Origin of the sequence: Microbacterium jejuense (genome assembly GCF_019511665.1) — a bacterium.
Classification (GTDB): domain Bacteria; phylum Actinomycetota; class Actinomycetes; order Actinomycetales; family Microbacteriaceae; genus Microbacterium; species Microbacterium jejuense_A.
This window is the reverse complement of the sequence record NZ_JAEUAW010000021.1, coordinates 1-56501: the sequence shown is the minus strand read 5'-3', so window position 1 is coordinate 56501 and position 56501 is coordinate 1. Positions and strand designations below refer to the sequence as shown.

Annotated in this window: 53 protein-coding genes (1 of these 53 running past the window's edge); 17 read left to right on the top strand and 36 right to left on the bottom strand. The window is 72.0% G+C overall.

The genetic code is table 11. The annotated features are described in order from the left end of the window. The 4 genes from JNB62_RS18145 to JNB62_RS18130 form a co-directional block, all read right to left on the bottom strand. Window positions 1-80, bottom strand: the beginning of a protein-coding gene (locus JNB62_RS18145) for a CHAT domain-containing protein (protein ID WP_220302305.1). It extends 2419 nt beyond the left edge of the window; 80 of the gene's 2499 nt are visible here — the first part of the coding sequence; its start codon is at window positions 78-80; its stop codon lies off the left edge, out of view. A 58-nt stretch (window positions 81-138) separates the two neighbouring features. Continuing rightward, window positions 139-1884, bottom strand: a complete 1746-nt coding sequence (locus JNB62_RS18140; RefSeq protein ID WP_220302304.1) for a S8 family peptidase — start codon at window positions 1882-1884, stop codon at window positions 139-141. A gap of 71 nt (window positions 1885-1955) precedes the next feature. Next, window positions 1956-2429 (bottom strand): hypothetical protein, encoded by a 474-nt coding sequence (locus JNB62_RS18135; RefSeq protein ID WP_220302303.1) that lies wholly within the window; start codon window positions 2427-2429, stop codon window positions 1956-1958. Next, the gene (locus JNB62_RS18130; RefSeq protein WP_220302302.1) at window positions 2413-3030 is read right to left on the bottom strand and encodes an RNA polymerase sigma factor; all 618 of its coding nucleotides are present in this window, start codon (window positions 3028-3030) and stop codon (window positions 2413-2415) included. The genes JNB62_RS18135 and JNB62_RS18130 overlap by 17 nt, the downstream gene beginning before the upstream one ends. Window positions 3031-3227: 197 nt before the next feature. Here JNB62_RS18130 and JNB62_RS18125 point away from each other — a divergent pair, with 197 nt between their 5' ends. Further along, on the top strand, window positions 3228-3971 hold the full coding sequence (locus JNB62_RS18125) for a glutamine amidotransferase-related protein (protein ID WP_220302301.1): 744 nt from the start codon (window positions 3228-3230) through the stop codon (window positions 3969-3971). 1 nt (window position 3972) lies between these two features. Here JNB62_RS18125 and JNB62_RS18120 read toward each other — a convergent pair whose 3' ends face one another. From JNB62_RS18120 to JNB62_RS18105, 4 genes are all read right to left on the bottom strand, one after another. Then, a complete protein-coding gene (locus JNB62_RS18120) occupies window positions 3973-4773 on the bottom strand; it encodes a TspO/MBR family protein (RefSeq protein WP_220302300.1) in 801 nt (266 codons plus the stop codon). A gap of 68 nt (window positions 4774-4841) precedes the next feature. Next, complete coding sequence (locus JNB62_RS18115; RefSeq protein ID WP_220302299.1) at window positions 4842-5318, bottom strand: glutaminase; 477 nt, start codon at window positions 5316-5318, stop codon at window positions 4842-4844. Next, the gene (locus JNB62_RS18110) at window positions 5315-6517 is read right to left on the bottom strand and encodes a cation:proton antiporter (RefSeq protein ID WP_220302298.1); all 1203 of its coding nucleotides are present in this window, start codon (window positions 6515-6517) and stop codon (window positions 5315-5317) included. The genes JNB62_RS18115 and JNB62_RS18110 overlap by 4 nt, the downstream gene beginning before the upstream one ends. Before the next feature lie 46 nt (window positions 6518-6563). Further along, the gene (locus tag JNB62_RS18105) at window positions 6564-7691 is read right to left on the bottom strand and encodes a hypothetical protein (RefSeq protein WP_220302297.1); all 1128 of its coding nucleotides are present in this window, start codon (window positions 7689-7691) and stop codon (window positions 6564-6566) included. 76 nt (window positions 7692-7767) lie between these two features. Between JNB62_RS18105 and JNB62_RS18100 the strand changes: the two genes are divergently transcribed. Further along, window positions 7768-8358 (top strand): TetR/AcrR family transcriptional regulator, encoded by a 591-nt coding sequence (locus JNB62_RS18100; RefSeq protein WP_220302296.1) that lies wholly within the window; start codon window positions 7768-7770, stop codon window positions 8356-8358. Window positions 8359-8379: 21 nt separating this feature from the next. On the opposite strand, the gene JNB62_RS18095 is transcribed toward JNB62_RS18100, so the two are convergent. The 5 genes from JNB62_RS18095 to xylA form a co-directional block, all read right to left on the bottom strand. After that, window positions 8380-9168, bottom strand: coding sequence for a GTP pyrophosphokinase (locus JNB62_RS18095; protein ID WP_220302295.1), 789 nt, complete (start codon window positions 9166-9168; stop codon window positions 8380-8382). A gap of 64 nt (window positions 9169-9232) precedes the next feature. Next, entirely contained in the window at window positions 9233-10081 is an 849-nt protein-coding gene (locus JNB62_RS18090) for a transposase (RefSeq protein WP_220302294.1), read from the bottom strand. 32 nt (window positions 10082-10113) lie between these two features. Beyond that, window positions 10114-10452 (bottom strand): hypothetical protein, encoded by a 339-nt coding sequence (locus JNB62_RS18085; protein ID WP_220302293.1) that lies wholly within the window; start codon window positions 10450-10452, stop codon window positions 10114-10116. Between the two features lie 76 nt (window positions 10453-10528). Beyond that, complete coding sequence (xylB, locus tag JNB62_RS18080) at window positions 10529-11854, bottom strand: xylulokinase (RefSeq protein WP_220302292.1); 1326 nt, start codon at window positions 11852-11854, stop codon at window positions 10529-10531. Between the two features lie 177 nt (window positions 11855-12031). After that, a complete protein-coding gene (gene xylA / locus JNB62_RS18075; protein WP_220302291.1) occupies window positions 12032-13219 on the bottom strand; it encodes a xylose isomerase in 1188 nt (395 codons plus the stop codon). A gap of 363 nt (window positions 13220-13582) precedes the next feature. Here xylA and JNB62_RS18070 point away from each other — a divergent pair, with 363 nt between their 5' ends. Together JNB62_RS18070 and JNB62_RS18065 are read left to right on the top strand one after the other, a co-directional pair. After that, complete coding sequence (locus JNB62_RS18070) at window positions 13583-13852, top strand: hypothetical protein (protein ID WP_220302290.1); 270 nt, start codon at window positions 13583-13585, stop codon at window positions 13850-13852. A gap of 91 nt (window positions 13853-13943) precedes the next feature. Further along, window positions 13944-15107 carry an ROK family protein gene (locus JNB62_RS18065; RefSeq protein ID WP_220302289.1) on the top strand — a complete coding sequence of 388 codons (1164 nt, stop codon included), beginning with the start codon at window positions 13944-13946 and terminating at the stop codon, window positions 15105-15107. Between the two features lie 10 nt (window positions 15108-15117). Here the strand turns inward: JNB62_RS18065 and JNB62_RS18060 are convergent, their stop codons facing one another. Further along, complete coding sequence (locus tag JNB62_RS18060; RefSeq protein ID WP_220302288.1) at window positions 15118-16113, bottom strand: LacI family DNA-binding transcriptional regulator; 996 nt, start codon at window positions 16111-16113, stop codon at window positions 15118-15120. A 172-nt stretch (window positions 16114-16285) separates the two neighbouring features. Between JNB62_RS18060 and JNB62_RS18055 the strand changes: the two genes are divergently transcribed. The 4 genes from JNB62_RS18055 to JNB62_RS18040 are packed head-to-tail and all read left to right on the top strand — an operon-like array spanning window position 16286 to window position 21788. Beyond that, entirely contained in the window at window positions 16286-17575 is a 1290-nt protein-coding gene (locus JNB62_RS18055; protein WP_220302287.1) for an ABC transporter substrate-binding protein, read from the top strand. A gap of 12 nt (window positions 17576-17587) precedes the next feature. After that, window positions 17588-18613 carry a carbohydrate ABC transporter permease gene (locus JNB62_RS18050; RefSeq protein ID WP_220302286.1) on the top strand — a complete coding sequence of 342 codons (1026 nt, stop codon included), beginning with the start codon at window positions 17588-17590 and terminating at the stop codon, window positions 18611-18613. Next, window positions 18610-19494 (top strand): carbohydrate ABC transporter permease, encoded by an 885-nt coding sequence (locus JNB62_RS18045; RefSeq protein WP_220302285.1) that lies wholly within the window; start codon window positions 18610-18612, stop codon window positions 19492-19494. The genes JNB62_RS18050 and JNB62_RS18045 overlap by 4 nt, the downstream gene beginning before the upstream one ends. Before the next feature lie 5 nt (window positions 19495-19499). Next, window positions 19500-21788, top strand: coding sequence for a beta-xylosidase/alpha-l-arabinosidase (locus JNB62_RS18040; RefSeq protein ID WP_445299345.1), 2289 nt, complete (start codon window positions 19500-19502; stop codon window positions 21786-21788). A 346-nt stretch (window positions 21789-22134) separates the two neighbouring features. Here JNB62_RS18040 and JNB62_RS18035 read toward each other — a convergent pair whose 3' ends face one another. Genes JNB62_RS18035 through JNB62_RS18020 form a run of 4 tightly spaced genes read right to left on the bottom strand, consistent with a single transcriptional unit; the run spans window position 22135 to window position 26649 of the window. After that, window positions 22135-23649 carry an alpha-N-arabinofuranosidase gene (locus JNB62_RS18035; protein WP_220302283.1) on the bottom strand — a complete coding sequence of 505 codons (1515 nt, stop codon included), beginning with the start codon at window positions 23647-23649 and terminating at the stop codon, window positions 22135-22137. A 2-nt stretch (window positions 23650-23651) separates the two neighbouring features. Further along, window positions 23652-24761, bottom strand: a complete 1110-nt coding sequence (locus tag JNB62_RS18030) for a Gfo/Idh/MocA family protein (RefSeq protein ID WP_220302282.1) — start codon at window positions 24759-24761, stop codon at window positions 23652-23654. Next, the gene (locus JNB62_RS18025; protein WP_220302281.1) at window positions 24758-25450 is read right to left on the bottom strand and encodes a ThuA domain-containing protein; all 693 of its coding nucleotides are present in this window, start codon (window positions 25448-25450) and stop codon (window positions 24758-24760) included. The genes JNB62_RS18030 and JNB62_RS18025 overlap by 4 nt, the downstream gene beginning before the upstream one ends. Continuing rightward, a complete protein-coding gene (locus JNB62_RS18020) occupies window positions 25447-26649 on the bottom strand; it encodes a Gfo/Idh/MocA family protein (protein ID WP_220302280.1) in 1203 nt (400 codons plus the stop codon). Before JNB62_RS18020 ends, JNB62_RS18025 begins: the two co-directional genes overlap by 4 nt. A 96-nt stretch (window positions 26650-26745) precedes the next feature. Here JNB62_RS18020 and JNB62_RS18015 point away from each other — a divergent pair, with 96 nt between their 5' ends. Then, entirely contained in the window at window positions 26746-27744 is a 999-nt protein-coding gene (locus JNB62_RS18015; protein ID WP_308291846.1) for a LacI family DNA-binding transcriptional regulator, read from the top strand. Between the two features lie 106 nt (window positions 27745-27850). Beyond that, window positions 27851-29263 carry an aspartate aminotransferase family protein gene (locus JNB62_RS18010; RefSeq protein ID WP_220302278.1) on the top strand — a complete coding sequence of 471 codons (1413 nt, stop codon included), beginning with the start codon at window positions 27851-27853 and terminating at the stop codon, window positions 29261-29263. A gap of 50 nt (window positions 29264-29313) precedes the next feature. Here the strand turns inward: JNB62_RS18010 and JNB62_RS18005 are convergent, their stop codons facing one another. Further along, the gene (locus JNB62_RS18005; RefSeq protein ID WP_220302277.1) at window positions 29314-29889 is read right to left on the bottom strand and encodes a TetR/AcrR family transcriptional regulator; all 576 of its coding nucleotides are present in this window, start codon (window positions 29887-29889) and stop codon (window positions 29314-29316) included. Between the two features lie 108 nt (window positions 29890-29997). Here JNB62_RS18005 and JNB62_RS18000 point away from each other — a divergent pair, with 108 nt between their 5' ends. After that, window positions 29998-31020: an SDR family NAD(P)-dependent oxidoreductase gene (locus JNB62_RS18000; RefSeq protein WP_220302276.1), complete on the top strand. Its 1023-nt coding sequence runs from the start codon at window positions 29998-30000 to the stop codon at window positions 31018-31020. Window positions 31021-31397: 377 nt separating this feature from the next. Here JNB62_RS18000 and JNB62_RS17995 read toward each other — a convergent pair whose 3' ends face one another. The 15 genes from JNB62_RS17995 to JNB62_RS17925 all read right to left on the bottom strand — a co-directional run bounded on the left by JNB62_RS17995 (window position 31398) and on the right by JNB62_RS17925 (window position 49065). Further along, the gene (locus JNB62_RS17995) at window positions 31398-32957 is read right to left on the bottom strand and encodes an SLC13 family permease (RefSeq protein WP_220302275.1); all 1560 of its coding nucleotides are present in this window, start codon (window positions 32955-32957) and stop codon (window positions 31398-31400) included. 309 nt (window positions 32958-33266) lie between these two features. Then, window positions 33267-35282 (bottom strand): oxidoreductase, encoded by a 2016-nt coding sequence (locus tag JNB62_RS17990; protein ID WP_220302274.1) that lies wholly within the window; start codon window positions 35280-35282, stop codon window positions 33267-33269. Between the two features lie 39 nt (window positions 35283-35321). Next, window positions 35322-36482, bottom strand: a complete 1161-nt coding sequence (locus JNB62_RS17985) for a cystathionine gamma-synthase (RefSeq protein WP_220302273.1) — start codon at window positions 36480-36482, stop codon at window positions 35322-35324. Then, window positions 36479-37471 (bottom strand): pyridoxal-phosphate dependent enzyme, encoded by a 993-nt coding sequence (locus tag JNB62_RS17980; RefSeq protein WP_220302272.1) that lies wholly within the window; start codon window positions 37469-37471, stop codon window positions 36479-36481. The genes JNB62_RS17985 and JNB62_RS17980 overlap by 4 nt, the downstream gene beginning before the upstream one ends. 176 nt (window positions 37472-37647) lie before the next feature. Continuing rightward, window positions 37648-38112 carry a helix-turn-helix domain-containing protein gene (locus tag JNB62_RS17975; RefSeq protein ID WP_220302271.1) on the bottom strand — a complete coding sequence of 155 codons (465 nt, stop codon included), beginning with the start codon at window positions 38110-38112 and terminating at the stop codon, window positions 37648-37650. A 97-nt stretch (window positions 38113-38209) separates the two neighbouring features. After that, on the bottom strand, window positions 38210-38863 hold the full coding sequence (gene msuE / locus JNB62_RS17970) for an FMN reductase (RefSeq protein WP_308291845.1): 654 nt from the start codon (window positions 38861-38863) through the stop codon (window positions 38210-38212). Then, entirely contained in the window at window positions 38860-39486 is a 627-nt protein-coding gene (locus tag JNB62_RS17965) for an alkylhydroperoxidase domain protein (protein ID WP_220302270.1), read from the bottom strand. Before JNB62_RS17965 ends, msuE begins: the two co-directional genes overlap by 4 nt. Next, on the bottom strand, window positions 39483-40130 hold the full coding sequence (locus JNB62_RS17960) for a CMD domain protein (RefSeq protein WP_220302269.1): 648 nt from the start codon (window positions 40128-40130) through the stop codon (window positions 39483-39485). The genes JNB62_RS17965 and JNB62_RS17960 overlap by 4 nt, the downstream gene beginning before the upstream one ends. Further along, a complete protein-coding gene (locus JNB62_RS17955; protein ID WP_220302268.1) occupies window positions 40127-41164 on the bottom strand; it encodes a putative FMN-dependent luciferase-like monooxygenase in 1038 nt (345 codons plus the stop codon). Before JNB62_RS17955 ends, JNB62_RS17960 begins: the two co-directional genes overlap by 4 nt. Next, window positions 41161-42807, bottom strand: coding sequence for a dipeptide ABC transporter ATP-binding protein (locus tag JNB62_RS17950; RefSeq protein ID WP_220302267.1), 1647 nt, complete (start codon window positions 42805-42807; stop codon window positions 41161-41163). The genes JNB62_RS17955 and JNB62_RS17950 overlap by 4 nt, the downstream gene beginning before the upstream one ends. Continuing rightward, window positions 42804-43784 carry an ABC transporter permease gene (locus JNB62_RS17945; RefSeq protein WP_220302266.1) on the bottom strand — a complete coding sequence of 327 codons (981 nt, stop codon included), beginning with the start codon at window positions 43782-43784 and terminating at the stop codon, window positions 42804-42806. Before JNB62_RS17945 ends, JNB62_RS17950 begins: the two co-directional genes overlap by 4 nt. Beyond that, window positions 43781-44758: an ABC transporter permease gene (locus JNB62_RS17940; protein WP_220302265.1), complete on the bottom strand. Its 978-nt coding sequence runs from the start codon at window positions 44756-44758 to the stop codon at window positions 43781-43783. The genes JNB62_RS17945 and JNB62_RS17940 overlap by 4 nt, the downstream gene beginning before the upstream one ends. Before the next feature lie 19 nt (window positions 44759-44777). Further along, window positions 44778-46418: a TIGR04028 family ABC transporter substrate-binding protein gene (locus JNB62_RS17935; RefSeq protein WP_220302264.1), complete on the bottom strand. Its 1641-nt coding sequence runs from the start codon at window positions 46416-46418 to the stop codon at window positions 44778-44780. Between the two features lie 380 nt (window positions 46419-46798). After that, window positions 46799-48208 carry an NtaA/DmoA family FMN-dependent monooxygenase gene (locus JNB62_RS17930; RefSeq protein WP_220302263.1) on the bottom strand — a complete coding sequence of 470 codons (1410 nt, stop codon included), beginning with the start codon at window positions 48206-48208 and terminating at the stop codon, window positions 46799-46801. Further along, entirely contained in the window at window positions 48205-49065 is an 861-nt protein-coding gene (locus JNB62_RS17925) for a sulfurtransferase (protein ID WP_220302262.1), read from the bottom strand. Before JNB62_RS17925 ends, JNB62_RS17930 begins: the two co-directional genes overlap by 4 nt. A 177-nt stretch (window positions 49066-49242) precedes the next feature. Here JNB62_RS17925 and JNB62_RS17920 point away from each other — a divergent pair, with 177 nt between their 5' ends. Next, a complete protein-coding gene (locus JNB62_RS17920; protein ID WP_220302261.1) occupies window positions 49243-49860 on the top strand; it encodes a hypothetical protein in 618 nt (205 codons plus the stop codon). A 61-nt stretch (window positions 49861-49921) separates the two neighbouring features. Here the strand turns inward: JNB62_RS17920 and JNB62_RS17915 are convergent, their stop codons facing one another. After that, window positions 49922-52072: a RecQ family ATP-dependent DNA helicase gene (locus JNB62_RS17915; RefSeq protein ID WP_220302260.1), complete on the bottom strand. Its 2151-nt coding sequence runs from the start codon at window positions 52070-52072 to the stop codon at window positions 49922-49924. A 117-nt stretch (window positions 52073-52189) separates the two neighbouring features. Between JNB62_RS17915 and JNB62_RS17910 the strand changes: the two genes are divergently transcribed. The 4 genes from JNB62_RS17910 (at window position 52190) to JNB62_RS17895 (ending at window position 54661) form a co-directional block, all read left to right on the top strand. Further along, the gene (locus JNB62_RS17910; RefSeq protein ID WP_220302259.1) at window positions 52190-52555 is read left to right on the top strand and encodes a DUF6412 domain-containing protein; all 366 of its coding nucleotides are present in this window, start codon (window positions 52190-52192) and stop codon (window positions 52553-52555) included. Window positions 52556-52644: 89 nt separating this feature from the next. Next, on the top strand, window positions 52645-53397 hold the full coding sequence (locus tag JNB62_RS17905; protein WP_220302258.1) for a YidC/Oxa1 family membrane protein insertase: 753 nt from the start codon (window positions 52645-52647) through the stop codon (window positions 53395-53397). 114 nt (window positions 53398-53511) lie between these two features. Further along, window positions 53512-54177 carry a SipW-dependent-type signal peptide-containing protein gene (locus JNB62_RS17900; protein ID WP_220302257.1) on the top strand — a complete coding sequence of 222 codons (666 nt, stop codon included), beginning with the start codon at window positions 53512-53514 and terminating at the stop codon, window positions 54175-54177. 34 nt (window positions 54178-54211) lie between these two features. Then, window positions 54212-54661 (top strand): hypothetical protein, encoded by a 450-nt coding sequence (locus tag JNB62_RS17895; RefSeq protein WP_220302256.1) that lies wholly within the window; start codon window positions 54212-54214, stop codon window positions 54659-54661. A 16-nt stretch (window positions 54662-54677) separates the two neighbouring features. Here the strand turns inward: JNB62_RS17895 and JNB62_RS17890 are convergent, their stop codons facing one another. After that, entirely contained in the window at window positions 54678-55727 is a 1050-nt protein-coding gene (locus JNB62_RS17890; RefSeq protein ID WP_223231248.1) for an FUSC family protein, read from the bottom strand. A gap of 88 nt (window positions 55728-55815) precedes the next feature. On the opposite strand from JNB62_RS17890, the gene JNB62_RS17885 reads away from it, so the two are divergent. Continuing rightward, window positions 55816-56433 (top strand): TetR/AcrR family transcriptional regulator, encoded by a 618-nt coding sequence (locus tag JNB62_RS17885; RefSeq protein ID WP_220302255.1) that lies wholly within the window; start codon window positions 55816-55818, stop codon window positions 56431-56433. Window positions 56434-56501: the final 68 nt, after the last annotated feature.

The window sequence follows — 56501 nt, the reverse complement described above, 5'->3', positions numbered from 1 at the left end:
AGCGCGTCGGCGTAGCGACCGAGGTTGGCCAGGTCGACGCCGCGTCGATGCATCGCCTCAGAATCGGCCAGCGTCCCCATGGTGCAATCATGGCGTGCCGTTCCGCCCGCGGGTAGCGGGCGGAACGGCACTCCCTGGTCAGATCTTCGGCAGGGGCGAGCCGTCTGCCTTTCGCACGACTGCCAGAGCGGACTCGACAGCATCGCCGGCTTTGGCGACACCCGTCGGGTTCATCAGGCCCGGAGCGAGGGCGGCGGCGATGGATCCCGCCACGTAGGGCGCGGCGAAGGAGGTTCCACTCCAGACGGCGAAACCGCCCGTCGCGCCGCTCTCGAAGTCATCCGGATCGAGGCTCTGCCGGCGGCGTTCGCCACGGTCCGAGCGCGATCCCGCCTGGATCCCGCCTTCGAACGACGGAAACACACTCATCACCGATGTCCCGGGCGCGTAGACGGTGACCCAGTCGCCGATATTGCTGAACAGCGCCACCGAAGTCCGCTGCGGGTTGAGGGCGCCGACTGCGACGTGGCGCGCCGCTCCCGCCGGTTCTTCGAAAGTGAGGTCCGGGTCGCCCCAATTGTGGAGCGCTGCGGGAAAGGCCGGCCTCTCCGTCGCGTCGTTGCCTGCCGAGCAGACGACGGTGCACCCTCGAGTCCGAAGGTTCTTCAAGGCTTCGAAGAGCCTCAGACTGAACCGGCCGTCCTCAGGCGTCTCGTGGTAGTACCCCAGCGAGAGATTGAGCACGTCGACGTGTCGCGGCTCATCGTCGGTGCCGGCGTCGATCCACGCAGACAGCTGCTCGAGCGCTGTGATCAGCTCAGTCTCGAGGACGCTGCCGTTGCTGTCCGCCACTCGAATGGCGATGATGTCGGCCTCAGGACACACCTGACGCAGCACACCGGCCACGAACGTCCCGTGCCCTGCGGCGTCGTCGAGATAGCCATCCAACGGTCCGGACTGATCGCCGTGACGTTCGGGATCCGTGTTCGGATCGTTCACGCCGATCACTCCGCTGCCGTCGACCGCGTCGACCGTCCGCACCACCGGTCGTCCGTCCGAGACGAACCAGGGATGATCACCACACCCGGTGTCGGCGAAGGCGATCACGGGGCGCCGTCCGCCTTTGTCGAGGGTGTGGCGCTCGATCGGCGGAGAGCCGATGAAGCTCACCATCTCCAGTCCACCCGAGCCCGGGTACGCATAGCCGTCTGTGCCGGACGGGTTCGTGCGCCCGTGCGGGTTCGTGCGGCCGTGCGGATTGGTGCGACCGTGAGGGTTGATACCGATCGGATCCACGGTCAGAACATGATCGAGACTCACCTGCGCGATGACCTCGTCGTCCTTCGCCTTGTGGCTCCGGCGCAACCCCGACTCCGCTGCGGTCGCGGCGCGCCGCCGGGGATCGTTCGAGATGGATGCCTCCAGCGACACGGAGCGAGTGGCATCCGACCTGAGGGTGGCTTCCTCGGCGTCGCCGGGTGCCCGCCCACCTCCGGAGGCCTCGGCGGTCTTCGCTGCAATCAGCTTCTCCCGACGTGCCTGCTGAAGAAGCCGCCATGCGTCGACGGGCGGCGTCGGCTCATCATCTCGGCCTTCTTTCGGTGCCTGGACGATACGCGCGCGGGTGAGGGGCTCGACCCCGTTCCCTTCGCTCACCGGCTCGGGCTCGATGTCCCAGCCGAGCTTTCCGGCGGCCTCCTTCAGCACGTCTATCGCGGCGCTCGGGTCACCTGAGATCATGAGGTGACCGGGGACGTAGACCGTGTCGTAGGCCTGCAGGTCGGGCACCGGCTCGCGGCGCGGGTCGAGGACTACGCCCTTCGGCTCGCCGGCGACTTCGCGCTCGCGCCATGTCCGTCGGGGATTGCTGTCGACTCTCGGCATGTCGTCTCCTCACACATAGCGGCTGCCGCGGCCCCCAGGCCGCGGCATCCATTTCCCAAAACGAAACTGCGTCAGACCTCGAACTGCGGGGTCTGGAAGTCGCGCAGCGCGCCGTCGGCGTCGCGCACGACAAGACGGAGTCGCGCCACCCCTGGCGTGACCTCGTCGAAGGCGAACCGTCCGTGTTCGCCGGGGTCCGTGGCCCATTCGCGGTCGGCCTGGATCAGGCGGATCGCGAGGGCGGTGGCATCCACCCATCCGTCCACACGACGGCCGCCGCCTTCGGTGGCCGTCACGTGCACGAGCACGCTCGTCGTCCCGTCGCTGAACTGCAGGGTCGCGGTGTCTGCCTCGCCGCGCACGGCGGCGAGCGTCCCCTCGACGAGCGTCAGCAGGGCGTACTCGCGAGACAGATCCTCCACCGCGACGGCGGCGACCATCCGGTCGACGAGGTCGGCGGGCACCGGATCGACGTCCTCCCACATGCGGCGCATGCGTGCGAAGAGCGCGGCGTCGGCCGCGAAGTCCTCAGTCTCCATCGTCATCACCCCTCCATCCGTCGCCCTCGAGTACGGCGCGGAGCTTTGCGAGGCAGCGCTGACGGGTCGGTCCGATGGACCCGACGGGCATCGCGAGATCCTCGGCGATGCGGGCGTAGTCGGGACGGTCCTCGAACGCGACGATCCGCAGCAGGCGCTGGCATCGGTCGTTGAGCGTCGCGACGGCGACCCACAGGCGACGGGTCTCGTCGTCCTGGGTCGCGGTCTGCTCGGCGGATTCGTGGACCGGAAGGTGCGGTTCGAGCGACTCGGCCTCGGTGGCATCGGCGCGCCGATGCTGCTTGCCGACCCGCCACGCCTCGCGGCGCGCGCACATCGTGAGCCACCCCGACACCGCGAGCGGGTCGTTGATGGTCTCGTGACGGCGCACGAGCGTCAGCCACGTCGTCTGCACGACGTCCTGCGCCAGCGCATGATCGAGCCCGTACGCACGCACGACATGCCACAGCGGCGGCGTCATGAGGCGGACGAGCTCATCCATCGCGCGGCTGTCGCCCTCGCGCCAGCGCACGAACAGCGCAGCCGCGCGCTCCCATCGCGCCGGCTCCACGGAGTCGACGGATGGCTCGGCGCCCGGCTGCGTCATAGCGCCAATTCTGTCCACACCATGCCCGAGCGCGATAGAGGGTCTTTGATACACGGATCCTCGAGATTTCTCGGGATGCCGCCGGTCGAGCTTTCCGCGAGACCGCAGCGCGGCGCCGAGACCGTGGGGTTCACCCGCGGTCTCGGCCCCCTGCTTCGGTGTCGCGGGAGGATGGCAGCCGAACCTAGAATCCAGGCATGACGTCCGCCGCGTTCCTCTACGTCTGCGTGCGCCCGCAGGTGGGGGCGGCTGCGGCGGAGTACGAGTCGTTCCGCACTGCGATGCATCTCGACGAGGGGGCGCTCGACCGGCACGATCTGGTGCGCGAGCCCCTCCCCGACGACGTGTTCGACCGGTACGCGGGCTTCGTCGTCGGCGGCAGCCCGTTCAACGTCGCCGACCCCGAGTCCACCAAGACCGAGGCGCAGCGCCGCCTCGAAGCGGACCTCGCCCGCATCGCCGAACGCGCAGCCCCGGGCGACGGTCCGGCCGCCCTCTTCACGTGCTACGGCATCGGCATCGCCACGCGCACCCTGGGCGGAACCGTCAGTCGCGCGTTCCCCGAAGACACCGGCCCGGTCGCGATCGACCTGACGCCCGACGCTGCGGCCGACCCGCTGTTCGGGGGTCTCGCGAACCGCTTCACGGCTCTCACCGCGCACAAGGAGGGCACCGAGACGCTCCCGCCCGGCGCGGTGCTGCTCGCGCGGAACGAGGGATGCCCCGTCCAGGCGTACCGCGTCGGCGACCGGCTCTACGCGACGCAGTTCCACCCCGAGCCGACGGCGAAGGCGTTCACCGAGCGCATGGCCGTGTACCGGAACGACGGCTACTTCGAGGCGAGCGACTACGACGCCATCGCAGGTCGCGTGCTGGCGGCATCCCTCACGGAACCGGCCCGGCTGCTGCGCGCGTTCGCGACGCGGTTCTCGCGCGGCTGAGTCACTCCCCCGCGTTGCGGACCTCGGCCGAGGTGCGCACCACCGTACCGACCACGGCGGCGCCCAGGATGACCGCGGCCACCACGAAGGCCGTGATCCCGATCGGCGTGCTCGAGGGCTCGCCGTTCAGGCGTGCGACCGCGATCCACGTCAGCCCCCACGCCATCGCGAGCGCCGGTGCGAGGCGCCAGCCGCTCGCGGCCTCGATGCCGAGCCCGATGACCGCGACCACGATGAGCACGACGATGCCCCAGAGGTCGGCGGCGGCATCCCATTCCGGCGAGCCGATCGACGTGAGCCACGCGGCGACGTTCGCGACGGTGGCAAGCGTCACCCAGCCGAGATGCAGCCCCGTGACGCCGTCGACCAGCAGGCGGTCCACCCAGCCGTCGGCGGGCTCGATGACCGTGCGATGGAACGTGACACCCAGCATGGCCAGCAGCACGATGATCGCCAGCACCGTCAGAGCGAGAGACCCGAACTGCGCCACGACCAGCCACAGGCCGTTCAGCACCATGGTTCCGGCGATGAGCCATCCGACCACCCGCTGCCGGTCGCGCGCACGCTGACGGGGCAGGGCCTGCCACACGGTGTAGGCGAGCAGGCCGACGTAGATCGCGGTCCAGATCATGAAGGCGGGGCGCGCAGGGGCGAGATACGAGCCGTCGGCATCGAGCGCACCTCCCTGCAGGTCCTGCACCGAGGTGCCGCCGAAGAGGCCGGTGCCGACCATCGCAGCCACGATCATGAAGCAGAACGCCGCGATCACCACGATCTGCCGCGTGAGGTCCCGTGCCGTCATGGCCTCACCGTACGGGGCTCCCCGCCGGGCGCCGAGCGTGTTGACACGGCGTCCGGCGCCCGATAGGCCTAGGCGCCGGCGGGCGGCTCGAGCAGCAGCGACACGCGCTCGGCGAGGTAGGCGTCGAGCGGCATCAGCGCCCCGGCGGCGCTCCAGCGGATGCTCGGGATGCCGTCGCGCAGCGCGAGCGGCGCGTCCGGCGTGTCTGCGCTCAGCACCCGCCAGCCCACGTGCACCGTCTCGCCTTCGGCGAAGCCGCCGCGTCGGGCGGCGAACGCGAGCTCGGAGCGCTGCCGCTGCGACTCGGCGGTGTACCCGCGGCGGGCCTCCTGCCGCGCCCGCACGACCTCGCCCGTCGCGAGGACGGCGTCGTCGGTCAGCAGCAGCGCGCCGAGGTGCCACGCCGAGCCGCGGCGTTCGACGCGCGGGGCCCGGGCGACGCCGAGGATGCGCCGGGGCACGACCAGCTCGCCGAGCGCCTCACGGGCCGCACCGCCTGCGGCGAGGCGGGCGCGCGCGGTGTCGAGCAGCTCGAGCGTGCTCACGCCATGTCGTCCTGGAGGGTCTTCGATGCGGTGACCTTCTCGCCGCGGATCGACATGCCGATGAGCGGGAACAGCAGCACCGACAGCATGCCGCCCGCCACCAGCACGGTCTGCTGCGTGGTCGTCAGGATGCCCTCGTCGACGCCGATCCCGGTGACGGCGACGATGATCGGCAGTCCGGTCGCGCCGAGCAGCGCCATCGAGAGGCGGTCGCGCCGCGACGAGCCCTCCGGGGCGGCGAGCATCGACGGCAGACCCCGCACCACCAGCAGCGCGACGAGGACGACCGGGACGAGCAGGAACAGCAGCGGCTGCTCGAGCAGCGACTTCAGGTCGAAGGTGATGCCGGTGTAGATGAAGAAGATCGGCACGAGGAATCCGAAGGCGACGCCCTCGATCTTGCTCTCGACTGCCTCGCGATCGGCTTCGGACGCGTCACGCATGATGAGGCGCCAGATGATGCCGGCCGTGAAGGCGCCGAGCAGCATGTCGAGGTCGAGCACGATGCTCAGCACGACGAGCGCGCACAGGATCAGGAAGACGACACGGATGGCGAACTGGCCCGACGTGTGCAATGTCGAGCTGACGAATTCGTGCATCGCCCCCTGCGGCAGCCGGTACGCCAGCCAGATCGCGAGACCGGCGACCACGGCGAACAGCGCGAGGATGATCGTCGACAACCCCGGCTGGCGTCCGCCGAGGAAGACCGAGATCGCGATCAGCGGACCGAACTCGCCCACCGCGCCGACGGCGGCGACCGCCTGACCGAACGGGCTGCGCAGCTCGCCGGCATCCCGCAGGATCGGCAGCAGCGTGCCCAGCGCCGTGGAGCACAGCGCGACGCCGATGACGACCGCCGCCTCGCCCGGCGCGAGCAGGAAGCCGGCCGCGACGCCGACGACGAGGCTGATGAGCCAGCCGAGCGACGCCCGCTTGCCCAGCCGGCCGCGGAACGACGAGAACTGGATCTCGGTGCCCGCGACGAAGAACAGCATCGCGAGCCCGAACTCCGAGAGCGTGTCGACGAACGCGTGGGGCACAGCCCACCCCAGCACGGCCGGTCCGATGAGGATGCCGAGCACGAGCTCGAACACGACCACCGGGATGCGCACCCACCGGCCGAGTCCGCGCGCGAGGAGGGGCGCGAGCACCGCGAGCAGCGGGATGATCAGCAGGGTGAGCGGGTGCACGTCTTCCACGCGAACAGACTAGCGACGCGCTGCGCGCCCCACGGGGCTGAGCGGGTCAGGGCTCCAGCTGCCGCGGTGGCGGCGTCAGCTCGGCGCGGTTGCGGTAATGGCCGACGAGCGCGAGGATCACGCCGCCGACGAGCCAGCAGCCCAGGACGGTCCACTGCATCGCAGTGGGGGCGTCGGGGAAGTACATCACCGACCGCAGCAGGTTCGCCGACGCGCCGGGGACGAAGAACTGGCCGACCTCGCCCCACGGTTCCGGCAGGAACTGCGGGGGCGTGGCGGCACCGGCGATCGGGTTCGCGATGAACATGGTGATGACGGCGCCCACGGCGATGCCGGGAGGGCCCATCAGCGCCGCAAGCCCGACGATCAGCGCCGACGTCGCCGTCACACCGAGCCCGAGCACGGCCGCGTTCAGCAGCCAGTCCCCCGCGAGGATGCCGAACCACGTCTGCATGACGAGGGCGATGAGCGCGCCCGCCGCGATGCCGAACACGACAAGGCCGATCAGGCGTCGCACGACACCCTGCACGAGCAGCGTCAGCAGGATGCCGCCGAGCATGCCGCCGAGCACCATCGGGAACACGGATGCCGCCAGCCCCGCGCCGGTCTTGTCGCCGTCGGCGAGGGGCACGAGGTCGGTGACCGTGACCGTGGGGATCTCTGGCGCCGCACCACCGGTCGCTCCAGCCGGAAGCTGCGGCAACTGGCCGGCCTTGAGCGCGCCGACGATGGCCGTGAGCTGGTCGGTGAGGGCGGTCTTCGCGGCGGTGTCGATCTGCGACTGCAGCTGCGTCGCGACGCCGCGCAGCGCCTGCGCGGCGACGGGGCTGGCGGCGGTCGCGATCAGCACCTCGGGCTCGTCACCGAGGAGGATGGCGCCGTACAGCTTGCGCGACTGGATGCGGTCCACGGCGTCGGCGCGGTCGTCGACCGTCGAGAGGACGAACGGCGCCGGGTCCTGCTCGGCGAGCTTGTCTTCGACGGCGGTGACCGCGTCTGCGGGGCCGTTGATGCCCACGGGAAGGTTCTGCGGCTGCGCTGTCGCAGCGGGCCAGACGAACGCCATCACGACGATGGCCACGAGGACCGAGCCGACCAGGCCGAACAGGGCGGCCACGCCCCATCTGGTCGGGTGGATGCCGGAATCCGGCGTGCTTTCGCGACGCATGCTCATCGCACTGCTCCTAAAGAGAATAGTCATTCTGTTTTGCCTTGCTCCGCGAGCATAACAGAACGGCTATTCTTTTTACATGCCCCGGGTGTCGAAGGAGTATCGAGAGGCGCGCCGCGATGAGATCGCCAGAGCCGCCGTGCGAGTGCTCGAGCGCAAGGGGGTGCGCGAGACGTCCATCGCCGACATCGTGGACGAGTCCGGGCTGTCGACCGGTGCGATCTACTCGCACTTCACGAACAAGGCGGAGCTGGCCCAGTACATCGTCGGGCGCTTCCTGTTCCCCCGCATCGATGAGCTGGAGGCGGGGGGTTCGCGGGGGATCATGCTGACCCCGGCAGACGTGCTCGGCCGGATGCTGTCGACGATCCGCGACACCGGCCTGTCGCCCGCGCTCGTGGTGCAGTTCTGGGGCGAGGCGCTGGGCGACCCGGCCATGCACGCGCAGCTCGTCGACACCGCGAGTCATCTGCTGCGCGCCCTGACGGCAGCGCTGACCCCGTGGGCCGGCCGACGCGCCGGTTCGACGGAGGAAGTCGCGGCGCTGGCGCGCAGCACCGCGCGCACCGTCGCCTCGCTCGCGCAGGGCTACATCGCCAACACCGCCGTGTTCGGACCCCGCGCCGTGGAGGACTACGTCGCGAGCCTCACTGCGGCCCTCGAACCCTGACCGCCCGCGCCCGACGAGGGACTAGACCGCGCGCACCTCGGTGTCGCCGTCCGTCGGGGTGGCGGCATCCGTCTCTTCGCGCACCTGCGCCGTGATCTCGCGGACCGTCACCGAAGACGTGCCGGGGGCCGCGGCACCGCGGATCTGACGGTGCAGGCGCTCCATGCGGGCGTCGAGCTCGGCCGCGGTGTCGGCGGCGTCCTTGAGGCTCTCGAGCAGCTCGTCCGGCACGCGCGTCGCGTACTTGTAGTAGATCTTGTGCTCCAGGCTGGCCCAGAAGTCCATCGCGATGGTGCGGAACTGCACCTCGACGGGCACCTCGATGCGCCCCGTCGAGAGGAACACCGGCACCTCGAGGATCGCGTGCAGGCTCTTGTACCCGTTGGCCTTCGGCGCGGCGATGTAGTCCTTCACCTGCAGGACGCGCACGTCGTCCTGGGCGGTCAGCAGATCGAACAGCCGGTAGACGTCAGCGGTGAAGCTGCAGGTCACGCGGATGCCCGCGATGTCGGTGATATTGCGGCGGATGGAGTCGAAGTCGCCGTCGATGCCCTTGCGCTGCACCTTCTCGACGAGGCTGTCGGGCGACTTGACTCGGCTGGAGACGTGCTCGATCGGGTTGTAGTCGTGCGTCAGCAGGAACTCGTCGCGCAGGATGCCGATCTTCGTCTCCACCTCCTGCAGGCCGAAGCGGTACTCCATCATGAACCGCTGCAGCTCGTCCCGCAGCTCCCGGAGCTCGGCCGCCGAGACGGTGATCTCGCCGTCTTCGGGAGTCGTCGCGGGCACCAGCGGAGCAGGAGTCGCCATGTCGTCCACCGTAGGGAGAGTGCCTACGAGAGTCCTGTGAAGAAGGATGCCGGCAGCCGGCGCGTCACGCATCGTCGAGGGCGCGGGCGGCGCGTTCGGACTCCTCGGCGGCCGCGCGGGCGCGGGCGGCGGCGTCCTTCCGCTCGGCCTCGATCGCGTCGAGCTTGGCCTCGGCGGCTTCGGCGTCGGCCTCGAGCGCCGCCAGGTCGCGACGCAGGTCGTCGATGCGCTCGCGCACGTGGTCGACGCGCTCCTGCGCCTTGGTTCGGCGCGCGTCGACGCGGGCGAGCTCGCGCTCCGCCTCGTTCGCCAACCGCTCCGCCTCGCGCGCCGCCTTCTCGGCGGCTTTGCGCGCGCGGCGCTCGGCGAGGTCGTCCCGAGGCGGCGGCTCGACGGCACCGGGGAGCGTCCCGCCGACGGCCTCGGCGAGCGCGGCCGGTTCGATGTCGCCCGCCTCGAGGGTCGTGACGAGGCGCGCGGTGAGCACCGCGGCGGCGGCTGCGGCATCCATCACCGCAGCGTTGATCGTCTTCTCGACCTCGTCGCGCGCCGCCGCGCTCAGCGAGACCCCGGCGTCGGCGGCGAGCCCGGCCGCCTGCTTCGCGAGCGCGGCGACGAGCTGCCGCCGCTGCGCGCCCAGGCGCGACAGCTCGGTCGCGTCGAGGTCGTCCTGCGCCTCGCGCAGCGCCGATGACAGCTCCACGGCGTCGGCGAGCTGCCCGCCGCGCGCGAGGAGGTTGACGGCCCACGCCGCGACGGTGGGCTTGCGGAGCGCCTTGACCTGCTTCGCGAGCGCCGGAGGGGATGCCGCGGCCCGCGCGTTGCGCGCCGCCGTGAACTCCGCCGGGGGCAGGGCGTAGAGCTCGCCCGCGATCACGTCGAGCCCTGCGTCACCCTCGGCTGCGGCATCCACTCGTCCATTGTGCCGCGCAGACCGTCGAGAACTCAGGAAGACCGTGCGCCCGCGGGACTCGACGATCGCCGGTGCGCCGTGGTTCCTGAATTCTGCGCAGGCGCGAGGCGTCGGGACCACGCCGACACCGCGTACAGCGCGAGCATCACGGCCATCGACACCAGGTAGAACCCGTGCAGCACCCAGATCGGGCCGAACGGCAGACTCACGACGTACACCGTGTAGAAGAGGTTGCCGACGTTCCCCATCACCAGGGCGCTCGCGCTGTACGACCGCAGATCGCGCGACCGCACCGCCTTGACGAGCATCGGCAGGTTGGCCGCGGCGAACAGCACGGTCGAGACCGTCCCCGCGAGCATCGCAGCGTCCATACACAGAAGATGCCCCGGCGGGGCGCCGCGATACATCGGCGTCCCGGACGCCGCCCACCGCCGCCGGATGCCCGGGTCAGGCTGCGAGGACGGATGCGGCCTGGCGCGCCGCACCGAGAGCCACGTACTCGCCGGGCTCGGGCACCTCGACGGGCAGCCCGAGGACGAGCGGCGCGATCCGGCGCACGGCCTCCGACTGGGCTCCGCCGCCGATGAGGAGCGCGCGCTCGAGGGGCACGCCGAGTCTGCGCAGCGCCTCCAGCCCCGCGGCGAGGCCCGACAGCATGCCCTCGACGGCGGCACGCGCGAGATTCTCGCGGGTCGTCGAGGCGAGGGTCATTCCGGTGAGCGACGCGGTCGCATCGGGCAGGTTCGGGGTGCGCTCGCCCTCGAAGTACGGCACGAGCGTGAGGCCGGCCGCACCGGGGTCGGCGGCGAGCGCGAGGCGCGAGAGCTCGGCGTGGTCGACGCCCAGCACACGCGCGATGGCGTCGAGCACGCGCGCGGCGTTGAGCGTCGCGACCAGCGGCAGGAACCGGCCGGTGCAGTCGGCGAAGCCCGCGACGGTGCCCGTGGGGTCGATCGTGCGCTGCCGGCTCACCGCGAAGACGGTGCCCGACGTGCCGATCGACACCACGACATCGCCGGGGCCGGCGCCGAGCCCGAGGGCCGCGCCGGCGTTGTCGCCCGCGCCGCCGCCGACCCGGCGGCCGTCGACGTCCTCGACCCATTCGTCGGGGCCGAGCACGCGCGGCAGCACGGCGTCGTGGCCGAGCGCGGCGACGAGGAGGTCACGATCGTACGAGCCGTCTTCGGGGTTCCAGTAGCCGGTGCCTGAGGCATCCGACCGGTCCGTCACGAGCTCGTCGATCACCGGGCCCCGCGGCGACTCGCCGACGGGTCCGAAGCCGCGCAGGCGCCACGTGAGCCAGTCGTGCGGCAGGGCGACCGCCGCGACCCGCGCGGCGTTGTCGGGCTCGGTGTCGCGCAGCCAGCGGAGCTTGGTGATGGTGAAGGATGCCACCGGCACGAGCCCGCTGCGCCTCGCGAGCTCCTCGGCGCCGAACTCGGCGATGAGGTCGGCGGCAGCGCCGGCCGAGCGGGTGTCGTTCCACAGCAGCGCGTCCCGGACGACCCGGCCGTCGGCGTCGAGCGCGACCATGCCGTGCTGCTGCCCGCCGATCGCCCAGGCCTGTACCGAGTCCGCCGCGGCGCCGCGGTCGCCGAGGCCGCCGGCATCCGCGATCGCCGCCTGCAGCGCCGTCCACCACGCCTCGGGATCGACCGATGTGCCGTCGGGGTGCGAGGCACGCCCCTGGCGGACGATCGCGCCCGTCGCGGCATCCACGATCACGACCTTGCAGGACTGCGTCGACGAGTCGACTCCCATGACGAGCGTCATGCGCTCCTCCTTCTCGTTGTGTCACGCACCCCAGCGTGAGACCGCAGCGCGGGGACGAGACCCTGGGTCGTGCCCAGGGTCTCGTCCGCCCCGTACGGTTTCACGGCCGCGACGGCCGCGACGGGCGCGTCCGCGACGGCACGGGCCCGCGGCAGGCGGGCGCAGCGGGCGGGTCGGTCAGCGCGCGCCGAGCAGGTGCTCGGTGGCCAGCTGCTGCAGGCGGACGAAGCCGAAGCCCTTGCCGCCGAGGTACGCGTCCGTGTCGAAGTCCTCGAACGCCGAGCGGTCGGCCTTGAGGTCCTCGATCGTCTCGCCCTCGTTCAGGGTGGGCACCGACAGCTCGGGCACACGGGCGGCGGCCAGCGCCTCCTGAACCTCGGGGTCGGCGCGGAAGGCCGCGGCGCGCTCCTTGAGGAGCAGGTACGTGCGCATGTTCGCAGCCGCCGAGTCCCACACGCCGTTCTCGTCCTCGGTGCGCGAGGGCTTGTAGTCGAAGTGGCGGGGGCCGTCGTAGGCGGGCACCCCACCGGGGCCGCCGTTCTCGATGAGGTCGACGAGTGCGAACGCGTTGTGCAGGTCGCCGTGGCCGAACACGAGGTCCTGGTCGTACTTGATGCCGCGCTGGCCGTTGAGGTCGATGTGGAAGAGCTTGCCGTGGTACAGCGCCTGCGCGATGCCGGCGGCGAAGTTGAGGCCCGCCATCTGCTCGTGGCCGACCTCGGGGTTGAGGCCCACGAGCTCCGGGCGCTCGAGCGAGTCGATGAACGCGATCGCGTGGCCGAGCGTGGGCAGCAGGATGTCGCCGCGGGGCTCGTTCGGCTTCGGCTCGATGGCGAAGCGGATGTCGTAGCCCTGGTCGACGACGTAGTCGCCGAGGAGGTTCACGGCCTCGCGGTAACGCTCGAGCGCGGCACGGATGTCCTTGGCCGAGTCGTACTCGGCACCCTCGCGGCCGCCCCACATGACGAACGTCTTGGCACCGAGCTCGGCGCCGAGGTCGAGCTGGCGGATGACCTTGCGCAGCGCGAAGCGGCGCACGTCGCGGTCGTTCGACGTGAAGCCGCCGTCCTTGAACACGGGGGCCGAGAACAGGTTGGTGGTGACCATCGGCACGATGAGGCCGGTGTCGGCCAGCGCGCCCTTGAGGCGGTCGATCTGCTTCTGGCGCTCGGCGTCGGTCGAGCCGAAGGCGAACAGGTCGTCGTCGTGGAAGGTGAGGCCGTAGGCGCCGAGCTCGGCGAGCTTCTCGACGGCGTGCACGACGTCGAGGTGCGGACGGGTCGGGCCGCCGAAGGGATCGGTGCCGTTGTAGCCGATCGTCCAGAGTCCGAACGAGAACTTGTCGGCGCGAGTGGGGGTGGGCATGACGCTCCTTTGCGGCGCATTGCCGCAGTCGTGCGGCGGACGGTAAATGTTGCTGACGACAACCTATACCAGATCGGATGCCGCGTCCAGCCGCATTCCGCGCGCATGACGCCGGATGCCGCGTTCCGCAATCGGGCGTTCGGTCGGGCGTGACATGCCGTTCACGCCGCCGCAGTAGACAGGAGCCCGACGGACATCCTCGTGACGGATCCTGGCGGTCTAGTCCTCGGCGCAGCCGACGTCAAGCCCCCTGTGCGCGCATCGTCGCGGTTACAGGATGGTCGGCACGACGAGAGGAGGCCCGCAATGGTGCTCGAGAGGCCGCTTTCGCCCGCACGACGCAACGGGCTTCGCGCTCGTACCATGCCGTCCCTGAAAGAGCTGCCGCTGCGCCGCCCCCAGCCGCCGGCGCCTGCGGACTCCGCAGTGCGATGGGAGCGCGTCGACCCGGATCGTTACGAGATCCTCCTCCTCGATGAGACGCGAGGCTACATCGACGTCGTCGGTGCCGTCTTCGTCGTCCTGGCCGGACCCCGCTACGACCGCGCCGTCGAGGTGCTGCAGACGCTCGATTTCGAACGAGCGGTCCAGGCGGTCTGCCCCGCGGGCACCCCGCCGGCCGGCCCCTCGTAGCGGCCTGGGCGGAGCATCCGTCGGCGCGAGCTCCCGGAGAGGGACGGCTCGCCCCACCAGCCTGCGCGCACGCGCCCTCTAGGGTGAGGGTATGAACGAGTCCGTCGGCAGCCGTCAAGCGAACCTGTCGCGGATCCTGCGGCTCGCCCACCTCGACGGCCCGATCTCGCGCGCGACGCTGACGAGCGCCACCGGGCTCAACCGCTCGACGGTCGCCGATCTTGTCGGCGACCTCACCTCACTCGGCTTCGTCGAAGAGCGGGCGCCCGACCCCAGCCGGCGCGTCGGACGCCCCTCCCCCCTTGTCGCCGCGGATCCTCGCGTCGTGGCGATCGCGGCCAACCCCGAAGTCGACGCCCTCACCCTCGCCGTGGTCGGACTCGACCGGGGCGTGCGGCGGCGCGAGCGCATCGAGATGACGGCGCTGCTCACCCCGGAGCGCACCGCGCAGCTGCTCAGCGAGCGCATCGCGGCATGGCGCGAGGACGACCTCGCCGACGCGAGGATCGTCGGCATCGGCATCGCCGTGCCCGGCCTGGTGCGCGCCTCGGACGGTCTCGTGCGCGACGCCCCCCACCTGCGCTGGACCGACATCGCGCTGCGCGAGCAGGTCGAGGCGGCCACCGGCCTGCCCACGACCGTCGGCAACGACGCGGCGCTCGGACTGATCGCCGAGCACCTGTTCGGCGCGGCGCGCGGCGTCGACGACGTCGTGTACCTCAACGGCGGAGCGAGCGGCATCGGCGGCGGGCTGATCGTCCACGGGATGCCGGTCGGCGGCGCCTCGGGGTACTCGGGCGAGTTCGGCCAGAACCGCCCCGGCATCGCCGCCGTGGACGACCGCCGCGCCGACGACGGCGTGCTCGAGGACGAGGTGAGCCGCGCCCGGCTGCTGCGGACCCTCGGCCAGAGCAACCTCGACGAGCCCGAGCTCGCACGCCTGCTGAGCGAGGCGGACGCTCCCGAGGTGCTCGACGAGATCGCCCGGCAGCGCCGCATCCTCTCGACCGCCCTGGCGAACGCCGTCAACGTGCTCAATCCCGCCGTCGTGGTGCTCGGCGGGTTCCTGGCGATGCTGGCGGCGAACGACCCCGAGGCACTCGCCGAGGCGGTCGCCGCACAGAGCATGCCCGCCAACGGCGAGGACTTCGAGATCCGGCCGGCGGCACTGGCCGAGGACCGGCTGCTCATCGGCGCCGCCGAGGCGGCCTTCGGCGAGCTGCTGCACGATCCCGCGGGATTCGGCGCGGACTGAGCGCCCCGCGTCAGCCGAGGCGCGCCGTCGTCTCGCGCGCCATGAGCTGCGTCGCGAGCGTGACATGCGTCGCCGGCGGAACCTCGCCGCGCATCAGGGTCAGCAGCAGGCGCGCCGCCTCGGCACCGAGCTGCTGCATCGGCTGGCGGACGGTCGAGAGCGCGGGGGTGGCCTTCGACGCCTCGGGGACGTCGTCGAACCCGATGACGGACAGGTCCCGCGGGACGCGCAGCCCGAGCTCGTCCGCCACGCGGATGATCTCCAGGGCCGAGATGTCGTTCGCCGCGAAGATCGCGGTCGGCCGCTTGCTGCGCCGCAGCATGTCGAGCGCGGCGACGCGCACGGCGTCCTGGCGATAGCTGCCCGACCCCACGAGCCCGGGGTCGACGGTGATTCCGGCATCCGTCAGCGCCCGTCGGTACCCCGCGTCGCGGGCGATCGACGAGCGCAGGTCGCGCCGGCCGGCGATGAAGCCGATCCTCGTGTGCCCGAGCTCGATGAGGTGGCGCGTCGCCAGGAGCGCGCCGCCGTAGCTGTCGCTCTCGACGGTGGGAAGGTCCGCCGGCCCGGTGTGCGGGTCGATGGCGACGACGGGCACCTCGGTCCCGACGTTGACCACGGTCGGGGTGACCATGATGGCGCCGTCGATGAGCGTGCCGCTGAGCCGGGACAGCGAGCGACGCTCCCAGCCCTCGGCCGTGCCGTGCGAGCCCGAGTAGGCCAGCAGGTCGTACCGGCTGTCGTCCAGCTCCTGGCCCACGCCCTTCAGGATCTCGGCACTGAACGGCTCGAAGCCGGCCACGAGCACCCCGATGACGCCGGTCGTGCGTGCACGCATGCTGCTGGCGATGAGGCTGGACTCGTAGCCGAGTTCGGCCACGACGGCGAGCACGCGATCGACGGTCTCGCTGGCCACGCCGTAGCGCCCGTTGACCGCCTTCGACACGGTCGCAACCGACACGCCGGCGGCCTTGGCGACATCGGTGATCGTGGGGCGGCGGGCCATGTTTCGAAAGCATAACGGCATCGAAACCGTTATTGAAAACGTTTGACAAGATATTTGTTGGACGCGCAGACTTTTGTCGCTCGGTCGCACGCCGAGCGTTGCGCGGACCGATCGCGCAGACCACCGGCACCCCGAAGCGGCGGTGCTCCTCGAAGAAGAGAACGGGAATCACATGAAAGCCAAGAGGATCCTCATGGGTTCGGCGGCACTCGTCGTCGGCGCGCTCGCGCTCGCCGGCTGCAGTGCCGGCGGCTCGGGTGACAACGGCGACGGCAAGGTCGAGATGACGCTGTGGCAGAACTCGACGACCGGCCCGGGGCAGCAGTTCTGGAAGGACGCGATCGCCGCGTTCGAGGACGAGAACCCGAACGTCACGATCAAGATGCAGTCGATCCAGAACGAGGATCTCGACGGAAAGCTGCAGACCTCGCTCAACGCCGGCGACCCGCCGGACATCTTCCTCCAGCGCGGCGGCGGAAAGATGACCGCCATGGTGCAGGCGGGGCAGCTCATGGACCTCACCGGCAAGATCGAGGGCGAGGCCAAGGAGCACATCTCGGAGGGATCGTTCAAGGCCCAGATGTACCAGGACAAGCTGTGGGCCGTGCCGCTCTCGGTGCTTCCGGGCGGCATCTTCTACAGCCAGGACCTCTACAACGCGGCCGGCATCACCGAGACGCCCACCACGATCGACGAACTCGTCGCCGCCAACGACAAGCTGAAGGCGACCGGAGTGGCCCCCCTCGCGCTCGGCGCGAAGGACGCCTGGCCCGCGGCGCACTGGTTCTACTGGTTCGCGCTGCGTGAGTGCGCACCCAAGACGATGGAAGAGACGGGCGACTCGAAGGACTTCAGCGACCCGTGCTGGCTCAAGGCCGCACAGGACCTCGAGGACTTCGCCGCGACCGAGCCCTTCAACGAAGGCTTCCTCACGACGTCCGCTCAGCAGGGCGCGGGCAGCTCGGCGGGCCTCGTCGCCAACCACCAGGCCGGCGGCGAGCTGATGGGCGCGTGGGACCCGGGCGTGATCGCATCCCTCACCCCCGACGAGAAGCCACTGCCCGACCTCGCGTGGTACCCCTTCCCGGAGGTCCCGGGCGGCAAGGGCGAGCCCGGCTCGATCATGGGCGGCGTCGACGGCTACTCGTGCTCGGCGAAGGCCCCGAAGGAGTGCGTCGACTTCCTGAACTTCGTCGCGTCGGACGACCAGCAGACCGCGTACTACAAGGCGTTCAACTCCCCGCCGGTCAACCAGGTGGCGCAGGAGCAGGTCACCGAGCCCTACCTGAAGCAGATCCTCGAGGCGTACAACGCCGCGCCGTTCGTGTCGCAGTGGCTTGACACGGTGCTGGGTCAGAACGTCGGCAACGCGCTCAACGTGGCCGTCGTCGACATGCTCTCGGGCCAGAGCACGCCCGAAGAGATGATCGCGGCAGCCAACTCGGCCGGCGCGAAGGGATAAGGAACTCTCCGCATGCACAAGAGCGCGACACCGAGTACGGACGATCGCCCGGAGACGGAACTCGCGCAGCGGACCGGGGGCGGCGGCGACACGCCGCCGCCCCCGGCATCGCCGCGCCGCCGACGCCGCGGGATCGGATGGTCGGGCCGGCTGGAGATCGCGGTGCTGGTCGGGCCCGCACTGATCTTCTTCGTCGGGTTCGTCATCTTCCCCGTGATCATGGCGGCCTACTACGGCTTCTTCAACTGGCACGGCTACGGGCCGGCGGTCGACTTCATCGGCCTCAAGAACTACGTCACGATCCTGACCGACCCCGACTTCCAGGAAGCACTGGGGCACAACGCCTTCATCGTCGTGATGTCGCTCGTGCTGCAGGGCCCCGTCGCGCTGCTGCTGGCGCTCCTGCTCAACCGCAAGATGCGCGGGCAGTCCGTCATCCGCGTCCTCATCTTCGTCCCCTACGTGATCGCCGAGGTCGTCGTCGGCACGGGCTTCAGCCTCATGCTCGCGACCAACGGCGCGCTCAACGGGCTGCTCGACAACCTCGGCCTGGAGCAGCTGACGCGCGACTGGCTGGCGGACCCGAGCATCGCCATCTGGACGCTCATGGCGATCCTCACGTGGAAGTACGTCGGCTTCGCCGTCATCCTCTTCCTCGCCGGCCTCCAGGGCATCCCCGAAGAGCTCTACGAGGCCGCCGCGATCGACGGCGCCGGCTACTGGCAGACCCAATGGCGCATCACGATCCCGCTGCTCGGCCCGACGCTGCGCATCTGGGCGTTCCTGTCGATCATCGGCGCCCTCCAGCTGTTCGACCTCGTCTACATCATCTGGGGCCAGTACGTCGCACCGGTCGCCGGCACCTCGACGATGGCGACCTACATGGTGGCCAACGGGCGCAACGCCGGCAACTTCGGCTACGGCAACGCCGTCGCCGTCGTGATCTTCCTCATCTCCCTCGTCGTCGCGCTCGTCTACCAGCGCTTCGTTCTGCGTCGCGACACGGCGGGGGCACTCACCGAAAGGAGCGACGGATGACCGCCACCTCTGTCGCCATCTCGGCGGTCGGCACCTCGAAGCCGGCGGGCCGACCCCGCGGGCGCGCACGAGCCGGAACCCCCGCCGTGTACTTCATCGCGCTCGTCGTCATCGCGCTGATGCTCGGTCCGGTGATCTACATCATCCTCGGCGGGTTCCGCACGAACTCGCAGATCACCACGAACCCGGCGGGCTTCCCGGACCCGTGGGTGTTCTCGAACTACGTCGACGTGCTCACCGAGGGCACGTTCTGGACGCTCGTGCTGAACTCGACGATCGTCGCGGTCGCCACGACCCTCGGCGTCATCGTCCTGGGCCTCATGGCCAGCTACGTGCTCGCGCGGTACCGCTTCCGCGGGCGCGGAGCGCTGTACGCCCTGTTCGCCGCCGGTCTCATGTTCCCGATCACGGTCGCGATCACGCCGCTGTACATCGTGGTGCGCGACATCGGCCTCATCAACTCGCTGGCGGGCGTCATCCTGCCGCAGATCGCCTTCGCGCTCCCGACGACGATCATCATCCTGGTGCCCTTCCTGCGGGCCATCCCCGACGAGATCCAGGAGGCCGCCTTCATCGACGGATGCAGCCGCCTGGGCTTCTTCTGGCGCATGGTGATCCCGCTGGCGGTGCCGGGAGTGATCACGGTCGGCATCCTCGCGTTCATCGCGAGCTGGAACAGCTACCTGCTGCCGCTGTATCTGCTGAACGACAACGCCAACTTCACGCTGCCGCTCGGCGTGCAGGCGTTCTCGTCGCAGTATTCGGTCGACACCGCGAAGGTGCTCGCCTTCACGTCGCTGTCGATGATCCCGGCGCTGGCCTTCTTCAGCCTGTTCGAACGGCGCATCGTCGGCGGTCTCACGGGGGCGGTCAAGGGATGAGCGGTGTGAACCTGCCCGCTGTCTCGGAGCGGGTGCAGTCGCTGCACGCCCAGATGACGCTGGACGAGAAGCTGGCGCAGCTGGTCGGCTACTGGGTCGACCAGGGCGACGAGGTCGTCGCGCCCATGGCGGGCGAGATGGTGACCTCCACCGGCTACGAGGAGGCCACCGCCCACGGCATCGGCCACCTCACGCGCGTCTACGGCACGCGGCCGGTGGATCCGGTCGAGCGGGCGCAGTGGCTGTGGGACGAGCAGCGGCGCCTGCGCGAGCGGTCGCGCCTCGGCATCGGCGCCATCGTGCACGAGGAGTGCCTCACGGGCCTCGCCGCCTGGAAGGCGGCGACGCTTCCCACGCCGCTGGCGTGGGGCGCCGCGTTCGACCCTGAGCTGACCGAGCAGGTCGCCGCGGCGATCGGTCGCTCGATGCACGAGCTCGGCATCCACCAGGGCCTCGCGCCCGTGCTCGACGTCGTGACCGACCCGCGCTGGGGGCGTGTCGACGAGTGCATCGCCGAAGACCCCTACGTCGTGGGGACGATCGGCACCGCGTACGTCCGCGGCCTGCAGTCCGCCGGGGTGCACGCGACGCTCAAGCACTTCGCCGGGTACTCCGCCTCTCAGGCCGGCCGCAACCACGCACCGGTGCACATGGGCCGCCGCCGGCTGCAGGATGTCGTGCTGCCTCCGTTCGAGATGGCCGTGCGCGACGGCGGCGTGCGCTCGGTGATGAACTCGTACGCCGAGATCGACGGCGTGCCGGTGGCGTCCGACCCCGAGCTGCTGACCGCACTGCTGCGCGAGGAGTGGGGCTTCGACGGCACCGTCGTGGCCGACTACTTCGCGGTCGCCTTCCTGCACGCGCTGCACGGCGTGGCGGGCGACCTCGGTGAGGCCGCCGCGCTGGCGCTGCGCGCGGGGATCGACATCGAGCTGCCCACGGGCGACGCCTTCGTCGCGCCGCTGCGCGAGCGGCTCGCGGCGCACCCTGAGGAGATGGGCGACGTGGACCGGGCGGTGCTGCGCGTGCTCTCGCAGAAGGAGGAGCTGGGCCTGCTCGACGACGACCTCTCGTCCCCGCCGGCGCGCGTCGACCTCGACACCGCCGAGATGCGCGAGCTGGCTCGCCGCGCGGCCGAGGAGTCGCTCGTCCTGCTGAGCAACGACGGGATGCTGCCGCTCGAGGCGCCTCGGACGCTCGCGCTCATCGGCCCCAACGCCGACGCCGCCGAGGCGCTGATGGGCTGCTACTCGTTCGCGAACCACGTGCTCGCCCACCACCCGGGCACGCCGCTGGGCTTCGAGATCCCGACGATCGCCGAGGCCCTGCGCACCGAGCTGCCGCAGGCCTCGATCGTCGTCGAGCGGGGCTGCGACGTCGAGGATCCCGACCCCTCAGGGATCCCCGCTGCCGTCGAGGCCGCCGCCCGCGCGGACGTGGCGGTGGTGGTCGTCGGCGACCGGGCGGGACTGTTCGGCCGGGGCACCGTCGGCGAGGGCAACGACGTCGACGACCTGGAACTGCCGGGCGCCCAGCGCGCCCTCGTCGAGGCCGTCGTCGCGACCGGCACGCCGACCGTGGTGGTCGTCGTCTCGGGCCGCCCGTACGCGATCGGGTTCATGCTCGACGGGCCGTCCGCCGCCGGCGCGGTGATCCAGGCGTTCTTCCCCGGCGAAGAGGGCGGCCCCGCGATCGCGCGCGTCCTGTCGGGCTCCGCGGCACCGTCGGGCCGGCTGCCGGTCTCGCTGCCGCGGTCCGCGGGTGCGCAGCCCTACACGTACCTGCATCCCGTGCTCGGCGGCCCCACCGAGATCACGAGCGCCGACAACACGCCGGCGCGGCCGTTCGGCTTCGGACTCGCCTACACGACGTTCGCGCGCGAGGACCTGGAGGCCTCGGATGCCGCGACCGACGGCACCGTCGTCGCGAGCGTGCGCGTCACGAACACCGGCGAGCGGTCGGGCACGGATGTCGTGCAGCTCTATGCACGCGATGTCTCCGCGTCGGTGACGCGGCCGGTGGCGCAGCTGCTCGCGTATCAGCGGGTGACGCTCGCGCCGGGTGAGTCGGCGACGGTGACCTTCGACGTCCCGGCGACCCGCCTCGCGTTCACCGGCCGCGACGGGCGTCGCATCGTCGAGCCCGGCACTGTCGAGCTGTGGGTCGGGGCGTCGTGCGCCGACCGCGAGACCGAGACGCGGATCGAGCTCACCGGACCGATCCACGCGCTCACGGCGGACTCGGCCCGGGTCGCCACCGCGACCATCGCTCCGCTGGTGCGCGAGCCGCGCTGACGCATCGAAGAAGCCCCGGGAGCGACTGCCGCTCCTGGGGCTTCTTCGTGTCGCGCGACCGCGCCGACCGTACGGCCAGGGCGTTTCGTCTGCGGGCGCCAGAGCGCCCTCCGCTCAACGGCCGGGCACGACCTCCCGGCCGTTGAGCGAGCGAAGCGAGACGAAACGCCGCAACCCGCCCGCCGGAGTCAGCCACCCCGGCGACGCGGGCGAAGGGCGGAATTCTCGAGGTCGGCCCACCACGTTTCGTCTTCGCTCGTTCCTCGCTCGCTCAACGACCGGGGGCGAAAGCCCGGGCACGCGATAGGGGGCGTTCCGGGTACCCGGAACGCCCCCTATCCACGGATCACGCCAGGTCGAGCTCCACCGTCGCGAAGGAGTGCGGCGGCAGCGCGACCGACAGCACGCCGGCCTCCAGTGACGTCTCCAGCGCCACGGGCGCGACGGCGTCGGGGGTCTCGGGAGTGTTGTGCGCGGCGGCATCCTCTCCCGTCAGCACGCGGGCGCGACGCACCGACGCGGCCCGACCGCGCAGGTCGACCTGCACCTCGAGGGGCGCGTCGACGGAGAGGTTCGACAGCGAGACGAGCGCCCCGTCGTCGCGGGTCGAGGCCGACACCGAGAGCCCCGGGACATCGCCGCCGACCACGGGCGCCGACAGCACGTGCGCGGCGAGCGCAGCGGCGTCGTGGTGACCGCGGTTCATCTCGAACACGTGGTACGTCGGCGTGAGCACCATCGCGCCCGAGTCGTCGGTGAGGATCATCGCCTGCAGCACATTGAGGGTCTGCGCGATGTTCGCCATCTTCAACCGTCCGGCGTGCCGGTGGAACGCGTCGAAGTGCACCGACGCCACCAGCGCGTCGCGCACGGTGTTCTGCTGGAACAGGAACCCGGGGTTGGTGCCGGGCTCGACGTTCCACCACGTGCCCCACTCGTCGAGGATCAGCCCCACCTTGCGGTCGGGGTCGTACGAGTCCATGACCGCCTCGTGGCGGCGGATCACGCGCTCGACGTCGAGGGCCTTGCGCATCGTGCCGTAGAACTCGTCCTCGGTGAACGAGGTCGCCGACTCGGTGTTGATGCCGCCGCCCGCGTGCGAGTAGTAGTGGAACGACACGCCCTGGAACACCGGGGTCGGGTTCGAGCCGCACGTGAGGCAGCCCAGCGACTCCATGAGCGCACGCGTCCAGGCGATGTCGTCGTCGGAGGCGCCGGCGGCGATGCGGTACAGCTCGTTGCCGCCGTGGTTGCGGCAGTACGTGCCGTAGCGGCGTGCCTCGAGGGCGTACTGCTGCGCGGTCATGTTGCCGCCGCAGCCCCACGCCTCGTTGCCGATGCCCCAGAACGGCACCTTCCAGGGCTCGTCGCGGCCGTTCTCGCGGCGCAGGCGCGCCATGGGCGAGTCGCCGTCGCGCGTGAGGTACTCGACCCACTCGCTCATCTCGCGCACCGTGCCGCTGCCCACGTTGCCGTTGACGTACGCGTCGGCGCCCAGCAGCTCGCACAGGTCCATGAACTCGTGCGTGCCGAAGTGGTTGTTCTCGACGACGTCGCCCCAGTGGGTGTTCACCATCGTCGGGCGGCTCTCGCGCGGGCCGATCCCGTCGCGCCAGTGGTAGTCGTCGGCGAAGCAGCCGCCCGGCCACCGGAGGTTCGGGATGCCGAGGGCCCGCAGCGCCTCGACGACGTCCGAGCGGATGCCGCGCACGTTGGGGATCGGCGAGTCCTCGCCGACCCAGAATCCGCCGTAGATGCAGCGGCCGAGGTGCTCGGCGAAGTGCCCGTACAGGTGGCGGCTGATGACGTCGCCGGGGACGTCGAGGTCGATGACGGCGCGGGCCGTCGTGGTGGCGTGCACCGTCACAGGTTCCTCCAGAGGGGTGCGGGGGTCAGGGGGACGAGGGCGGGGCGCTCGACGGTGGTGCGGAGCGGTTCCCGGACCCCCGAGGCCGCGGACGTGGTGAGCGCGGTCATGATCTCCAGCACGTGCAGCGCCATGGCGCCGCTCGCGCGGCCGTCGGCGCCGTCGGCGGTCGCACGGACGAGATCGACGAGCCCGATGCCGCGGCCCGAGTCGACGTAGCCCGCCCACGGCTCGAGGGTCTGCCACTCCCCTCCTCGCTCGTGGAGGCGCACGTCGCCGGCGAATCCGTTGGGGTCGGGCACGATGAGCGAGCCGTCGACGCCGTGCACCTCGATGGGCTCGGCCGTGGAGCGCACGCCGTCGAAGCTCATCGTCACGGTCGAGATCGCGCCCGACGCGTGGTGGAGGATGCCGGTCAGGTGCGTGTCGACCTCGACGGGGATCCGCTCGCCGGCGCGGGGGCCGGACCCGATCACGCGCTCGTCGCGCGAGCGCGATCCGGCGCCCGACACCGACGTCACCGGGCCGAGCAGCTGCACGAGCGAGGTCACGTAGTACGGCCCCATGTCGAGCAGCGGCCCGCCGCCCTCGCGGTAGTAGAAGTCGGGCTGAGGATGCCACGACTCGTGGCCGGCCGAGACCCACATCGCCGACGCCGACACCGGCTGCCCGATGCGTCCGTCGTCGATCGCCGCGCGCGCCGTCTGCACGCCGGTGCCCAGCACCGTGTCCGGAGCGCCGCCGACCCGCACGCCGGCGGCGGTGGCGGCATCCATCACGCGCTCCGCGTCGGCGAGGGTGGCCGCCAGCGGCTTCTCGCCGTACACGTCCTTGCCCTGCGCGATGGCCGCCAGGGCGACGTCGGCGTGGGCGGCGGGGATCGTGAGGTTCAGGACGGTGTGGATGCCGTCGTCGGCGAGCAGCTCGTCGGTCGAGAGCGCACGGCACCCGGGGAGCTTCGCCGCGGCCGCCTGGGCACGTGCCACGTCGAGGTCGGCGACGGCGGCGACGCGGATGCCGGACGCTTCGGCGAGCGTTGCGAGGTACTGTCCCGAGATGACGCCGAGGCCGACGATGCCGACGGCGGTCGGCTCTGCCGCGCTCATCGCGCCGCCCACAGGAGTCCGCGCTCGATGATCGTGCGGACGTTGTCGTCCTGCAGCACGTCGAGGCTGTGACCGGGGGTCGAGACGAAGATGCGGCCCGCTCCCCACTCGCGCGTCCAGACCGCGGGCGACACGATGGGCCGGTGCCACGGGTGGTACGGCTGCACGGGGTGCGTCGTGGTCGCCAGCACATCGATGAGGTCGTCGTGCAGCACCCAGTACTGCTCGGTGGTCAGTGTGAAGTCGTCGAGGCCCGCCATGATCTCGTGCCCGCGCCCGAGGTCGGTGAGCTCGACCGTGTATTCGAGGTAGTTGTCGGTCTGGTCGCCGTGCACCTCGTCGGGGTGCTTGGACGGGTGCGTCGCGAACTGGCCGCCGACGAGCTGCAGATAGTCGGAGCTGGCGCGGAACGAGTCGGCGATGCCGCCGTGCCATCCCGCGAGGCCGGTGCCGGCGGCGACCGCGTCGCGCAGGCCCTTGACGGCCTCGTGCGACGCCTGAGACATCGTCACGGACTGCAGCACGAGGTCCGTCGCCGCCATGCGCTCGGCGTCGGCGTAGACCTGGGGGTCGTCCTCGATCGTGACGTCGAAGCCGCTGTCGCGGAGGAACGGGATGTACAGATCGGTCGCCTCGACGGGATGGTGGCCATCCCATCCGCCGCGGACGACGAGGGCGGTGCGGGTCATGCGGGGGTCCCTTCGGGGTCGCCGGCGGCGGTTGCCACCGGGGTGAGGATGCTGTCGTGCTCGGCGCTCCGCTCGACAGCGGCGAGCACGCGCTGCACCTGAGCGGCGTCGGCGAACGTCGGCGAGACGGGGATCTCGCCCGCGACGGCGCGCACGAAGTCGACGGCCTGGTGCGTGAACAGGTGCTCGTAGCCGAGTCCGTGGCCCGCCGGCCACCACGCGCCGGCGTAGGGGTGCCGTGCCTCGGTGACCTGCACGCGGCGGAAGCCCTGCGCGGCATCGGCGGCGGCGTCGTACACCTCGAGCTCGTTCATGCGCTCGAAGTCGAACGCGATCGCGCCGCGGTCGCCCGCGATCTCGATGCGGTTGGCGTTGCGGCGGCCCGTCGACATGCGCGTGGCTTCGAAGACGCCCAGCGCGCCGCCGTCGAAGCGGGCGGTGAACGCGGCGGCGTCGTCGACGGTGACCGGCAGCCGGTCGGCCGTGTCGGCGGCGACGCCGCCCAGCCCCTCGACCGCGCCCCGCCGGGGCCGGCTCGTGACGAACGTGCGCATCGTCGCAGAGACCGCCTCGATGCTCTGACCCGCGAGCCACTGCGCGGTGTCGATGGAATGGGCCCCGATGTCGCCGAGCGCGCCGGAGCCCGCGCGGTCGCGGTCGAGGCGCCACGTGTGCGGGGCGTCGGGGTCGCTCAGCCAGTCCTGGAGGTACTGGGCGCGGACGTGGCGGATCTCGCCGACGCGGCCGTCGGCGATGAGCTCCTTCGCCAGGGCGAGCGCCGGCGTGCGGCGGTAGCTGAAGCCGCACATGGCGATGCCGGTCGCGCGGGTGGCGGCATCCACCATCTCGTCGGCCTCGGCGACGGAGTTGGCCAGCGGCTTCTCGCACAGCACGTGCTTGCCGGCGGCGAGCGCGGCCAGCGCGATCTCGGCGTGCGTGTCGCCGGGCGTGCAGATGTCGATGACGTCGATGTCGTCGCGCTCGACGGCTTCGCGCCAGTCGACGGAGTGCTCCGGCCACTCCAGTCGTGCGGCGACCTCGGCCGTCGCATCGGCGCGGCGGCCGACCAGCAGCGCCGGCACGGGCTCGTACGGAAGGTCGAAGAAGCGCGGTGCGGTGCGCCAGGCCTGCGTGTGCATGCGGCCCATGAAGCCGGTGCCGATCAGCGCGATCCGCAGCGGCGATGTCGTCGTCGTCATCGTTGGGGTGCCCTTTCCAGGGACTGACGATGCCACCGCCGTCACGGGCCGGCGAGAATCTTGCGCAAAACCGCGGGCGTGCGCGAAGGTGGTCGGGTGTCCGACCGCGTGACCCTCGCCGACCTGGCCGCGCACGCCGGTGTGAGCGTCGGCACGGTCTCGCGCGCCCTCTCGGGCCGCGGCGACCTCGCCCCCGCCACGCGCCGCCGCGTGCTGGCCGCCGCGCGCGCCCTCGGATACGCCCGCGACCCGTCCGCGGGCGGGCGGCCACCCGGCTCGGCCCGCCTCGTCGACCTCGTGCTGGGCGGCTACCACAACGCGTACTCCGACGAGGTGACGGCGGGCGCCCGCAGTGCCGCCGCGGCTGCCGGCTACGACCTCGTGCTCACCGAGGAGCGCGACACTCCCGACGACGACTGGCCCATGCGTGTGCGCCGGCGCGGCTCGGCCGGTGTCATGCTCGGCCTCATCTCACCCACGGCGTCGCAGCTGGCGGCGCTGACCGCCGCAGACATCCCGGTGGTCCTGATGGATCCGCAGGCCGAGACCTCGCGCGGCCTCACGAGCGTCCGCACGACGGACCGTGCCGGCGCCCGCACCGCGGCGCTCCATCTGGCCGACCGGGGCGCGACGCGGTTCGCCATCGTCGTCGGATCTCCGCCGTACCGCTACGGCCGCGCACGGCACGAGGGCTTCGTCGAAGGGCTGCGCGAAGTGCGACCGGGTGCCGAGCCGGCGGTGCTCGAGGCCGACTGGGGAGCCGCGGCAGCCCGAGACGCCGCGATCCCGCTCCTGCGGCGGCTGCGGCCCGGGGAGCGCCTCGGCGTCTTCGGCTGCTCGGACGAGATGGCCGCCGGTGTGTATGCGGCCGCTGCGGCGACGGGTCGCGGCATCCCCGATGACGTGCTCGTCGTGGGCTTCGACGATCTGCGCAGCGCCCGGTGGCTCACGCCCCCACTCACGACCGTGCGTCAGCCGATCCGCGAGATGGCCGCGGCCGCGGTCACGGCGCTGACCGACGCCGCGGCCGGCGCGACGCTGCCGCCCAGCCCGATCTTCCTCCCCACCCGGCTCATCCCCCGCGGTTCCACGTGAGCGCTCCGGACGGACCGGCGGGACCGGCATCCACTCAGCACAGAACGACCTGCCCCACGATCACACCCCACCGGTAGCGTGAGGGCACGTCCGACGGAAGGCACCCATGTCGCTCTCGACCGAACGAACCGCCCGCCCCGCCAGGAGCGAGTCCGAGCTGCAGCAGATGGCGAAGGACCACCTCTGGATGCACTTCGCCCGGCAGTCGGTCATGACCGAGGGTCCGGGCGTGCCCGTCATCGTCAAGGGCGAGGGCCACCACATCTGGGACTCGCAGGGGCGCCGGTACATCGACGGTCTCGCGGGGCTCTTCGTCGTCGCGGCAGGTCATGGCCGCCGACGGCTCGCCGAGGCCGCGGCGAGGCAGGCCGAAGAGCTCGCGTTCTTCCCGCTCTGGTCGTACGCGCATCCGGCGGCGATCGAGCTCGCCGACCGCATCGCCTCGTACGCGCCGGGCGATCTCAACCGGGTCTTCTTCTCGACAGGCGGCGGCGAGGCGGTCGAGACGGCCTTCAAGCTCGCCAAGCACTACTGGAAGCTCCAGGGCCGCCCGGCCAAGCACAAGGTGATCTCGCGCTCAGTGGCCTACCACGGGACACCGCAGGGCGCGCTGGCGATCACCGGCATCCCCGCCATGAAGGCGATGTTCGAGCCGGTGACGCCGGGCGGCTTCCGCGTGCCCAACACGAACTTCTATCGCGCGGCCGACATGGGTGCGCCGACCGGCAGCCTCGAGGAGTTCGGCGTGTGGGCCGCCGACCGGATCGAAGAGATGATCGTGTTCGAGGGCCCCGAGACCGTGGCCGCGGTCTTCCTCGAGCCGGTGCAGAACTCCGGCGGCTGCTTCCCGCCGCCGCCCGGGTACTTCCAGCGTGTGCGTGAGATCTGCGACAGGTACGACGTGCTGCTCGTGTCGGACGAGGTGATCTGCGCGTTCGGCCGCATCGGCCATATGTTCGCGTGCGACGCGTACGGCTACCAGCCCGACATGATCACCTTCGCGAAGGCGGTCACCAGCGGCTACGCGCCGCTGGGCGGCACGATCGTCAGCGACCGCATCCACGAGCCGTTCGCGCACGGCGACCGGTCGTTCCCGCACGGCTACACGTTCGGCGGCCACCCGGTGTCGGCGGCCGTCGCCCTGGAGAACCTCGACATCTTCGAAGAAGAGGGCCTCCCCGAGCGGGTGCGCGAGTACTCGCCGGTGTTCCGCTCCACCCTCGAGAAACTGACGGATCTGCCGATCGTCGGCGACGTGCGCGGCGACGGCTACTTCTTCGGCATCGAGCTCGTGAAAGACAAGGCGACGAGAGAGACCTTCGACGACGACGAGTCCGAGCGACTGCTGCGCGGCTTCCTGTCGAAGGCCCTTTTCGATGCCGGTCTGTACTGCCGCGCCGACGACCGCGGCGACCCCGTCATCCAGCTGGCCCCGCCGCTCACCATCGGCCCCGCGGAGTTCGACGAGATCGAGCAGATCCTGCGCGGCGTGCTGACCGAGGCGTGGACGCGGCTGTGATCCGGGATGCCGGTGGCCCCGCCCGCACGTGAGGCCGGAGCGTCAGCTCGTCAGCGCGGCGCGAAGGCGGCCCGGAACAGTCGCCGCGCGCGGGCCGACGCGGCGGGCCGGGCTGCGGCATCCGTCCTCGCCAGCTCGGTGGCGAGCATGCCCGTCGCCATCGTGACGTCTTCGACCTCGACATGCTCGCCGATGCGGCCGGCGGCGTGGTCGCGCGCGATCAGGCGCTCGACCACGGCGTGGAACCGCTCGCCGAGCGTCGCCACTCGAGGATCAGTGAGATCGGCGGTCACGAGCTGAATGAACGCCGTCGACACCACGGCCTGGTCGACGACGCGGTCGAGCAGGTCCTCGATCGTGCGCTCGGGGGCGGCGGTGTACTCCTCGAGATCGCGCACGTTGTCTTCGAAGACCGCGACGGCCAGCGCCGTGCGGTCGGGGAAGTGGCGGTAGAGGCTGCCCTGGCCGACGCCGGCGCGCTTGGCCACGGCGCTGAACGGGGCCGCGAGGCCCCCCTCGGCGTAGACCTCGCGGGCAGCGGCGATGAGGGCGCGGCGATTGTCGGCGGCGGCCGCGGGGCCGCGGTTCTGGCGGGTTTCCGCACGGGGGGATGCGGTGCTGTGCACGGGTGTAGCCTAGTACCGGACATAGTTGTCCGGTAGGAGCCGCCCCGAAGGATCCTCGTCCCCCGGACCCGCAGCCCCGATGCACTGCAAGACGAAAGGGAAGACAAGATGAGCACCACCCCCGCTCCGCTCACCGGAGCCTCCACCATCCAGACGTGGCTCGACGATCCGGCCGGAGGCGAAGTCCTGCGCGGACTGCTCGCCCAGGGCGGCCAGAGCGCCGAGGCGCTCGCGCCGATCGCCGGGCTGCCGCTGCAGAACCTCGTCGCCATGAGCGGCGGCGCGTTCCCGCAGGAGGCCCTCGACGCCCTCGTCGCACAGGTGAACCCCGACTACGTGCCCGAGGCGGCGGCTGCGACCCCGAAGGGCCAGTGGGCCGAGAAGATCACCGCCGGCCGCTTCACGGGCCAGACCGTCATCGTCACGGGCGCGGGCTCCGGGATCGGCCGCGCCACCGCGTCGCGCGTCGCGCGCGAGGGCGGCCGCGTGATCGCCGTCGATGTCAGCCAGGAGCGCCTCGACGAGTTCGTCGCCGCGCACGAGGGCGCCGACGTCGTCGCGCTGACCGCCGACATCACCGATGACGAGGGCGTCGCCCGCATCGTCGAGGCCGCCGGCGAGCGCATCGACGGCCTGGCCAACATCGCCGGGATCATGGACGACATGACCCCCGTCGGCGATGTCACCGACGCCGTGTGGGACCGCGTGTTCCGCGTGAACGTCACCGGGACCATGAAGCTCATGCGCGCCGTCATCCCCGCGATGCTCGCGCAGGGCAGCGGCTCGATCGTGAACACGTCGTCCGAGGCGTCGCTGCGCGGCTCGGCCGCCGGTGCCGCGTACACGGCGTCGAAGCACGCCGTCGTCGGCCTCACGAAGTCGAGCGCGTACATGTACGGCCCGAGCGGGATCCGCGTCAACGCGGTGGCCCCGGGCGCCGTCATCACCAACATCGAGGCGAAGTTCAACTCGCCGCTGGGCGCCGAGCGTGTGCAGGCCGGCATGGCGGTGATGGTGCCGCCGGTCACGCCCGATCGCCTGGCCGCGTCGATCACGTTCCTGCTGTCGGACGACGGCGTGAACGTCAACGGCCAGAACCTCGCGAGCGACGGCGGCTGGTCGGCAGCCTGACCCTCGCCCGCAGACCGCGACGCCCCGGCCGACCCGACGGCCGGGGCGTCGCCATTCATCCAGGGCGAGCGGATGCCGCCACCCGGCCGTTCCCGACGACTGCGAGGTTGTCGCGCGCCCAGCCTCCGGACTTCTCCGGACCGTTTCTGGCGAATCGCCAAGAACGGCGCCCTGCACGTGCCGATCGTGGCGAATCGCAGACTCGGCGCGTCGGCCCCGGAAGCACGCGACGCCTCGGCCGCCGGCATCCACCTCGCCCTTCCTGGCGAATCGCCAACAGCGACGTCGCAAACCGGCGGATTCTGGCGAATCGCCAAATCCGGCGGGAACCACGACGACAGCGGATGCCGCCACCCGGCCTCCCCGCGTCGCCCGGGTCAGAAGGGCCAGAGGAGCGGCACGTAGTAGACGGCCATCAGCAGGAAGAAGAGCACGAGCGGCAGGCCGAGCTTGTAGTAGTCGCCGAACCGGTACCCCGCCGGATCCATGACCATGAGGTTCGCCGGGGTCGCGATCGGCGTCAGGAACGATGCGGCGCCGGCCACGGTGAGCGCCATCATGAACGGCTGCACCGAGACGTCCATGGCCTGCGAGACCGAGATCGCGATCGGAGCCACGATGAGCACGGTCGCCATGTTGCTGATGAGCTGGCCGAGCACCACCGTGAGCACGCACAGGCCGAGCAGGGCGACCTGGGGGCCGGCGTCGCCCAGGATCGACAGCATCCATTCCGCGATCATGTCGGCGGTGCCGGTGGAGATGAACGCGGTCGACAGCGGGATCATGCCGGCGATCAGGACGACCGTGGTCCACGAGATCGAGTGGAACGCCTGCGTGGCGGTGACGGTGCGGGTGAGCACGAGGGCGCACGCGGCGAGCAGCGCCGCCACCGCCGGCGGCACGAGCCCGGTCGCCAGCAGCACCACCATCGCGAGGAGGATCACGGCGGCGCGCTTGGCGCCGCGGCCGAGCGGCACCGAACGCCGCAGCAGCGACGGGTCGTCGACGGCGAGCACCCCGGGCTGGCTCGCGCCCCGCGCGAGGTCGTCCCAGGCGCCCTGCAGCAGCAGCGCGTCGCCGGCCTGCACGACGAACTCGGCGCCCTTGAGGTGCTCATCCCCGCGGCGCGCCGCGAGCACGACGAGGTCGCCCTTCTTCGTGGACATCCCCGCGCACAGCGTCTTGCCGATGAGCGGCGACCGCGGTGCGACCACCACCTCCGTCACGCCGTTGACGGGTCCGAGCAGCATGCCCGTGTCGAGCGACAGCTCATACTGCTTGCGCAGCAGGCGGGCGTGGCGCATGAGGTCCTTGGGCATGAGCGCGCCGCGCCGCTCGGGCAGCAGCCGACCGCCCAGCAGGAGGATCGCCACGGTGCCGACGAGGATCGGGATGCCGACGAGCGCGAACTCGAAGAAGCCGAACTCGCGGCCGCCGGCGCCTGCGGCGAACTCCGACACGATGATGTTCACGGGCGTTCCGGTCAGCAGCAGGAGAGACCCCGCCGAGGCCGCGAAGGCGAGCGGCATCAGCAGCTTCGACGACGCGATGCCGGCGCGCGCCGCGACGACGACCACCAGCGGCAGGAGCGCCGCGACCGCGCCGTTGATGCTGATGAGTGCGGTGAGCCCGGCGACCAGAAGGGCGATCACGATGACGAGCGTGTTCCGCTTGGTGCCGGCGCGCCCGATGACCTTCTGCCCCGCCCACGCGGTGATGCCCGTGGCGTCGAGCGCCTCGCTCACGACGAACAGCGCCGCGATGAACAGCGTGGTCGGATCGCCGAAGCCCGCCAGCGCCTCGGGCAGCGTCAGCACGCCGGTGAAGAACAGCGCCAGCGCCACGCCGATCGCGACCACGCCGATCGGCACGCGGTTGCTCACGAACGCGATGACCGCGAGGACCAGGATGACGAGCGTTGCGGCGACGGGGTCCACGCGCCCAGCGTAGCCACCGCGCCCGCGCGGGGACGGCGGCGGCCGCGCACGTGCGCAGAATCGGATCCGCATGTGCGGACCTCCCGCGCGACGCGCCGGGTCGCCGGCACCGGCGCACGGCGTGTCGCGTCGTCCGTCCGCTTACGCGGATCCGCGTGAGCGGATCGTGGATGCCGCCACCCGCGGCTGCGGCTGCCACCTGCACCCGCGCCTGCCACCTGCACCCGCGCATGCCACCTGTGCCCGCGCCGCCACCTGCACCCACGCCTGCCACCTGCGGCCGCGCCCGCACCCGCGGACGCCGCGGCATCAGCCGCGGAGCACCGCGAGGCCCGCGACGTCGTAGGCCAGCTCGACAGCCTCGAAGATCGCAGCGTCGATGGTGCGGGGTGCGAAGGCGTCGCCGATCGTGACGACGCGCGGTGCGGCATCCGCGGCTCCGGCGATGCCGACCGACTCCCGCGGTTCGACGGCCACCACCGTGTCGACATCGTCGAGCGTCGCAGTGACGCCGGTGAGGACGTCGCGCACGACGACCTCGCGTGCGCTGGCGCGTTCGACACGGTGGGACGCCCGGCGACGGAAGCCGGCGTGCGCACCGAGGCGCTCCAGCAGCAGCGGGCGGTCGTAGCCCGCGCCGATGTGGGGGAACACGGTCTCGAACGGCGTGACGAGCTCCAGCTCCTCGACGTGCGGCAGGAGCATCAGCGCGATGCCCGCGGCGTACGCGGTGCCGTCGGCGTCGACGAGCGCGACGCGCCGGCCGAGCGCGTCCGGATCGGCCACCGCGGTGAACGCCTCGATCGTGCCCTCGGCCGGGAACCCGCCGGCGTACGCACCACCGAGCGCGAGCGACGTGGTGGCGGGGGCCACGGCGCCGGTGGCCACGACGACGCCGTCGGCGCCGAGCTCGCGGAGCTCCCCTACCGTCGCGGAGACGCCGAGCCGCACCTCGACGCCCGCGGCCGCGAGGTCGCGCACGAGGTCGTCGACGAGCAGCCCCACGCTCTCACGGCCCGGGACCCGTCGCGCGAGCCGCAACTGGCCGCCGAGCTCGGAATCCCGTTCCACGAGAGTCACGCGGTGCCCGTCGTGGGCGAGCTCCACCGCCGCGCGCATGCCTGCCGGTCCCCCGCCGACCACGACCCAGCGCTGCGGCACCGCAGCGCTCGGACGCGGTCCGCGCTCGAGCTCGCGGCCGGCGAGCGGATTGACGGTGCACGACATCGGGAGTCCGCGACTTCCGCGTCCGAGGCACCCCTGGTTCAGGCGGATGCAGTGACGGATGCCGGGGCTCGCAGCATCGACGGGCGCGGCGCCGACCAGCTTGCGGCCGAGGTCGGGGTCGGCGATCTGGGCGCGCGTGAGGGCGACCATGTCGGCGACTCCGGAGGCGAGCACCTCCTCCGCCTCTTCGACCGAGCGGGCGGCGCCTACGCCGAACACGGGGATGTCGGGGTTCGCGGCCTTCACCGCGGCGACGTCGTCGCGCAGCCACGCGTAGGGCATCGGCGACGACGGGAAGACGTAGTGCACGTTGTGGTACCCGCCGGCGGCGAGGTCGAGGAAGTCGAGGCGGACCTCGGCGCGCAGCCGCGCGATCACGTCGCGCATCGCGACGCCGTCGAGCCCTTCGGGGTGGAATTCGTTCGCGACGATGCGGATGCCGACCGTGAAGTCGTCACCGACGCGATCGCGCACAGCGCGCAGCACTTGGCGCGGCAAGCGCGTGCGTCCTTCGAGATCGCCGCCGTACTCGTCGGTGCGCGCGTTGTACAGCGGCGAGAGGAACTGGTGCAGCGGGTACCCGTGGGCCATATGGATCTCGACGCCGTCGAATCCGCCCGCCCGCGAGTGCTCCGCCGACAGCGCCCAGCCGTCGACGAGCGCCGCGATGTCGTCGTGGTCCATCGCGCGCGCGGCGTGGGCCGTCGACGGAGACAGTATGCGCGAAGGGGCATACACCGTGCGCGGACCATCCGGACCGTCGGCCTGCGCCTGTGCGCCGTGGTGGTTCAGCTGCACGAAGACCTTCGCGCCGGCCTCGTGCACGGCATCCGTCATCCGCTTCGACGCGGCCACGCCTTCGGGGCGGTACGCGTCCTCGAAGCCCTTGATCGACCCCGTCGCGTGCACGAAGTGATTGCCCGCGACGAACAGGCCGCAGCCGCCGAGCGCCCGACGCACGTAGTACGCGGTCTCGCGGTCGGACTCCACACGGTCCGAGTACTGCTTCGAGTGCGCCGTCTGCATGATGCGATTCGGCACCGTGACGGCGCCGATCCGCAGCGGCTGCGCCAGCAGAGAGGGAGGGCTCGCGGTCATGTGCCGAGCTTAAGGGCCGCTCGTGCGGCTCACCCCGGATCAGAGGCCCGCGAGCGCCTGATCGAGGTCGGCGAGCAGGTCGGCGGCGGACTCGATGCCCACCGATAGCCGGACCACCTCGGGCGGGACGGCGAGCTCGGTGCCGCGCACCGAGGCGTGCGTCATCTCGTCGGGGTAGTTCATGAGCGACTCGACGCCGCCGAGCGACTCGGCCAGCTGGAACAGCCGCGTCGACTCCGCGAACCGGCGCGCCGCGGCCGCGTCCGCGAGGGCGACCGACACGATGCCGCCGAAGCCGCTCATCTGCCGTGCGGCGAGCTCGTGTCCCGGGTGCGACGCGAGGCCGGGGTAGTACACGCGGGCCACCGCACCGTGCGAGGAGAGGAAGGATGCCACCTCCTGCGCGTTCTCGCTGTGCCGCTGCATGCGCAGGGCCAGCGTCTTGATGCCGCGCGTCGTGAGCCACGCGTCGAGCGGACCCGACACGGCGCCGACCGCGAACTGCAGGAACTTCGCGTCGCCGTACAGCGCATCGTCGTTGAGCACGAGCGCGCCGCCCACGACGTCGGAGTGGCCGCCCAGGTACTTGGTCGTGGAGTGCACGACGACGTCCGCGCCGAGCGCGAGGGGCTGCTGCAGCGCGGGCGACGCGAAGGTGTTGTCGACCACGACGAGCGCGCCGGCGTCGTGGCCCAGCTTCGCGAGCCCCGCGATGTCGGTGATGCGCAGCAGCGGGTTGCTCGGGGTCTCGACCCACACGATGCGCGCGGGCCGTTCCTCGAGCGCCGCGCGCACGGCGTCGAGGTCGCTCATGTCGACGACGCGCACCGTGACGCCCCATGCGCCCAGCACGCGCGCGATGAGCCGGAACGTGCCGCCGTACACATCGTTGCCCAGCAGCACCTCGTCGCCGGGCGTAAGCGCCGCGCGCAGCAGCGCGTCCTCGGCCGCGAGACCCGACGCGAACGACAGCGCGTGGGCACCGCCCTCGAGGGCCGCCAGCTGCGTCTCGAGCGCCGTGCGCGTGGGGTTGCCGCTGCGGCCGTACTCGTACCCCTCGCGGAGCCCGCCGATGCCGTCCTGGGCATACGTGGTCGAGAAGTGGACGGGCGGGATCACCGCCCCGGTCGTCGGGTCGAACGCCTGCCCGGCGTGCACGGCACGGGTCTCGAAGCCGGAGTCGGCGGTGGGATCGGTCATGCGGGTGCTCCTTCGTGAGGGGTGCTCGGGGACGCGACGTCGAAGCCGTGCTCGCGCATCCAGTCGTCGTCGTAGAACCGGTGGAGGTAGCCCCGGCCGTGGTCGGGCAGCAGCACGACGACCACGGCGTCGGAGGGAAGATCGCGCGCGGTGCGCAGCGCCGCGACGACCGCCATGCCGCTCGATCCGCCGACCAGCAGGCCCTCCTCGCGCGCCAGGCGCCGGGTCATCGCGAACGACTCAGCGTCGGGGATGCGGAGGATCTCGTCCGGAACCGACGGGTCGTAGCTGTCGGGGAGGAAGTCCTCGCCGACGCCCTCCACGAGGTAGCCGTGCAGCGGGCCGCCGGAGTAGATCGACCCTTCGGGGTCGGCACCGATCACGCGCACCGCGCCGCCCGACACCTCGTGCAGATAGCGCCCCGTGCCGCTGATGGTGCCGCCGGTGCCGATGCCGGCCACGAAGTGCGTGACGCGGCCGTCGGTGTCGCGCCAGATCTCGGGGCCGGTCGTCTCGTAGTGGCTCAGCGGGCCGTTCGGGTTCGCGAACTGGTTCGGCATGAACGCACCGGGGATCTCGCGCACGAGGCGATCGGCGACGCTGTAGTACGAGCGCGGGTCGTCGGGCGGCACGCTCGTGTCGGTCTCGACGACCTCCGCGCCGTACGCCCTGAGCACGTCCACCTTGGTGCCGGCGAACTTGTCGGGCACCACGAAGACCATGCGGTAGCCGCGTGCGATGGCGGCGAGTGCCAGGCCGACGCCGGTGTTGCCGCTGGTCGGCTCGACGATGGTGCCGCCGGGCTGCAGCAGCCCGTCGCGCTCGGCCGCGTCGAGGATGCGGGCCGCGATGCGGTCCTTAGCAGAACCGCCGGGGTTGAAGTACTCGACCTTGGCGAGCACCGTGGCGGCGATGCCATCGGTGACGCGGGTCAGCTGGACGAGAGGGGTGTTGCCGACGAGGTCGGCGACGCTCTGGGCGTAGCGCACGTGAGGATCCTCAGGTGTCGATGCCGCACGCGCGGGTGCGGCGGGTTGTCAGGGGTCGCGGAGGTCTGCCTGAAGCGGAGGCTTCAACAGCAGGGGCGACAACACCGACAGGTCAACACGCGGGCAAGTCTAGACGGCGACCACCGCCGCGTACAGGCGACGGACGAAATCCGCCGTCATGCGGCTCCGCATACGCCGTGCGGCACGACCTCGGCGACGCATGGCGTGCAGCCGTTGCGGGCGCTGAGCAGGGTGCGCTCGAGCACCGCGATCGTCGTGCCGCCGCCGCGGCCCGTGAACGACGGCATCCGCAGCACCTCCCCCAGCAGCGTCCGCCGCACGCCGAAGAACCGCTCCAGGTCGTCGTCCGTGAGGAACGCCGGCAGCGTGCGCGTGAGCTCTCGGATCACGGCGGGCTCGGCATCCGCGCGCACCATCCACGCCCGGCGACGCAGCTGCCGGCGGAACTCGGCCTCGGGAACGAACCAGCGCCGACCGAACCGGTAGCCGGGCAGCTCGCCGTTCGCGAGCCGGCGGGTGAGGGTCGCCGGTGTCAGACCGGCGAGCTTGGCGGCCGCCGCCGCCGTGAGGAACGGCGAGCCGCCGGTGCCGCGGCGGGTGGGGGTGACATCGAAGCTCACACCACGCAAGACGCCCGCGGCGGCGTTTCATGACGGCGGGCCCAGAAGACGAGTGGATGCCGGCGGCCGCGGCCGCCGGCATCCACTCGTCCCCTCGTCACCAGGTCGCGACGTACTCCGATCGGCGGACCAGCGCGGCCTGCTCCACGAGCGGCAGGGAGCGGTCGACGGCTTGAACGACACGGCGGGCCACGTCGGGCGAGCTCAGCCGGTAGTCGGTGAAGTCGCTGTTGGAGGCGTACACGCCGATCGGCAGCGTGAGCGCCTGGAAGAAGCCGAACAGCGGGCGCAGCTGGTGCTCGATGATGAGCGCGTGCCGTTCACCGCCGCCGGTCGCGGCCAGCAGCACGGGCGTCCCAACGAGGTCGTACTGGCCGACGAAGTCGAACAGGTGCTTGAACAGGCCCGTGAACGACGCACGGTAGACCGGGCTCGCCGCCACCAGCAGGTCGGCGGACTCGATGGCCTGCAGCGCGCGCTCCACCTCGGGGGCGACGTCCTCCCGGCGCAAGGCTCCGGCGAACCCGGGGCCGAGCGCCGCGACCTCGACCAGCTCGGTCTCGGCCGCGGCGCGGTCGGCGACGCCGGCGAGGATCGCCCGCACGAGGGCCGTGGTGCGGCTCGGCTCCTGCAGCGACCCCGACACCCCCACGACGCGCAGCGGCCGCAGCTCACGGCCGTCCGACGTCGCCGAGCCGTGCGCGGCGGCGACTCCCGCGGCGGTGGCCGCAGCGAGCTCGACGGCGCTCACGACGCGTCCTCCGGAGGCGCGACGGGGCGCCCGATCGAGAGCATCAGCCGGTTCGCCCAGTTGAAGAAGGCCGCGCCGTGGATCACATCCGCGATCTCGAGGTCGTCGAGCCCGACCGCGCGCAGACTCGCGACGTGCGTCTCGTCGAACGCCAGCGGCGTCGCGGTGAGGGCTGCTGCGGCGGCGACGATCGCGTTCCACCGCTCCCCGAGGTCGGCGTCGATGCCCTCGTCGAGCAGGCGGTCGACGAGCTCGGGCGCCTTCGAGAAGTGCGCGGCGAACCGGGCATGCACCGACGCGCAGAAGACGCACCCGTTGACGCGCGACGCCGCTGCGGCGGCGAGCTCGCGCTCGGCGCGCGGCAGCCCCTCAGCCGTGTTGTAGAAGATGTCCTTGTCGACGAGCGTGCGCGCCCGCAGGATCTCGGGGTCGCGCGCGAGCAGCCGGAAGTAGTCGCTCGATGCCCGCGGACGATCGACCAGGCCGTCGTAGTGGCGCTCGGTGAGCTCATCCACCGGCAGCGGCTCCAACCAGGGGAGCCACCCGACCTCCCCGCGCGTGAACGCGTGGGGATGAGGCGCGTCGTGCGTCAGGACGATGTCTTCGGTCGTGGTGCCGGTCATGCGGAGACCTCCTCGGGCGATGCGGACGGAGCGGCGACAGACGACGACAGCGCGCGGAGACCCGCGGCGACGCGCTGCTGGAAGGCCAGGAACGACACAAGCTGCGACAGCGTCACGATGCCGTCGGTGCTCCAGCCCGCGTCGACGAGGCGGGCCTGGGCCGCGGCATCCGCCTCCCGCGGGCGGAACGTGAGCAGGTGCGCGTGCGCGAGCGCCGCCGTGAGCCGTTCCCCGAGGGCGTCGCGCGCGGCGATGCCGGGCTCGTACCGGCGCCCGTCCGTGCTCTCGTCGGCCAGGCCCTCCTCGCGGTAGGCGCCGAAGGGGCCCGCTGTGGCGGCGGCGGACGCCTCCGCCAGCACGATCTCGGTGCGCCGGGCATCGGCGGCCGCGGCGACGTCGGCGTAGCGGGCGGCGGTCGCGTCGTCGGCGGTGGAGCGCGTCGCGAACGCGGCGACGAGCAGGCGCTCGTCGACGGTGAAGGCGGCGTCGTCCCGCGGGTCGAACAGCGCGTCGTGGCTGGCCTGCAGCTGCTCGCGGGTGACGGGCCGCCGTCGGCGGAGGGCATCGAGCGGGTCGCCGGCGCGGATGCCGACGAGCTCGTCGACGACGTCGACGGCCCCCGTGAGCTCAGCGGTGGTGGTCATGAGGTCTCCTTTCCGAGACGGCCGAGGGGTGCGAGGGAGCGGTCGGTCCAGCCGAGCGCCGGCGCGACCTCGCCGGCGAACAGCTCGATGGACCGCAGCACGAAGTCGTGCGGTGCGTCGACGGAGTGCACCTGGAACGCCACCTCGGTCGCTCGCGACAGGGTGGAGTCCGCCGCGAGCGACGCGGCGACGTCCTCGGGCGTGCCGAGATGCGTGTCGGTCGCGGCGATGAGATCGTCCAGCGCATCGTCGGGCAGATGATGCCCCGATCGCCGCAGCCCTTCGGCGGCGCGGCGCAGCCCCACCTCGGCGAACCGCAGCGCGTCGGCGCGGTCGTCGGCGACGAAGAGCGTGCGGGATGCCGTCACGCGCGGGTCCACTCCGGCAGGCAGAGCCTCCAGGTACCGGTCGATGATGGGGTGCTGCAGGTCGGCGAGGCTCGCGCCGAGTGCGTCGGCCGGACGCGGCTGCGTGCGCGAGAGCAGCAGTCCGTGACCGTGGATGCCGGCACGCGTGCCGCCCGCCGGCGAGAACGTCGCCTGCCACACGCGGTCGGCGAGGGAGCCGGCGTCGGGGTACAGCGTGTTGCCACCGCCGATCTCGCGTCCGGCGAGCGCGTCGAGCAGCACCGTGAGCTTGCGGTCGTACACGGCGGCCTTCGCCGCGACGTCCTGTCCGAACGGCACGAACGACGACGGCGTGCCGCCGCTGCCGAGTCCGAGGTCGATGCGTCCGCCCGACAGCAGGTCGGCCACCACCGCGTCCTCGGCCACGCGCACCGGGTCCTCGAGCGGAAGCGTCACCACGCCCGTGCCGAGGCGGATCTCGCTCGTCGCGGCGGCCGCGTGCGCGAGGAACACGAACGGCGACGGCAGCCCGCCCTCCGCAGCGCGGAAGTGGTGCTGCGCCACCCAGGCGCGCCCGACCCCGAACCGCTCCGCGTGGCGGATCTGATCGGTGGCCAGCCGGTAGCGCTTGGCAGGCGGCGCGTCGTCGAGGAGGCGTGTGAAGAAGGCAAGAGACGGCGCGGTCATGCCGCGACCTCCGATCGTCCGGGCACGGCTGCCAGCAGCTCGCGCGTGTAGTCGTGGATGGGGGTCGAGAAGAGGTCCTCGGTGCTGCCGGACTCGACGACGCGGCCGCGGCGCATCACCGACACGGTGTGGCTGATGCGCCGCACGACGGCGAGGTCGTGCGAGATGAACAGGTACGTCAGCCCGAGCTCCTGCTGCAGCGACTCCAGCAGCTCCAGGATGCGCGCCTGCACGGTGACGTCGAGGGCCGAGACCGCCTCGTCGAGCACGAGGACCTCGGGACGGATGGCGAGCGCCCGTGCGATCGCGACCCGCTGCCGCTGGCCGCCCGACAGCTCACGCGCCGAACGCTGCAGCACGTCGGCGGGCAGCTTCACGCGATCGATCAGCTCGGCCGCGCGCGCGTGCCGCTCGCTCCGCGTTCCCTCGCGGAAGTTGTGCAGCGGCTCGGCGACGATCTGCGCGACGCTCTGGCGCGGGTCGAGCGACGAGAACGGGTTCTGGTAGACGAGCTGGATGCGCCGGCGCAGCTGCCGCAGTCCCTCGCCGCGCAGGCCGCCGATGTCGGCCAGCCCGCCGTCGGCGGCGGCGAGCTCGATGCGGCCGGCGTCCGGCTGCAGGAACCTCGTCACGAGCCGCGCCGTCGTCGTCTTGCCAGACCCGGACTCCCCCACGAGCGCGTGCGTGGTCCCCCGCCGCACCTGGAACGACACGTCGTCCACGGCCCGGAAGGCCGCGCGCCCGCGCACCGCGAACTCCTTCACGAGTCCCTCGGCCACGATGGCATGGGGGTTCTCGGCGGCGGCGGTCGCGGCATCCCGGATGAACAGCGGGGGCTCCGGCCGGCGGAAGTCCTCCGTCGCCAGCGCGGGCGCGTCGGCCAGCAGCTGCCGCGTGTACGGATCGGAGGGAGATGAGAGGATGCCCGCACTCGGCCCCTGCTCGACCACGAGGCCCCGATTCAGCACGACGAGGCGCTGGGCACGATCGGCGGCGACGCCGAGGTCGTGCGTCACGAGGAGCACCGACGTCCTCTCCTCACGGCGCAGGTCGTCGATGAGGTCGAGGATGCGGCGCTGCACGGTGGCATCCAGCGCGCTCGTCGGCTCGTCGGCGATGATGAGCCGCGGGCTCAGCGCCACGGCGATCGCGATGAGCACGCGCTGACGCATGCCGCCCGACAGCTCGTGCGGGTACTGGCGCGCCCGCAGCGCCGGATCGTCGAGACCGACCCGCTCGAGCAGCTCGAGCACGCGACCGCGGCGGACGCCGGCGTCTCTGACGCCGTGCACCCGGAGGATCTCACCCACCTGCACGCCGATCGGGCGCACCGGGTCCAGCGACGACGTCGGGTCCTGGGGCACCAGGCCCACCTGGGCGCCGCGCACGCTGCGCAGGCGCTTCGGGTTCCAGCCGGTGATGTCGACGCCGCCCAAGGCGATCGTGCCGCCGTCGACGCGCCCGCCCTCGGGCAGCAGTCCGATGAGGGCGTGCGCGGTCGTCGACTTGCCCGACCCGGACTCGCCGACCAGCGCCACGACCTCGCCCTCGCCGACCGTCACGTCGACACCGTGGACCACCTCGCGGCGACCGCTGCGGGTCTGGTACGACACCCGCAGGCCCTGTACGTCGAGCACGCTCATCGCGTTCCCCTTCCGATCGACTGGCTGATGCGGTTGGCGCTCAGCACCACCACGACGACCACGAGGCCGGGCAGAGTGGTCAGCCACCATGCCGTCGCGACGTAGTTGCGGCCCTCGGCGATGAGCAGACCCCACTCCGGCGTCGGCGGCGGCGCGCCGTAGCCCAGGAAGCCGAGAGTCGAGATGGCCAGGATCGCCCCGCCGAACTGCAGCGCGGCCAGGCCGACGACGGCGGTGAGCGAATTGGGCAGCACGTGTCGTCGGAGCACCGACGCGAACGAGCCGCCGCTGCCGAAGGCCGCCTCGACGTAGTCGGTGCGGCGCACGCGGACGACCTCCGACCGCGACAGCCGCGCGAACGATGCGACGCTGCCGATGCCGACGGCGATCGCCGCGTTCACGGTGCCGAAGCCCAGCAGGATGATCACCGACAGCGACAGCAGCAGGCCGGGGATCGACAGCAGCACGTCGACGATCCGCATGAGCACGTCGTCGAGCCAGCCGCCCACGGACCCCGCGATCACGCCGAGCAGGGTGCCCGCCGCGAGGCCCACCGTCACCGCGATGAGCGCGCCCGACAGCGAGTGGATCGCGCCGTAGACGACGCGCGCGTACAGGTCGCGGCCGATCGCGTCGGTGCCGAACCAGTGCGCCGCGCTCGGCGGCAGCAGCTTGTCGGCCGGCACGCCGTCGATCGGGTCGTACGACGTGAACAGCCACGGCACGACCGCCCACAGCACGGCGACGACGATCACCGCGACGGCGAGCGCGAGGGTCCACGACGGGCGCCGGCCGCGGGCGAACAGCCGCGCGATGTTCGCGCGCCGCGACGGCTGGCCGTCGGGAGCGCCCGCGTCGCGGGCGATGGGGTCGAGGACGGTTCGGGATGCTTCGTCCCTCGCGGATCCGGCGGTGGCGGCATCCACCACCTCCTCCTCTTCCTCGAGGATCGGTCCCTGAGCCTGTCGAAGGGTCATGCGGAGGCCTCCTGGAGGACGGGAGCAGACGACGTGCGCGGGGCGCGGGTGCCGCGGCGAAGCCGCGGGTCGAGCACGGGATACAGCAGGTCGACCACGAGGTTGACGACGACGAACGTGAGCGCCGCGAGCACGACGATGCCCTGGAGCACCGGGATGTCCTGGCTCGAGACGGCCTGCTCGGTGATGCGGCCGATGCCCGTGCGGCCGTACACGGTCTCGGTCACCACAGCGCCGCCGATCAGCTCGCCGAACAGCACGCCCGCGATGGTCAGCGTCGGCAGCAGCGCGTTGCGGGCCACCGACCGCCACAGCACCCACGACGGCGAGGCGCCCTTGGCGTGCACCACGGTGACGAACGGCTGCAGCTGCACGTCGTCGATGCTGCGCACCAGGATCTGCGCCAGGGGCGCCGAGATCGGCACCGCCAGCGTGATCACGGGGAGGATGAGTCCCACCGCCGGGTCGGCCGCGACGATCGGCACCCAGCCCAGGCCGAACGAGAAGACCTGGATGAGGAGGATGCCGAGCCAGAACACCGGCACCGCCACGAAGATGCCCGGCAGAGCCTGGAGTCCCCGGCGCAGCCAGCCGAACGGCGACAGCGTCGAGAGGAACGCGATCGCGAACGCGAGCACGGCGGCCAGCGCGAACCCGAGGCCCGCCAGCACCGCCGTCGCAGGAAGGGCCTCGCCGATGAGCTGCAGCACGGGCGTGCCGTACTGGGTCGAGTAGCCGAAGTCGCCGTGGGCGTACCCCGTCAGCGTGGCCCAGTACTGCTCCCACCACGTCGAATCGGCTCCGTAGGCGATGCGGATCTGCTCGATCTGCTCGGCGCTCAGCCCGAGCGACGGGTCCTGGTACTTGATCAGGATCGCGTCTCCCGGCAGCAGCTGCAGCAGGATGAACGTGGCCGTGAAGGCCGCGATCAGAACGATCGCGGCCTGCCCGGCGCGTCTCAGCGCGTAGCTCATCGGTTCGGCCCCCGGTGCCCTACTGCTTCTTGTCGAGCCACACGTCGTAGAACAGCGGACGCGCGACCGACTCGAACTCGATGCCCTTGACGTAGGGTGCGGCGCCGTAGACCTGCGGCTCCTCGAACAGCGGGATGACGTACGCCTGCTCGGCGAGGTAGTCCTGGACCGCCTGCGAGGCGGCGATGCGGGCATCCGGGTCGGCGGTCGACGCGACGGTCTCGAGCAGCTCGTCGAGCTTCGCGTCGTCCGACAGCAGCGTGTTGCGGTTCTTCGTGTAGTACTGGCTCTTGATGACGTCGAGGTCCGCGCGGCCGACCATCGAGTGGTACAGCGGGGTCTTCAGCGGATCCGTGATGTCTTCCGCGTAGCTGCCGGCGTCGGCGGACTTCACGTTCAGCTCGACGCCGATCTTCTTGAGCTGCTGCGACACGAGCTCGAGCGTCTGCTTCGACAGCGGCTGAGCCTTGGCCTCATAGACGTCGAGCGACAGGCGCTGCCCGTCCTTCTCGCGGATGCCGTCCGATCCCTCTTCCCAGCCCGCTTCGTCGAGCAGCTTCTCGGCCTTCTTCGGGTCGTACTCGTAGTACTCCGACTCGTCCTTGTAGCCGAGGGCGGTCGAGCTCAGCGCCGACGTGGCGCGCGGGTAGTTCTCGGTGAACACGGTGTCGACGACCTCCTGGCTGTCGACGCCCGCGACGAGCGCCTGACGCACCTTGATGTCGCTGAGGATCGGGTTCGTGAACCGCAGGCTCAGCGCGTTGTTCACGCCGCGGGTCTGCGGGGCGTACAGGTCGAAGCCGCCGGACTCGACGCGCGCCTCGTCGAACGCCTGCACGTAGCGGATGTAGTCCGCCTGGCCCGACAGCAGCGAGCCGATGCGCACGCTGTCTTCGGGCGTGACGATGAGGTGGATCGTATCGAGGTACGCACGACCCTGGTGCTCCGAGCTCGGCGGCGCCCAGTCGTAGTCGTCGCGGGCCTGCAGCGTCAGCTCGGTGCCGAGCTTCTCGTCGGTGATCGTGAAGGGGCCCGAGCCCACGATGTCGGCCGCGTTCCCGGCGCCGAACTCCTCCAGCGTGCGGTCCAGCGTGGCCGGCGACAGCAGGCCCGAGTTGATCGTGGACGTCGCCTGCAAGAAGCCGGGGGCCGGCGCGCTGAAGCGGAACGTCACGGTGTCGGCGTCGACGACCTCGCTCGACGCGTAGTTGTTGATCGCCTCAGAGACCGTGAGCCCCAGGTCGGGATTGCCGAGCCCGTAGGTGTCGAAGTTCTTCGCGACGGCCGCAGCGTCGAGCGGCGTGCCGTCCGAGAAGGTCACGTCGTCGCGCAGGTCGAACGTGTACTCGGTCGCGTCGTCGTTCACGGTCCACTCGGTCGCGACCCACGGCTCGATCTCGAGCGTCTCGGGGTTCTGCCACGTCAGGCGCGCGGTGATGTTGTTGACCAGGCCGCCGTTCGGGTAGAACCCGGCCTGCGGCGGGTAGAGGTTCGTGTACGTCTGGTATTCGAGGTAGGTCAGCTCGCCGCCGGCGACGGGCTCTCCGGCGGTGTCTCCGCCGGTGGCGGTGGGCTGCTGCGACGCGCACGCCGTGAGGGATGCCGCGGCGACGAGCACCGCGACGGCACCGGCGACGATTCGCGATGCGGGACGGGACATGTGGTTCTCCTGGGTTCGGGAAGGCTGTGCAAGGTGTGTCGGCAACGCTAGGGAGGGGCATCGCGTCCCCGTTCTTTGCGACGTCACGGCCGTTCACCGTCCGCAAGCGGAGGTCACCGGGAGTCACGCGGGGTAATACGGACCACCCGCTCGTTGAGCGAGCGAAGCGAGACGAAACGCCGCAAGCCGCCCTCAGGACTCGGCCACCCGCGCGGCGTAGGCGAAGGGGCTGGTTCCCGAGAGCGTCTCACCGCGTTTCGTCTCGCTCGTTCCTCGCTCGCTCAACGACCGGGATGGCTGCGACCTCGCTCGCTCAACGACCGGGTTCCCCCGCCGACCCCCGGTCGCTGAGCGAGCGCCAGCGAGACGAAGGGCAGCGCCTACCGAGCGAGCGCCTCGGCGTGGGCCAGGCGCGGGGCGCCCAGCGACAGGCGCTCGCGCAGCGTGACGCCGTGGCGTCCGATCAGACCGCGGCGGCGCAGCTCGGGCACGGCGAGCGCCGTGAACGCCTCGAACTGCGCGGGCTGGAAGGCCGACAGCACGTTGAACCCGTCGGCGGCGCCGGCATCGCGCCAGTCCTCGAAGTGGTCGGCGATCACGGCGGCACTGCCGACGACGAAGTTCGCCGGAACGGCGTGCGCGGCGATGAGATGCCGCCACGTCACGGGATGCGCCCCGCCGAGGTCGCGCCCGGTGCGGGCACGCACGATGTCCAGCGTGCGCGCGGCAGCCTCGGCGAACCCGGCGGCGGTCGCAGCGGTGACGGCGTCATCGACGGAGGCGCTCCGCGCCGGGTCGTCCGGCTCGATGCCGGCGACGTCGAGGAACGACGCGAGCGACCTGTTCGCCGGGAACCCCGGTCGCTGCGCGTGGTCCGACACGCCGTCGTCCAGCGGCACGAGCAGCAGCAGCCGGTCGACGATCGCGCGGGCGGCGGCATCTGTCTCGGCCACCACCGGCAGCACCGGCACGATCACCTTGAGATCCTCGGGATCGCGACCGGATGCCGCGGCCAGCGCCCGCAGCTCGGCCCGCGTCGCAGCGGCCACGGCCGGGTCGCCCGCCGCGATGAGCGCGAGGTCGGCCTCCGTGGCGGCGAGCGCGCGAGAGCGCGGCGATGTGCCCGCGTGCACGATCGGCGGATGCGCCTGCGGCGGGCGGGCGACGTTGAGCGGTCCTTCGACGCGCACCTGCGTGCCCTGCAGCGCGGCGGTCCGCAGCCTGTCGGCGTCGATGAGCACGCCGCTGTCGGCGTCTGCGATCCACGCGTCGTCGTCCCACGACTCCCACAGCAGCCGCAGCGCCCGCACGAACTCCTCGGCGCGGTCGTAGCGCGTCTCATTGTCGGCGTGGGCGTCGCGGCCGTGGTTCGCGGCCGCACGCGGCTCGGCGCCCGTGACGAGGTTGACGCCGGCGCGTCCGCCGGTGAGCAGATCCAGGGACGCCGTCGCCCGCGCTGTCGCATACGGATCGGCGTACGTGGAGTTCACGGTGGCGATGAGGCCGATGCGCTCGGTGATGCCCGCGAGGAACAGCACCGCGCTCACCGGATCGATGCGCGCCAGCAGGTACGGGTCGCGGAACTCCAGGTCGGGCCCCGTGGCCAGCCAGTCGCCGAAGAACAGGTAGTCGAGGTCGGCGCCCTCGGCGAGCTCCGCGACGCGGCGCAGCACGGCCGCGTCCGTCCGCGGGTCGGCGTGCGCGCCCGGGTGCCGCCACCCCGAGGGGTAGGCGCCGAGCGTGCGCACCATGGCTCCGACGACGAGGGGTCCGGTGGCGGCATCCGTCATACCGGCACCACGTCCAGAGAAGGAGCCGAGCCGACGGCCGCGAGCCGGCCGCGCGACCGCGACCACTGGCTCCACGATCCGGGGTACACGACGACGTCGATGCCCGCCAGCGCTCCGGCGAGCGCGGTGTGGGTGGCGGCGATGCCCGAGCCGCAGTACGCGGCGACCGCGACCCCCTCCGACACCCCGGCCGCCGCGAACTCGGCGCGGATCTCGTCGGGGCTGCGGAACTTCCCGGCGGTCAGATGCACCGTCGTGGGCAGGTTGACGGCGCCGGGGATGTGCCCGCCGATGGGGTCGTGCGGCTCGGAGTCGCCGCGGTACCGGTCGGGCGCGCGCACGTCCAGCAGCAGGCCGTGGTCGGGCCACTCCTCGACCCCGTCGATGTCGGCGACGCCCTCGGTGATCTCTTCGAGCACGATGTCGCCCGGTGGACGGGGCAGCACGTCGCCCGTATCGAGCGGCAGGCGTTCGGCGAGCCAGCCGCGCAGGCCGCCGTCGAGCACGCGGACGTCGGCGATGCCCGACCGCGTCAGCACCCACCAGGCCCGCGCGGCGGCGACGGAGTGCACGTCGTCGTACGCGACGACGGTGTCGCCCGCCCGGATGCCCCACCGTCGCGCCGCGGCCTGCAGCTGCTCGCGCGACGGGAGAGGATGCCGCCCCTCACGGGGATCGCCGCGCCGCGCGAGTTCGTGGTCGAGGTCGACGTAGACGGCCCCGGGCAGGTGACCGTCGAGGTACGCCGGGCGTCCCTCGGGCTGGTCGAGGCGCCAGCGCACGTCGAGGATCCGCGGCGGGGTGCCGCCGCGGATGAGATCGGCCAGCTCGGTAGGCGAGATGAGTGGGGAAGGCATGGGGTCATGCTCGTCCCGCGTCACCGGCTCGGGAACGGTGTGACGACACACGCCGCGACCGGGCGTCATACGCCGCGACATGGCGTCATGCGGCGTCACACGCGTTCACGCAAGATGCGTGAGGCGGTCGTCTGCGCGCTGCCCTACGATCCGGAAAACAGACGTCAGGAGAACTGGATGCCGCACCCCGAGGACCCTCGTCCGGGCACGCCCTTGCGCGGCCTGCGCGCACGGCGGACGATCGCCGGACTCGCGGTCGTGGCCGCGATGACGCTTCTCGCCGGCTGCGGGTCGGGCGTCTTCCCGTTGCCGACGAACCTGCCGACCTCGCTCCCGACGAATCTGCCGACCAACCTGCCCACATCGCTGCCGACCAACCTGCCGACGGATCTGCCGACGACGAGACCCACCGATCTCCTCCCGACGCGGAGCCCGTCGGCTCGACCGACCCCGGACCCCGAGCCGACTGCCACCACCGAGCCGGCCCCTCTGCCCGAGCCGACCTCGACGGTCGTACCTGAGCCGACGGTCGCTCCCGTGCCGGAGCCGACCGTCGGGCCGACTCCGACCCCGACGGCCACCCCGACGCCGACTCCGACCCCGACGGCCACCCCGACCGCCACCCCGACCGCCTCGGCGACGCCCACCGCGACGCCGACCGCGGAAGCGGCCGACACCGACGTCTCACCGGCGAACTGGGTGCCGTGGGTCATCGTGCTGCTCGTGCTGGTGGCCGGCGCGGTCACGTACCTGATCGTGCGGCGACCTCGACGGCCCGGACCACCGGCGCAGTGAGCCCCGGCTGTCGGCAGCGGCTTTCCGTCTCGGTCGCTGCTCGCTCGCTCGGCAATCGGGCTCAGCCGCGCAGCGCGAGGACGAACGGCAGCACGGCCGTCGCGCCGGCTCGGCGGAGTTCTCGCGCCGCGACGGTGAGCGTCCAGCCGCTGTCGACCCTGTCGTCGACGAGCAGCACCGGGCCGCCTGGCACGTCGAGCCGGTCGGCGGAGAACCGCCCCCACACGCCCGCCACGCGGAACGCGCTGTTGCCTCCGGCCTGACCCGTCGGTCCGCCGTCCACGAGGTCGAGGGCGCCGAGGTACGGCAGTCGTCCGATATCGGCGATGCCCCGCGCGAGCGAGTCCACGAGCTGCGGCTTCGTGCGGGACGGCATGGCCACCACGGCGACCGGGCGCTCGTCCCAGCGCCAGTCGGCCAGCACGCGCACGCACGCGGCGAGCACGTTCTGCGGCACCGGCTGGTCGGCGGCACCCGCGGCGAACAGCTCGCGCATCGCGCCGCCCCAGCCGAGGTCGGTGAGGCGTGCGAGCGCACGGCCCTCGCTCGCCTGCTCGTCGGCGGCGATGCGGCCCTTGGCGGCGACGCCGAGCCGATCGGCTCCGGTCGGCCACTGCCGGCGCGGTTCGATCGGCACGCCCACGCGGTCCAGTGCCGCGGTCGCGGCATCCGTCGCCGTCGCGGCGATCTCGGTCGGGAACCACGCGCCGGCGCAGTTGTCGCAGCGGCCGCAGGGCGCCGCGGTGTCGTCGTCGAGCGACCGCTGCAAGAACTCCATGCGGCAGCCGGCGGTCTCTTCGTACTCGATCATGTGCTGCTGCTCGGCGACCCGTTCGGCCGCGATGCGACGGTAGCGCTCCTCGTCGTATGTCCACGGCTGACCGGTCGCGATCCAGCCGCCCCGCACCCGCTCGACGGCGCCGTCGACGTCCAGCACCTTGAGCAGCAGCTCCAGCGGCGTGCGGCGGATGTCGACGATCGCCTCCAGCGCGGGCGTCGACAGCGGACCGCCCGCCTGCGACAGCGCCGACAGCACGCGCTCGGCGCGCTCGCGGTCGGGCATCGACGCGGTGGCGAAGTAGTGCCAGATGTCGCGGTCCTCGACACCGGGCAGCAGCAGCACATCGGCGGATTCGGTGGCGCGGCCGGCGCGGCCGACCTGCTGGTAGTACGACACCGGCGACGAGGGAGCACCGAGGTGCACGACGAAGCCGAGGTCGGGCTTGTCGAAGCCCATTCCGAGCGCACTGGTCGCCACGAGCGCCTTGACACGGTTGTCTTTCAGCAGCGCCTCCGACTCCTCGCGTTCGTCGGTGTCCGTCTGCCCGGTGTAGGCGCGCACGTCGTAGCCGCGCTCACGCAGCAGCCGGGCGGTGTCGTTGGCCGCAGCGACGGTCAACGTGTAGATGATGCCCGAGCCCGGCAGATCGCCGAGGTGGCTGAGGAGCCACGCGAGACGGCTCTGCGAGTTCGGCAGTCGCAGCACGCCCAGCCGCAGCGACGCCCGCGCGAGCGGGCCTCGGATGGTCAGAACGCCCTCGCTCTTCGGCGCACGCGGACCGCCGGCATCCACCGTCCCGCCCGCGTCTGCGCCGGCATCGAGCTGCTCGGCCACGTCGGCCACGACGCGGCTGTTCGCCGTGGCCGTGGTGGCGAGCACCGGCACGCCGGCCGGCATACGCGCGATGAGATCGCGCAGGCGCCGGTAGTCGGGCCGGAAGTCATGGCCCCAGTCGCTGATGCAGTGCGCCTCGTCGACGACGAGCAGCCCGATGCGCTCGACGAGCTGCGGCAGCTGCTCGTCACGGAAGGACGGGTTGTTCAGACGCTCGGGCGACACCAGCAGCACGTCGACCTCGTCGGCGTCGAGCTGCGCGAGCACGTCGTTCCACTCGTGCGCATTCGTCGAGTCGATCTTCACCGCGCGGACGCCCGCGCGCGCGGCGGCGGCGATCTGATCGCGCATGAGCGCGAGCAGCGGCGACACCAGCACCGTCGGGCCCGCGCCCCGGCGGCGCAGCAGGAGCGTCGACACGAAGTACACGGCCGACTTGCCCCACCCGGTGCGCTGCACCACCAGGGCGCGCCGGCGGTCGTCGACGAGCGCCTGGACGGCCTCGAACTGCCCGTCGTGGAAGTCGGCGTCGTCGCGGCCGACGAGCGCGCGCAGCACCTCGAGGGCTTCGGTGCGGGTGTCGGTCGTCGCTGTCACGCGTTCCACCCTGCCTCATGCCGCTGACATCCGCGGCCCCGTCCCGATCGCCATGTGGACGAGGAGCCACCGGGCGCGTGAATCATGCGTCTGGGGAGGAGCCGCCCGCGTGCTACCGTGGCCGCGACGGAGGGAGGCACCGTGTTCGACGCCATCGGCATCACGCTGCGTGCCCTCCTCGCGGTGGTCGCGAACGCGCTGCGACCCGCCGCAGACCTGGTCGCCGCCACCGCGCGGCCCCTGCTCGAGACCGCGCCCCTCTCGGCCGACGCCGGAGCGCTCGTCCTCGCGGTGACCCTCGTCGCGACCCTCGCGGTGCTCGCCGTCGCGATCGCGCTGTTCCGCGCCCCCGCGCACACCCCGACCGCCGGAGCGCATCCGCTCCGGGCGATCGCCGACGCGACGCGTCTCACGGCGTCGCACCCCGACGCGCCGGGCCACTCCCGTCCGCGCGCGCCCGGTCACGCGGCCCTGGCCGCGTAGCCTCACCGCGCACGTCCCGCCGATCGGGCGTCCGGCGGTGCCTTCGTGGCCGCATGCCACGAACCGACACCGGACGAAACGGACATCCTTTGGACCTCTACGCCTTCCCACCCGTCGCCGCGATCCTCGACGCGGCCTATGCCCTCCTCATGCAGCTCATGGCGCTGCTCGAGCCGATCGCCGGAACGGCGGCGGCCTCGGCATCCGTCATCGCCCTCACCCTGCTGGTACGCGCCGCGCTCATCCCGGTGGGGATCTCGCAGGCCAAGGCCGAGCAGACCCGCAGCCGGCTCGCGCCGAAGCTGCGCGAGCTGCAGAAGCGCTACAAGCGCGACCCCGAGCGCCTGCAGCGCGAGACCATGAAGCTGTACGCCGACGAGAAGACGTCGCCGTTCGCCGGCTGCCTGCCGATGCTCGCGCAAGCGCCGGTCGTCGCCGTCGTGTACGCGCTGTTCCTCCACCCCGCCATCGCCGGTCACGCCAACTCGCTGCTGGTGCAGCAGCTGTTCGGCGTGCCCCTCGGGCTCAGCGCCGTCGGCGCTGTCGCCTCCGGCACGGCGACACTCGGGACGGCGGGGGTGTTCGCGGGGGTCATCGCAGTGATCGTCGTGGTCGCCGAGCTGACGCGGCGCGTGTTCCGCCCGCAGATCGATGGATCGGTGGATGCCTCACCCCTCGCCGGCGCCGGCATGGCGCGTGTCGCGGGCGCCCTGCAGTTCACGACGGCCGTCTTCGCGCTGTTCGTGCCGCTGGCCGCCGCGCTGTATCTGGCGACGACGGTGGCGTGGACGCTCGTGCAGCGCGTCGTGCTGAGACGGAGGTATCCGCTCGCGGAGCGGTGAGGCGCGGCATCCACCCCTTGAAAGAGCCTGGTCAGGCTCCTATCCTGGCGCCAGGTGGTCGGGGAGGGCCATCACCTCGGGACGCACGACGGCCGGCGCACGGAAGGGCAGCCCATGGAGCACTCCCCGCACGGGGCGCAGCAGACCAGACGCGGCCTCCGCCGACGCCGGACCCTCCGCTGGCGGCGCGTGCGCGTGATCCTCGCGGCGGGCCTCGTGCTCGGAGTCGGCGCGTTCGCCACGATCGCCGCCTGGACCGACACCGAGAACGCCACCGGAACCTTCGGGACGAGCGTCTTCGCCACCGAGTCGCAGAGCGCGGGTTCGCCGACGTACGCCGGTCACCCGACGGCGCCGGGGGCCGCACTCGCCTTCAACGCGACGGCCATGTCGCCGGGCACCTCGTTCTACGCGTGGCTGAACATCCGCACCACGCCGGCGTCCACGGTCGGCGGCACGGTGACGCTCACGGGAGCGACGCCGAGCGGCGCCCTCGCGCCGGCCCTGCAGTACCGCGCCGTGCGGATGGCGGGCCCGAGCCCGGGCTCCGCGTGCGACGCCACGGCGTTCTCAGGGTCGCCCACCTTCATCGCGGGTTCGAGCTCGACGTACCTCGCGGTGACCCAGGTGCCGGCATCACCGGTGGCCAGCGCGATCGGGGCGGCCGGCGCCCAGCTCGGGTTCTGCATCGAGGTGCGGGTCGCGCCGGGCTCGGACAACTCCTACCAGGGGCAGGCCGCGACCGTGACGTGGACGTTCACGGCGACCTCGGCGAGCTGACATGGTCAGTGGCGGCACGGCGGGAGCTCGGGTGATGCCGCGGCGGGCCGTGGCGGCGCTGCTGGCTCTCGTCGGCGTGCTGGGCGTCGCGCTGCTGCAGCCATCGCCGACGGAGGCGGCCTGGGTGCGCACCGATGTGGCGGGCGATACGACGCTGAGCGCGGGCACGGTGGCGCCGGTCACGCAGATGACCTGCACGGCCGGGCTCCTGCAGCCTGTCACCTTCAGCTGGACCGCACCCACCGGCGGCCTCACCCGCACCGGCTACCGGTGGACCGTCACCGGGGGTCTCAACAACAACGGGGGCGACCTCCCCGCGACCGCGACGAGCATCTCGCTGAACACCGGCCTGCTCGGCCTCGGCTCGGGCACCTTCTCGCTCTACGTCCTCGGCCCGGGCGGCTGGCGATCCGGCGCGAAGACAGGCTCGCTGTCGTTCGCGACCGTCGTGCTCGACGTCCTCTCGACCTGCTCAGTACCGTGACCCGCGGCATCCATCGTCATTCCTCCCGCGCGTGCAGCAGCCCGCTGGCGGCGCCCAGCGCCGCGCCGACCAGCGTGTCGACGACACGTTCGGTCGCGACGGCGACGGTGTCGACGGCACCGGTGGCGGCACCGGTGAGCAGCAGCACGAGCGGCGTGATGAACACGAGCGCGAGCGCGTAATTGCGCACGACCACCAGTTCGATGGTGAACTGCAGCACCCCCAGGGTGAGCGCGAGCCACAGCGCAGGGATCGGCAGCGGCGCCAGCAGCAGGTAGACCCCCGCGCCCACGACGGTGCCGATCATGCGGTGCAGTCCGCGGGCGAAGGCCGCCCGGCGGTCGGCCGCCACGCCGATCACCGCGACGGCTGCGCCGACGATCCAGTACGCCCGATCGGGATCGAGCACGAGGCCGAGCGCGATCCCGACGACGGTGACGATCGCGACCCGCGCGAGCAGCAGGCGTTCGCCCGGCGGCCACGACGGTCCGGGAAGGATCTGATGCAGCGGCCGTGCTGCGACCCGCCGCCGGCTCGGCAGCGCCAGCGGCGCGAGCGACACGAGTGAGGCGAACAGGATGCCGCATGCCACGGTCGCCACGTAGACCCCGGCATCCGCTCCGGAGGCGACGATGTGCGACGACAGTCCGTACACCAGGACGACGAAGAGGGGTCCCGGCGGCCCGATGCGGAAGCCGAACATGGCGGCGGCAGCGGCGATGGACACGGCGGCGAGCCCGACCAGCGTCGCGACCTGCGACGGGCCCGCCAGGGCACCGAGCAGCGCGGCGACCGTCAGGGCACCCGCGATGAACGGGACGACGCGCAGGCGCTCGATCACCGGGAGCTGTGTGGCGTAGAGCGCGACGAACGCCCCCGTCGCGGCCTGGAAGCCGAGATCAGGTCGCCCCAGCATCGCCATGACCGCGATCGGCACGGCCATCGCGATCGCCGCGCGCAGTCCGATCGGCCACCGCGGCGCGGGAGCGGGTGCGAGCCGGAACAGGCTGGCCAGAGCGTGCTGCAGGTCGGCCGCGAATCTGCGGCCACGGCCGTGTCGCGGCATCCGGTCTCCTCTCCCCCTCCATCCTCTCCCGTCCGCACAGAACTTCCAATTGGAGGTTTTTGGTCGACAGGCTGGGTATCATCGGGCTATGACCTCCACGCCCGCCGACGCACCGCGGTCGCGCGGGCGCTACGCGAAGGGCATCGCGCGGCGTCAGGAGATCCTCGACAAGGCGATCGAGGTGTTCGCCAAGCGCGGGTCGCAGAAGACGAGCCTGCGGGCGATCGCCGAAGAGGTCGGCGTGACCCACGCCGCACTCACCCACTACTTCGGCTCGCTCGAAGAGCTGCTCGTCGCGGTCTACCGCGAGTCCGAGCGCAAGCCCGTCGTCGAGAAGCACGCCCCGCCGGCAGATTCGAGCCCTGCCGCAGCGATGCAGCTCGCTGCTGAAGAGAACCGGGCGATCCCCGGTCTCGTCCAGCTGTATTCGACCCTGGTCGCGATGGCGCTGGAAGACAACCATCCCGCGGCGCACCAGTTCGCGACCGACCGGTTCGCGCGCCTGCGCAACGACATGGCCGAACAGGTGCGCGGACTGCAGGCATCGGGTCACATGCGCGCCGACCTCGATCCGACTCTCGTCGCCGCCCTCGTGATCGCCGCCTCCGACGGCCTGCAGACGCAGTGGCTGCTGGACCCCGCGGTCGACCACGAGGCCGCGCTCGAGATGCTCGACCGACTGCTGCGCGGCGGCCCCGCGACCTGAGCCGGTCGGGTCTCTCGGCCCCCGGCATCCCGCGCCTCCCCTGTTTCGGCGCCCGCCCTCCCCTGTGC

Excerpts from the sequence above, each read along its gene's own strand:
- JNB62_RS17920 (WP_220302261.1), top strand. The coding sequence starts at position 49,243 with ATGCCGCACCCCGAGGACCCTCGTCCGGGCACGCCCTTGCGCGGCCTG.
- JNB62_RS18030 (WP_220302282.1), bottom strand. The coding sequence starts at position 24,761 with ATGAGCGCGGCAGAGCCGACCGCCGTCGGCATCGTCGGCCTCGGCGTC.
- JNB62_RS18130 (WP_220302302.1), bottom strand. The coding sequence starts at position 3,030 with ATGACGCAGCCGGGCGCCGAGCCATCCGTCGACTCCGTGGAGCCGGCG.
- JNB62_RS18055 (WP_220302287.1), top strand. The coding sequence starts at position 16,286 with ATGAAAGCCAAGAGGATCCTCATGGGTTCGGCGGCACTCGTCGTCGGC.
- JNB62_RS18140 (WP_220302304.1), bottom strand. The coding sequence starts at position 1,884 with ATGCCGAGAGTCGACAGCAATCCCCGACGGACATGGCGCGAGCGCGAA.
- JNB62_RS18085 (WP_220302293.1), bottom strand. The coding sequence starts at position 10,452 with ATGGACGCTGCGATGCTCGCGGGGACGGTCTCGACCGTGCTGTTCGCC.
- xylB (WP_220302292.1), bottom strand. The coding sequence starts at position 11,854 with ATGACGCTCGTCATGGGAGTCGACTCGTCGACGCAGTCCTGCAAGGTC.
- JNB62_RS18020 (WP_220302280.1), bottom strand. The coding sequence starts at position 26,649 with ATGACGACGACGACATCGCCGCTGCGGATCGCGCTGATCGGCACCGGC.
- JNB62_RS18105 (WP_220302297.1), bottom strand. The coding sequence starts at position 7,691 with ATGAGCATGCGTCGCGAAAGCACGCCGGATTCCGGCATCCACCCGACC.
- JNB62_RS17885 (WP_220302255.1), top strand. The coding sequence starts at position 55,816 with ATGACCTCCACGCCCGCCGACGCACCGCGGTCGCGCGGGCGCTACGCG.
- JNB62_RS18010 (WP_220302278.1), top strand. The coding sequence starts at position 27,851 with ATGTCGCTCTCGACCGAACGAACCGCCCGCCCCGCCAGGAGCGAGTCC.
- JNB62_RS17945 (WP_220302266.1), bottom strand. The coding sequence starts at position 43,784 with ATGACCCTTCGACAGGCTCAGGGACCGATCCTCGAGGAAGAGGAGGAG.
- JNB62_RS18065 (WP_220302289.1), top strand. The coding sequence starts at position 13,944 with ATGAACGAGTCCGTCGGCAGCCGTCAAGCGAACCTGTCGCGGATCCTG.
- JNB62_RS18095 (WP_220302295.1), bottom strand. The coding sequence starts at position 9,168 with ATGGCGACTCCTGCTCCGCTGGTGCCCGCGACGACTCCCGAAGACGGC.
- JNB62_RS17900 (WP_220302257.1), top strand. The coding sequence starts at position 53,512 with ATGGAGCACTCCCCGCACGGGGCGCAGCAGACCAGACGCGGCCTCCGC.
- JNB62_RS18135 (WP_220302303.1), bottom strand. The coding sequence starts at position 2,429 with ATGACGATGGAGACTGAGGACTTCGCGGCCGACGCCGCGCTCTTCGCA.
- JNB62_RS18060 (WP_220302288.1), bottom strand. The coding sequence starts at position 16,113 with ATGGCCCGCCGCCCCACGATCACCGATGTCGCCAAGGCCGCCGGCGTG.
- JNB62_RS18070 (WP_220302290.1), top strand. The coding sequence starts at position 13,583 with ATGCCGTCCCTGAAAGAGCTGCCGCTGCGCCGCCCCCAGCCGCCGGCG.
- JNB62_RS18025 (WP_220302281.1), bottom strand. The coding sequence starts at position 25,450 with ATGACCCGCACCGCCCTCGTCGTCCGCGGCGGATGGGATGGCCACCAT.
- JNB62_RS18100 (WP_220302296.1), top strand. The coding sequence starts at position 7,768 with ATGCCCCGGGTGTCGAAGGAGTATCGAGAGGCGCGCCGCGATGAGATC.
- JNB62_RS18000 (WP_220302276.1), top strand. The coding sequence starts at position 29,998 with ATGAGCACCACCCCCGCTCCGCTCACCGGAGCCTCCACCATCCAGACG.
- JNB62_RS17960 (WP_220302269.1), bottom strand. The coding sequence starts at position 40,130 with ATGACCACCACCGCTGAGCTCACGGGGGCCGTCGACGTCGTCGACGAG.
- xylA (WP_220302291.1), bottom strand. The coding sequence starts at position 13,219 with ATGCCCACCCCCACTCGCGCCGACAAGTTCTCGTTCGGACTCTGGACG.
- JNB62_RS18120 (WP_220302300.1), bottom strand. The coding sequence starts at position 4,773 with ATGACGGCACGGGACCTCACGCGGCAGATCGTGGTGATCGCGGCGTTC.
- JNB62_RS17950 (WP_220302267.1), bottom strand. The coding sequence starts at position 42,807 with ATGAGCGTGCTCGACGTACAGGGCCTGCGGGTGTCGTACCAGACCCGC.
- JNB62_RS17940 (WP_220302265.1), bottom strand. The coding sequence starts at position 44,758 with ATGAGCTACGCGCTGAGACGCGCCGGGCAGGCCGCGATCGTTCTGATC.
- JNB62_RS17930 (WP_220302263.1), bottom strand. The coding sequence starts at position 48,208 with ATGACGGATGCCGCCACCGGACCCCTCGTCGTCGGAGCCATGGTGCGC.
- JNB62_RS17985 (WP_220302273.1), bottom strand. The coding sequence starts at position 36,482 with ATGACCGATCCCACCGCCGACTCCGGCTTCGAGACCCGTGCCGTGCAC.
- JNB62_RS17890 (WP_223231248.1), bottom strand. The coding sequence starts at position 55,727 with ATGCCGCGACACGGCCGTGGCCGCAGATTCGCGGCCGACCTGCAGCAC.
- JNB62_RS17925 (WP_220302262.1), bottom strand. The coding sequence starts at position 49,065 with ATGCCTTCCCCACTCATCTCGCCTACCGAGCTGGCCGATCTCATCCGC.
- JNB62_RS17895 (WP_220302256.1), top strand. The coding sequence starts at position 54,212 with ATGCCGCGGCGGGCCGTGGCGGCGCTGCTGGCTCTCGTCGGCGTGCTG.
- JNB62_RS18125 (WP_220302301.1), top strand. The coding sequence starts at position 3,228 with ATGACGTCCGCCGCGTTCCTCTACGTCTGCGTGCGCCCGCAGGTGGGG.
- JNB62_RS18045 (WP_220302285.1), top strand. The coding sequence starts at position 18,610 with ATGACCGCCACCTCTGTCGCCATCTCGGCGGTCGGCACCTCGAAGCCG.
- JNB62_RS17965 (WP_220302270.1), bottom strand. The coding sequence starts at position 39,486 with ATGACCGGCACCACGACCGAAGACATCGTCCTGACGCACGACGCGCCT.
- JNB62_RS17955 (WP_220302268.1), bottom strand. The coding sequence starts at position 41,164 with ATGACCGCGCCGTCTCTTGCCTTCTTCACACGCCTCCTCGACGACGCG.
- JNB62_RS17935 (WP_220302264.1), bottom strand. The coding sequence starts at position 46,418 with ATGTCCCGTCCCGCATCGCGAATCGTCGCCGGTGCCGTCGCGGTGCTC.
- JNB62_RS17990 (WP_220302274.1), bottom strand. The coding sequence starts at position 35,282 with ATGACCGCGAGCCCTCCCTCTCTGCTGGCGCAGCCGCTGCGGATCGGC.
- JNB62_RS18050 (WP_220302286.1), top strand. The coding sequence starts at position 17,588 with ATGCACAAGAGCGCGACACCGAGTACGGACGATCGCCCGGAGACGGAA.